Here is a 44,169-nt window from a genome sequence, read left to right as displayed (position 1 = left end):
ATAACAGGCTGATTCCGCCCAAGAGTTCATATCGACGGCGGAGTTTGGCACCTCGATGTCGACTCATCACATCCTGGGGCTGTAGTCGGTCCCAAGGGTATGGCTGTTCGCCATTTAAAGTGGTACGCGAGTTGGGTTCAGAACGTCGTGAGACAGTTCGGTCCCTATCTGCCGTGGGCGTTGGAAATTTGAGAGGAGCTGCTTCTAGTACGAGAGGACCGAAGTGGACGTATCTCTGGTGTTCCGGTTGTCATGCCAATGGCATAGCCGGGTAGCTACATACGGACGGGATAACCGCTGAAAGCATCTAAGCGGGAAGCCTTCCTCAAGATAAGATTTCCCTAGGGGTTTAACCCCTCTGAAGGTCCGTCGAAGACTACGACGTTGATAGGTTGGGTGTGTAAGTGCAGTAATGCATTGAGCTTACCAATACTAATTGACCGTGAGGCTTGACCATATAATAGGTCTTAGACAATTTGTCTTACAATGAGACATGAACGTTTCCAAAGTTAAAACGAAGAATACAGTGTACTTGCTGTTACTCACCAACTAATCAAATTTATTCGTGAGTGGAGTGCGATATAGAATGCAGAGATGCATCAGTACTTCAAACACAAACCAGTTTTCCTGGAAACAATAGCGCTATGGAACCACCTGATCCCGTCCCGAACTCAGAAGTGAAACGTAGCAGCGCCGATGGTAGTGTGGGAGTTCCCATGTGAGAGTAGGTCATTTCCAGGGCTTAATTAAGAGACCCCTAGTTCAATGAACTAGGGGTTTTCTTTTGTGGGGAAAAATATAGGATTTTAAAGAAAGTTTAGAGCACTAGAAATCAATATTTTTATAGACAACTTTTGATTTATTTTAATTACGAGTTTAATTATTTCTTTGAATTTTTATTGTTCTATTAAAAGGTGTATGATAGTTGTAATGTAAATTAACTTACCATCATTACTAAGAGTGTTAGTATAGAGAAGTTAATAATTGATTATAAAACTGTGGAGATATTGTGAAACGTATTTGGTTTATGGAGGCATATGCCTCTCAACGAGGTTTGATTTTAGGAATTAAAGATTTTGCGGCTGAGCATAAATGGGATATTGAAATTGTAGTTTCACATCGAGTTCCTCGTTATGAGTTATTGGAAGTTGCAGATATTTCTCTTATTGAACCCAAAAATTTGGAAGAGAGATTAGCCTTTATTATTGAAAAAATTGGTGAATACCAAATTGATCTAATCCATATTGTTAAAGATAGTGAGTGGTTTGAAGCTCATCGTGAAGAGATCGAAGCCGCTGGTGCACATTTAGTCACAGGTAGTACAGATGTAAAATGGTTGCACTGCGCTGAAGAGAAAGATCTTTATACCGAATATATGAATTCTTTGAATCTGCCTGTTGTACCTGCTGTTACAATTCCTACTTGGGATCTACTTCAAGAGACCTTAGATAATCCTCCTTTTCCTAAGCCTCTCTGTATTAAGCCTGTAAGAGGAATGTACGGTTATGGCTTTTGGCGCTTTCAGGAAGGTATCTCTTCTGCAGAATTACTATTTAATCCAGAAAAGCGTGAAATCTCTCCATCACTCTATTTAGAGCTCATGAAACGAGATACACGAGCTTTTATACCCCAATTATTAATGCCTTATTTTCCTGGGGCTGAACGTTCTGTTGATATTATTGCTAAAGATGGACAGGTTGTCGCTGCAATTGGTCGAGTAAAACAAGAAGGTGGGAAACAACTACTCGAAAAAGGGGGAGAAGCAATTGATTTAGCAATTGCTTCAGCTAAGGCGATGCATGCTGATGGTATCGTCAATGTACAGACAAAAGATGATGCCTCAGGTAAACCCTATTTATTAGAAATCAATATGCGACCATCAACGGGATTCGCATATACCTCTTTTAGCGGGGTCAATTTAGCAGGTCTTTTTGTAGCACTTCATTTAGGACTTATGAGCGCTGCTGAAATTGCAGAAAATGTTCAAACACAATTTCAACCTCAAGCGATTGATGTTGTATAGTTAAATTAATTTAGAGATAAAGTAGGTAACTCTCAAGAAATAGAGAGTTCTTGAAAATAGGTTTGTATTAATGTCTTAACAGGTCCGTTAAAAGGGCCTGTTTTTTTATTTCTGAAACCTGTTTCACATGAAACATCATGCATAAACCAGAGAGTGGAAATATAAGATAGAAATGTCGGGAAAAAATGCCGGACAAAAATTATGAGAGAAAGGCTATGATTCTTAGAATGTTTCCCGTGAAACATTAGTAAAGTACCTCATGAGTATCTAATAACTTTTATTGGTAATAGCAGATGAAATAGCGGAAATAATAGTGTGAAATCAATCTGCTTCAATGCTTAAATTCAATCTATTTTGTGATATGGTGAAGGGATAATAAGCATTTAGAGGAACAAGTCTATGTTGGATCAGAGAGATTTATTACTCGATCAGTATCAGTTACTCTGCCAAGATTGGCGAAGAGAAGCCAAAGATGTTGCCGATGTGGCGGCAAAAAAAGCCTATTTTCGTCAGCACCCGGCATTTATTCGCTGTCGAGAGATTCTCAATAAGGCAGATTATACGGTTCAGAGTATTTTAGTCGAGAATATGAAACGACTTGATCATCTCTCAATTCATTTTAATCCTCGTTTAACTGTATTGATCGGGGAAAATGCAACGGGGAAAACCACCGTTTGTGAAAGTTTAACCAAAGCCTTTTCATGGATTCTCAGTGCGATTAAACAGGAAGATTTCGCCGGCGCAGATATTGATTTAGATGAGATCAAGCATGGTAAGTTAGCCGGTAAGATTACTATTGATCTGCTTCTAGATGCTCATAATCACATTCCTTTTTCACTTGTCCGTAGCCTACAGGAAGGGGCTCATGCAATTCCTTCTAATTTTGATGATCTACGAGCCTATGCTACGGTTATTCGGGATATTTTAAGTATCGATAGTACTTCTGTAACGTTACCTCTCTTTATCTTTTATGGGGTAAACCGCCCGAACTTTATGCGTAGCGCTCGGGAAATTTATCTGCATCGAGCAAGTGCTTATGACCATGCGCTTGAGGATAAGGTGCGAGTATCCGATATGATCGAGTGGTTTATTATGCTTGATAATCTATCACAACAAGATAAATCCTCTGAAGTGCGTGATCTACAAATTTTTCAAGCAACATTGCAAGAGACAATTGCCGGTTTTAAGGTAAAACAACAGCAGGCAGATTTTCTGCAAAATTCGCTTTTATCAGAGATGATCACTGAGTTAGAAGAGAAAATCGCAGAAGCGCAAGAGAAGATTGATGCCATTAAAGCCCGTCCTTTTACGACAGCGGAGAAACTCAAAGCCTTAGTGAATGAAACAGTGCAGATTTTGATTCCAAATGCTTCTGCTATTTTGGTGGATCGTTCAAGTGGTAAGGCTCGAGTAGTGCTTGACATCTTCGGGGAAAAGCATGACATTCAATATCTCTCGCATGGGCAGCGCTCAGTACTCTTTATGGTGGCAGATCTGCTTTCTCGATTAGAAATTTTGAATCCGCATCTTGAAGATCCAAGACAAAGTCCCGGCATTGTCATTATCGATGAAATTGAACTTCATCTACATCCCACTTGGCAACAGACGATTATTGATTCTCTGTTGAAAATATTTCCTAATATCCAATTTATTATTACAACCCACAGCCCACAAGTAATCTCTTCAGTACATAAAGATCAAATTCGTTTTCTAAAAAATGATTTTGAAACCCATGAAGTGAAAGTGCATTCCCCGACATTCCAAACTCGAGGGTTATCTTCGGATAATATTCTGCTTCGTATTTTAAATATTGCCGATGCACCAGATACACCGGAATTTCAAAAGTACCAGCAGCTTGAAAAATTGATCGAGAATAATCTCGGCGATAGCGAAGAAGCACAGAAACTCTACCAGTTGTTAGAGAAACATTTTGGCGCAGAAAGTTTGGAGATGGAGAAACTTCAATCGCTTAAACGATTACAAGCGATGAGACAACGTATTTTAGCCCGTCAAGGTCAGTTGAAATCTGCTAATTCTGCAAAGAAAGAAATAGATAAGAAAGAAATAGATTCTATGGATAAAGAGAATCGAACTAAAAGTAAGGAACAACAAGGCAATAAGGAGTAGCGTATGCATCAACTTATTCGACCTAAGCGTATGCCGAAAACATTACGTCGAGCGCAAAAAAATCGTAAGCGCCGATGGGAGCAGATGCGAGGAAAAGATCGCCGGCAAATTTGGGTAAAGCTTCATGAAATGCAGGATCATTTTTGTGCTTATTGTGAATCTCCTTTAATTCGCGAAGATAGCCATATTGAGCATTTCTATCCGCGAGCTAAATATCCGGAATACACCTTTGAATGGGGGAATCTCTTTGGATCTTGCAACAATAGTTGGACTTGTGGCATCTATAAAGATAGTGGTCGAAACCCCGATAAAGTCATTCATGATATGATCATTAAGCCCGATGAGGAAGATCCTAGAGATTATTTCCGATACTATAAAAATGGTCGAATCGGTGTTCGAGGAGGATTGACAGATGAGGAGTATCATCGTGGAAAGGCGACGATTCGTTGGTTTAATCTCAATCATAATGCCTTGACCCAATTACGTGCTCGGCATTTAGCGCCTTTAAAGCAATTAGAAGCTGAATTTATTGCTTGGTATGATCATTGTGAAGAGAATCCCGATCTCTTGCTGGTACTTGAAGAGGAGCTTTGGCAATTGCTTAAAGAGCAACTGAGTACCGCTTTTCAAGCGATGAAAGTACATTATATTGTTGAGCACCTTGATCTATTGTCATTGATGGATCGTGGATTGGTAGAAGATCTATTAATCGATCATGCTTATGAAATTGGTCTACATCAGCAACAAGATTTCAGTAATAGATGAAAACAGTGGATCTTTGCGAATGAGGCGGTTATTTTGCCTATTAGTCAGATTGTAATGTGAGATATAGTCAATTTGGTTTAAGAAAAATGGTTTTTAAACAACACTTGTAAGATGCCGGATAGAAAGGCCCCCTACTGATTGCAACCGATACGCCGGCATTTAAATAAGCTTATCTTGAACCGATATTACTATATAATGATTACTTAAATTTCATTAATAGTGCTGAAATCCACGATATTACAACTGATTTTCAAGATTACAAAAAGGAGCTTACAATGATTGAACGAATTAACAAAGGTGCGCGCATGTCGGATGCGGTGATTCATAATAAAACGCTCTATTATACGGCTGTACCGACAACAATAGAGAATGATATCTATCTACAGATGAAAAGTACTTTAGCCGATATCGATCAGATATTGAAAACGGCTGGAACGGATAAATCTCGAATTTTAGATGCAACAATTTTTCTAGTTTCAAGTCGCGATCTTGAAGGGATGAATCGTGCTTGGGATGAATGGGTTGATTCGGAGAATGCGCCGGTGCGTTGTACAGTACAAGCCGGATTAATGAATGCCGATTGGAAAGTAGAGATGAAAGTCATAGTGGCTATGCCATAAGTGATCATTGAGTGATGCTTTAGGAATTAAGATAATCTATAGTAAATTTGGTTTAAGAAAGATGTTTTTTAAGCAGCTACTATGAGGGTTTAAAAGAAGGTACAACCGTACTAAACAACACTTGCAAGATGCCGGATAGAACATCGTCCTTGCCTCGATCAGCTGATGCACCGGCATTTGAATAAGCTTCTTTTGAATCGATATTACTATATCTGATTGCCGGGGCAAATGATCGTATTCTTATAGAAGTTATCGCACCGATGGAATGATCGTTCTATCAGAAACTCTATGTTGGAATATTATCTAATGTATGAGGCTTAGGAGTTTGATGGTTTCGCATTCATCCTATTTTGCAGTAAATAGGCGTTAAATCAGCTTAATAAAAAAGCAGAGATTTTCAAATCTCTGCTTTTATGATGATTAATCCGAATGGAATCAGTTAGGGGGCTACTATTATTTAGGCATCCTCAGAATCATCCGTATTATCTTCAGTTTCAATCACTTCAACGATCTCAACTGTTTCTTCGACTTCGATAATTGTATTGTTTGCTTCGTTGTTTTCGTCACATTCATCTGCATCGTTCTCTTCAATGCGACTCATGCCGACTAATGCATCGCCTTCATCTAAGCGAATGAGGCGAACCCCTTGGGTATTTCGGCCTAAGATGGAGACTTCATCCACACAGGTACGTACTAAAACGCCGTTAGAAGAGATGAGCATGACTTCATCATGATCTTCGACGATGCAAGCACCAATAATTTGGCCATTTCGCTCGGATGTTTGGATACCGATAACCCCTTTACCGCCCCGATTACGTTTAGTAAATTCAGCAATCGGTGTCCGTTTACCATAACCATGCTCTGTGGCAATAAGGACAACCGCTTCTTCATCAGCAAGCATCATGGTAATGACGAATTGCCCTTCAGAGAGTGAAATACCTTTTACACCACGAGAGCTTCGGCCCATCGCGCGTACATTCTCTTCGCTAAAGCGATTCACAAGCCCAGTGTTTGTGAAGAGCATAATATCATCTTGACCATTGGTAATTTGCGTTCCGATCAGCTCATCGCCCTCATCAAGATTAACCGCAATTAAGCCACTTGACCGCTGGCTTGCAAAACTTGAGAGAACGGTTTTCTTCACAACCCCATACTTAGTGGCCATAAAGATATAGCGATCATCATCGTAACTATCCACCGGAAGAATAGAAGTAATACGCTCATCTGTCTCTAAGGGAAGGAAATTGATAATGGGGCGACCACTGGCACCACGACCTGCTTCCGGCAACTCAAAGGCGCGAAGCCAATAGACTTTACCATAAGAGGAGAAGCACATAAGCTGCGCATGGGTACTGACGACCATTAAATGCTCTACATCATCCTCATCGACCACTTTAGCTGCAGATTTACCTCGACCGCCACGACGTTGAGCACGATATTCATCGAGTTTTTGATATTTGATATAACCTCGGCGCGAGAGTGTGACAACTACATCTTCTTCAGCGATCAGATCTTCAAGGTTGATATCTTCGGCAGCTGCGCGAATTTCTGTACGGCGAGCATCGCCAAAGTTATCCCGAATATCGGTAAGCTCTTCTTCAATCACTTCTCGTAAACGATCAGGATTAGTGAGGATTTCAATCAATTCACGAATAGTATCTAATAACCCACGATACTCTTCTAAAATTTTATCTTGTTCAAGGCCAGTTAAGCGTTGGAGGCGCATATCAAGGATCGCTTGCGCTTGCTCTTCTGAAAGACGATATTCGCTACCGATTAAGCCCACATTTTCTAAACCATCGGGCGTTGTTTTGAGCTCTGCCGCTCTCTCTAACATTGCCCCTACACCGCCGGGTTCCCAAGTGCGTGCGAGCATACGCTCTTTTGCTTCTGCACCTGTTGCAGAGGTACGAATGAGCTGAATCATCTCATCGATATTGGCAAGGGCAACCGTTAAACCTTCTAATAGATGGGCACGAGCACGAGCTTTTTTGAGATCAAAAATGGTCCGGCGGGTAATGACTTCTTGACGATGTAGTAAGAAAGCTTCTAATACTTCTTTGAGATTTAAGAGCTTCGGCTGGCCACGATCGATCGCCACCATATTGATACCAAAACTAGATTGAAGCGCTGTATGTTTGAAGAGCTGGTTGAGAATCACTTCCCCCATTTCGCCTCGGCGTAATTCAATGACGATGCGCATCCCATCTTTATCTGACTCATCGCGTAAACCATCTGGCGCAATGCCTTCAATTACTTTTTCCCGATAGAGCTCTACGATTCGTTCAATGAGGCGAGCTTTATTCACCTGGTAAGGGAGCTCTGTGATGACAATGACATCTCGACCCCGTTTTTCATCGTGTTCTATTTCAGCTTTTGCCCGAATAATCACGCGGCCTCGGCCGGTATGGTAAGCCTCACGAATCCCTTTGGTACCATTGATAATCCCAGCTGTTGGGAAATCTGGCGCAGGAATATATTGCATCAGTTCATCAATGGTCAGCTCTGAATTGTGTAAGAGCGCAAGTGAAGCATTAATGGTTTCTGTCAGATTGTGCGGTGGAATATTCGTCGCCATCCCTACAGCAATCCCGGAGGAACCATTGACTAATAAGTTCGGAATTCGCGTGGGTAATACAGAAGGTTCACTCTCTGATTCATCGTAGTTAGGAACAAAGTCAACCGTCTCTTTCTCGATATCTTGTAGTAAGGCTTCTGCGATTTTACTCATTCGCACTTCGGTATAACGCATTGCGGCTGCCGAGTCACCATCGATAGAACCGAAGTTCCCTTGGCCATCAATGAGCATATAACGGAGCGAGAAGTCTTGCGCCATCCGTACAACAGAGTCATAAATTGCTAAATCCCCGTGCGGATGGTATTTACCCATCACATCCCCGACGATACGAGCGGATTTTTTGTAGGGTTTATTCCAATGATTACTCGTTTGATTCATTGAATGTAATATACGGCGATGTACCGGCTTGAGTCCATCGCGCACATCCGGTAGCGCACGACCTATAATGACACTCATCGCATAATCGAGATAGGAGCTTCTCATCTCCTCTTCTAAACTAATCGGGACAATCTCTTTGGCAAACTCACTCATTGAACCAACCTTCTCAAACAATATTATAAAAATAATAGAACTAATGTAGAAAATAACAGCCGATTATAACATGTTTTGCCAATTAATTCGCCGGTTTGTAAGAGAAAATAGCGGAAGATTGATCTATTGAATCATACTAATATCCCCCTACGTGTCTTCACAAAAAGAGCTTAAAATCGAATATTTGCCGAATATTTCGAAATAGCGAGGATATAAGACGTAAATATCCTTAAAAATAGATGACTTCTTTCTTAAAATTGGGCATAAAAGTTGATAGGATTGATAAATGTCAGAAATTGATAAATAGAAATCAAAATCAGCGGCTAGAAAATAGGTAAATGATCATAGAGGATAAATGAGAGAGATATGAGCAAGGGACAGGTTCAAGCGGATACAAAGGGGTATGGCGCACATAATATGAAGCGCTATCTGAAAGGCTTTATGATTCTTGTCTTCGGATTGGGCTTAGCAGGCTGCGGTCAAACAGGTGGGCTTTTCCTGGTGGAGAGTGAAACGGAATATAACGAAGGGCACTTTATGCTACCTTATCGTGGCGATGGTAAAGCATCGGCATCGACAGAATCTGAAAATCAGCTAAATACGACTAATGATCTACCGAATAACAACACAGCACAATAATGAGATCAATAATGAAAGATACAATGAATAATGTAGAATTAACCCAAATTGCACAAACGTTTCAAACACCGCTCTATCTCTATGATGCTGCTCAAATTGAGGCGAATTACCGCGCCTACGCGAAGGGCTTTGGTGATTATCCTCATCTGATCTGTTATGCGGTAAAGGCGAATAGTAATCTCTCTATCTTACAATTATTAGCGAAAATGGGCTCAGGTTTTGATATTGTCTCGCAAGGAGAGCTCAAACGAGTATTAGCCGCCGGGGGAGATCCTAAAAAGGTGGTCTATTCTGGGGTTGGAAAACGTCGGGAAGATCTTATTTTTGCTCTGAAAACGGGGATTGCTTGCTTTAATATCGAATCGATTGCCGAGATTCATCTTTTAAATGAAGTGGCGACAGAGTTAAATATCAAAGCACCGGTTTCACTGCGGATTAATCCCAATGTCGATGCCAAGACCCATCCTTATATCTCAACAGGATTGAAAGAGAATAAATTTGGTATTCGAATGGAAGAGGCTTTTGAGCTCTATCAGATGATGGCAACAATGCCGTCACTTATGATCGAGGGGATGGATTTTCATATTGGCTCGCAACTGACTGAGATTAGCCCTTATGCTGAAGCTTTAGATTTAACGCTTGCACTGATTGATCGTTTGGCGGACGCAGGTATTACCCTTAAACACCTTGATATGGGCGGTGGTTTAGGGATTCAGTATGAAGATGAAACGTTAATCGACCCTGCTGATTGGATTGCACTTGCGATTGAAAAAATCGGTGCGCGTTCTTTAAAATTAGTGATTGAACCAGGGCGCTCTATCGTCGGTAATGCCGGGATGCTTATTACTGAAGTAATCCTCACTAAAGAGAATGAGGGGAAACATTTTGCGGTTGTTGATGCGGCGATGAATGACCTTATTCGTCCTGCGCTCTATGATGCGTGGATGGAGATTCGTAATCTTAGCGATACAGTACAGAATACGGCAGATATGAAATCCTACGATATTGTCGGTCCTATTTGTGAAACCGGGGATTTCCTTGGAAAAAATAGAATGCTCGCCCTTAAAGCCGGCGATTATCTGATGGTCAAAGATGCCGGCGCTTATGGTTTTGCAATGGCTTCTAATTACAACTCTCGCGGTCGTGCCGCAGAAGTATTGCTACAAGATGGTAAAGCACGTCTTATCAGAACACGGGAAACTGAAGAATCTCTCTTTGAATTAGAGGTAGCGCATTTAGTGAAGTAGTTTATTACCTGTACTGGCTATCAAAGTTTCAATATTAGAACCCTCTACTTAACTGGAGAGGGTTTTGTTTTTCGTTTTCCTAAAAGTGTAAAACTCAGCGTCATAGACATATCTAAAAGGAGATGTTTAAAAACCTGATTCAATGATGTTTCAACTATGCGGAATTTTCCGCGTAGTTCAAACAATAGGAGCTAGGCAAGTTTCTAGAAATATTACCCATTGCACTCTAGAGATAAACACCTCTAACCTATTCCCCCAATTTCCGTTTCCTTTTTGCGTAGGCAGGGCGTAGAATAACGCTCTATGAATTGCTCAGAATGATCGCTCAAGATGGGCTTGCTTGAAGGTTTAAGGATTATACAATGTTGAAACTCTCTGATTATGATTATCATCTTCCCGAAGAATTGATTGCTCAGTTTCCGCCGAAAGTGCGGGGAACGTCCCGTCTTTTAGTGCCTAAAGCGGGCGAGATTTATGATCATACTTTTGAAGATTTAATCGATTATTTAGAGCCGGGAGATCGGATTGTGATTAATAATACGCGCGTATTGCCGGCGCGGGTATTTGCCGAGAAAGAGACCGGTGGCAAGGTTGAAATTATGGTGGAGCGTCTTGTAAGTGAAACTGAAGTTTTAGCGCAAATTAAAGCAAGTAAAGCCTTAAAACCTGGTCAGAAAGTGATTATTGATGGAAAACCGCTGCTTGAGATGGTCGATCGTGATGAGGCATTTTTCCTGTTAAAAACGATTAATGGCTCACCTATTGCTACAATTTTGGAGACTTATGGTCATTTGCCATTGCCCCCTTATATTACCCGAAGCGATGAAGAATTAGATCAATCCCGTTATCAAACCGTCTTTAATAAAGAGGAGGGTGCGGTTGCAGCGCCGACAGCCGGTCTGCATTTTACAGCAGAATTTTTAGAGCGTATTAAAGCGAAGGGCATTGATGTTACTGAAATTACATTACACGTCGGAGCCGGTACATTTCAGCCGATTCGTACCGAGGATCTGAATGAACATCAGATGCATAAAGAGTGGATCAATGTACCGCAATCGGCAGTGGATGATATTGTAGCGACAAAAGCCGCAGGAAAGCGGGTGATTGCTATCGGAACAACGGCAGTGAGAGCCTTAGAGTCAGCGGCATTAACGGGGGAACTAAAACCATTTGTGGGGGATACCAATATCTTTATTAAACCCGGTTTTGAGTTTCGAGTGATTGATGGATTATTGACCAACTTTCATCTTCCTAAATCGACGCTCTTAGTGCTTGTCTCAACGCTAATGGGTAAATCTCGAATTGAAGAGATCTATCAACACGCGGTGAATGCTCGCTATCGCTTCTTTAGTTATGGCGATAGTATGTTATTAATTCCGAGTTTAGATCAAAAATAGACGGGTTAAAGAGATTCACAATCATTTGCAATCTCGGGTAAAATAGCCGGCTATTGATCGTTTATAAGGAACGAAATTGTGAATCGACGTTTAACTATGCAAGATGCGAAAACGCTGACGCTCTCCTCCTTAGGGGGCGCGTTAGAATTTTATGATTTTATTGTCTTTTTAACTTTTGCCTCTACGCTGAAAGTTCTCTTTTTTCCGGCAGAATCGCCTTTAGTGGCGACCATAATGACTTACCTGACTTATGCCATTGCCTACTTTGTACGGCCATTAAGCGGCATTGTGCTGGCGCATTTTGGGGATCTCATTGGTCGGAAAAAGGTTTTTATGTTTTCGCTCTTTATGATGGCGATTCCAACGCTCTGTATTGGTCTACTTCCCACATTTTCAACGGTGGGATATTTAGCACCGGCGTTGTTGCTTATGATGCGTATTTTACAAGGTGTGGCATTAGGAGGAGAAGTTCCAAGCGCTCACGTCTTTGTGACGGAGCACGTACCGAGGGAACGCTTCGGGATTGCCAATAGTGCGGTTGCCGCAGGCTTAACTTTTGGCGTTTTGATCGGTCATTTTGTCTCTTCGATGATGAATCTCTCTTTTGATGCGGTGGAGACGCTCGATTATGCGTGGCGTATTCCCTTTATTCTCGGTGGCGTTTTGGGATTATTAGCGGTTTATCTACGCCGTTATCTGCAAGAAACGCCGGTCTTTTTAGAGATGCAGCAGAAGAAAAAACTTCACGAAGGAATGCCTGTTCGCACAATTCTACAGGATTTTAAATGGCAAACCTTTATCGCAACGTTGAGCACTTGGCTACTGATTACCGGCGTTGTCTTAGTACTGTTAGCGCCTAATTTGATGAAATCAGATGTTTTTGGGATTGATGTGGCCTTTGTTAATAAAGCAGCCTTAGTGGCGACCTTTATGAATATTGTAGGAAGCCTTGCTGCTGGGTTATTAGTGGATCGAATAGGTTTACGTAAAACGCTCTTTGGTTTTGCCTTACTCCTTGCGGTGACAAGCTTTATCTTCTTCAATTCCCTTGAAAGTCAAGATCTCACAACGATCGGCATACTCTATGCGGTTGCCTCTTTCTTTTTAGGGATTGTTGCCTGTGTACCGATGATTATTATTCGTCTCTTTCCGGCGGATGTGCGCTTAACGGGAATGGGATTCTCTTATAATATTGGAAATGCCTTATTTGCTGGTCTTACAACCTTTTTAGTGCCCATTATTGCTGAGCATTTTCATCCGATGTTTATCGCATACTATATCCTCTTCCTCTGTGCTCTTGGCGTATTCTTAAGTGTCTACCTCGGCAGTCGTCGTTTGCCTAAGTATATTTAAGTCGGAATATGATATATAGAGAGACTCGGTGATTCAGTGATTGACTAAATTGATATTTTGAAAACTTATAAGCCTATTCTGATAGTTCGGAATAGGCTTTTTGCTAATTAAACGATCGAAATGATGGTTTTCATCCTATATGCATCAAAAAGCTGTTATTTTTATGTTATCAAATGTAAATTTTATTATATAACTAAATGGGGTTATCCCCTCTATGCAAGGGAGTATCTGAGTTTAGTCTCTATATTTAATGATGATCATTTTAAGATATTAGGAGGAAATTAGATGGAAAGAAGTTCGATTCAGATATTTTGGATCAGCATTGCCACAACGGCTTTGCTGATCTTTGTATCTCAATATGTCATTGGCAAGAAAGAGATCAATATTGGCATTGCGATGATTCCTATTTTACCAATGCTCTTTGCGGTCATTATCGGAATGGTATTATCCGCGTCATTTACCAAGAAAAAGCTCTCTTGGTGGGGTAAGATCTTTACTAAAAAAGAGGAGGCTTTTTGCGGCAAAATGGTAGGATTTAGCCTCTTAATCCTTGGCACACAATACGCCGGAATGATTGTCCCTAATTTGAAGATGATCTTCAGTGTCGGGATCCCGCTTTTTCTACAAGAGCTTGGGAACTTATTGCCGATCTTTATTGCAGTTCCTTTAGCGGTCAAATTTGGCTTTGGTCGTCGGGCTATTGGGGCCTGTTCTTCTATTAGCCGCGAGCCCTCGATTGCGGTTATTCAAGGAAAATTTGGTACAGGGTCACAAGAATATATCGGTGTGTTAGCGATCTATCTTTGTGGTTCTGTGATTGGAACTTTATGGTTTAGTGTATTAGGTAGCTTAGCGCCTTTAACAGGATTAAGTCCATTAGCACTTGCTGCGGGCTCTGGTGTGGGTTCGGGGTCGATGTTAAGTGCAGCTTCAGGTGCCTTGATTAGTGGATTAGATGAAACAATGGCACAACAGGTTTTAAGTATTGCCGCTGCGTCAAATCTACTCTCTTCGGTATTAGGCGCACTCTCTTTAACCTTTTTAGGACTGCCGTTGGCAGAGATGATGTATCGGATTTTTAATAAAGATCAAGCGCCACCTTCAGCACCGGCAACGGCGACACTGATTGAGACAGAACAGGTGTTAGAGGCCAACTTAAAGGAAGACGGGCTTGAAGAGCAGGCGATTACACCGCCAGTTGTATCCTCTCAAATAGAAGCCGATCAAAGCGCAAAAGATAGAGAGAAGCAATAAGGGGGAGAGTATGAAACAGATTATTATAGATATGAAATTGGTCTTTGTGGCGATTCTATTAGCCATGTTGACTCAAACATTAACTTCGGGGATTGCATTTTATGAGATGTGGGATAGCTTTATTGCGATGTCTCTTGTGGTCTTTATTTCGTTAGTGGTGAAGTTTTATTTACCTTCTTCTCTTCCGGCATTTGCTTATGCCACGATTATCGGGATTATCATTTGTCTTCCTGATACACCGGTACGCTATTTCTTTATTGATTCTATCGGGAAAGTCTCATTTTTATCCTGTTGTGTGCCACTACTCGCATTTGCAGGGCTCTCTGTCGGTGGACAATTAGAAGAGTTAAAAAAGATGTCTTGGAAAGTGATTTTGATCTTTATGATCGTCTCAACTTGCTGCTTCTTTGGCGCGTCAATTGTGGCGCAGATTGGCTTTAGTATTCAAGGAGTTATTTAATGAGTAATCAAAGTAATCATCAATACAATATTAGTGAAAAGTTACAAAAATTAGAGGCTTTTAGTAAAAAGGTGCGTCAAGATCTGCACCAAATTCCTGAGCCGTCAGGAGCGGAGTTTAAAACCTCACAATATTGTCGAGAGCTGATGGAGCGCTTCGGCTATCAGATTCGCACGCTAGAGGGCTATACGGGTTTCACTGCTGATCTGATTGTCAATCCCGCCTTCTCTTTAGTGGCTATTCGTGCTGATATGGATGGCTTAGAGATGCCCGATATGACAGAGGATGCTTATCGCTCAACCCACGAAGGTTTAGCGCATAACTGTGGACATGATACCCATATGGCGATTGCCTTAACGACCGCGAAATATCTCGCAGAACATCGAGATGAGATGACGCACAATGTCCGTTTTATCTTCCAAATGGCAGAGGAGGATATGCGTGTACCGGGCGCTGATAAGATGGTGGAGCTCGGTTGTATGGAGGGCGTAAGTGAGGTGTATGCGCTTCATAATAATGGGGCATTAGAAACAGGTTGTATCCACTTTAATAGCGGTGTAATGTCTTCTTGGGGATCTGCGTGGACTTTAACGGTTCATGGTGTTTCAGCGCATGGTTCAACGCCTCAAAAGGGACTTGATGCCATTCGGGAGATGACTCGTTTAATTGATTATATGGATTATGTTGTTGCGAAAAAAGTTGATCCATTCTCCCCGGCTGTTTTTGGTTGCGGTATGATTCAAGGGGGAACAATCCCAAATGCGATCGCAGATTATGCGCAAGCTCGGGGCACAATTCGTTCAATGGATGAAAAGACTGATCAAACTTTAAAAGCAAGTTTTGAGGAGATTGTCGCGCGTAGTGAAGCCGGCGGTTTTAAAACAACGATGGAATTTGCGGGATATCCGGCAGTCATTAATCACCCAGATGCTTATGCTGAGGTATTAGCAGCCGCACGTGCTTTTTTACCGGAAGAGAATATTGAAGCTAATGGTTCACCGATGACAGGAAGTGAAGATTTTAGCTACATGATCAATGCCACAAAAGATCGCAAAGGTGCGCTATTCTTCCTCGGAAGTGGTAAGAAAGAGAAAGGTATTAACAACTTTCTTCATTCTAATCCTTACTATATTGATGATGATTGTTTATTAGTGGGTGCACAGATCTTTGTCAATATTGTGACGCGATAATTGTGAGGAGAGGGTCATTTTCTAGTTAAAAGTGGTCAGCGGAACGCACTATTTTAAAACTACAGTCATTACTGAAATGATATTTTCAGGATTTGGCTGTAGTTTTTTATTGGTAGAGCTATTGTATTGTCAATAATAATCTAATGTTCTTCATTTCCTCGTCATCTCAATGTCACAAATGGCTGTTTAAATAGGAGATATCTTAATTGAGAGGGATTTCCGATGAAACGCAGTACGACATTTAAAATTAGCATTAAATCATTACTCACCGGCGTAGCATTGACGCTCTTTACGCCTATGCTTTTTGCGCAAAATAGCTTGACGATCTATACCAGTCAGCCCACTGAAGATGCACAGCAGACGGTTGCGGCATTTAATCAACACTATCCGGATATCAAAGTGAATTGGATTCGAGATGGAACCACTAAATTGATGGCGCGATTACAAGCGGAGCAAGCGGCAGGTGCGGCAAGTCCTGATCTACTCTTAATCGCCGATAGTGTGACGATGGAAGCATTGAAAGCACAAGGATTATTAGAGGCTTATCTCTCGCCGGAAGCAAAAGGATATGAAGCGGCGCTTTATGATCCGGAAGGCTACTATTATGGGACAAAGCTGATTACAACAGGGATTGCATATCATCAACAAGCACCCATTAAGCCCACTTCGTGGAAAGATTTGACGCGCCCTGAAGTGAAAAATATGGTTACGATGCCAAGCCCCCTCTATTCAGGTGCGGCATTAATTCATCTCTCAACATTGACGAATAACCCTGAGTTAGGCTGGCAATATTATGCTGATCTTAAGCAAAATGGCGTAATGCCACAAGGGGGTAATGGGGCTGTAGTTAGCGCATTAGCTGCGGGGAATCAAGCTTATGGTGTCTTAGTGGATTATATGGCTTATCGTGAAAAGGCAAAAGGCGCACCGATTGAGTTTCTTTTCCCGAAAGAGGGGGTAAGTTTGGTGACAGAGCCTGTTGCGATGTTAAAAGAGGCACCGAATAAGGCCGCTGCGAAGCAATTTATCGATTTTGTGCTTTCAAAAGAGGGGCAAGAATTGGTGCTCAAACAGGGTTATCTTCCGGCACATTCAGCGTTAGGGGTTCCTGCAGGATTCCCGGCGCGTGAAGAGATTATTTTAATGAATTTTGATGCAGCAAAAGCCTTGAAAGATTCTGAATCTGATAAAGCCCGATTTACTGAACTATTTGGTGCTCAATAACCTCTTATGAAGCGCTCTATTTTAAATCAGAGTCCTCCTAAAGTGCTGCTTTGGGGACTCTTGATCATTGTGATTTTCTTTAGTCTATCGCCAACCTTACAACTTATCATTGCGGCAGTTGCGGATCTGCCTGCCGGCAGAGAGAGTAGTATGGCGCGTGTTTTCAGTGATCAGCGAACGTGGACGGCCATTTATCATAGTCTTTATACTAGTTTTTGGGGAATGGTTATTTCGGTTCTGCTCGGCAGTCTATTTGCTTTCTGTCTGACATTAACCAATATTCGAGGAAAAGGCATTTGGATTTTTCTCTTTATGTTGCCAATGATGATTCCGCCTCAAGTGACGGCCCTGAGTTGGTTACAGCTCTTTGGCTCTAATAGCATTATTCTTAAAGCATTGGGATTTGCGCCGGGATTTGGTCGGACGAATCCCCTTCATTCAGCCGAAGGTATTGCATTACTACTCGGGATTCAGCACGCACCGCTTGTCTTTTTAACATTAAGAACACAGCTGATTAACCTACCTCAAGAGCAGATTGAAGCTGCGCGTCTTAATGGTGCTTCTTTGTGGCGTGTGTTGATCGATATTATGATTCCTCTCTGCCGAACCGCGCTTATTGCCGGCGCTGCGATTGCTTTTATCTCCAGTCTTGGAAATTTTGGTATCCCGGCGATGTTGGGGATTCCGATCTCTTATTTCGTATTACCCACACAGATCTATCAAGCGATGGCTTCTTTTAGTTCTACGATGTTGAATGAAGTGGCGGCAATGTCTGTCTTAATGGGCGTAATGGCTTTTCTCATTGTGGCGGTGCAGAGTCGTTTGCAGCAGCGATATGCGCTACCACTTATTGGTAGTAGCGGACGGGCATTAGATTTTAAATTGGGGTATAAACGGTTACTACTAGAGCTCTTTTTAGGGGTGATCTTATTGCTGATTCTTGTAGCACCATTATTAGCATTGATTGCTACATCACTGGTCCCAACCTTAGGGGTTCCACTCACTAGTGACACGATGACTTTAGCCGCCTATCGCACAATGATCGATCCTTACAGCGCCACGTGGCGCGCGTTGAGTAATAGTATGGTGCTCTCAGTATCAGCGGCATTGATCTTGATGTTATTGAGTATCCCTTTTGCCTATCTATTAGTGCGTTTTCCAAGTCGTAAACTACGCTTTATGGAGCGAGCAATTGATATTCCTTATACCTTACCGGGCGTTGTATTAGCGATTGCTTTTATTCTACTTTTTGCCAAACCAATACCGATTATTGAATATACGCTCTATGGCACTTTAGGTCTGATTTTTATTGCTTATTTAGCCCGTTTTTTAACGGTCTGTATGAAGCCGGTACACAATAGTATGTTACAGCTCGATATGGCGATGGAAGAGGCCGCAGCGCTTGCAGGTGCCAACTTTTATCAACGCTTACGGGATATTATTTTGCCGCTATTAGCACCGGCGGCCTTTGCCGGTGCGCTTTTGGTCTTTATGACGGCTATTAATGAATTGACGGTATCAGCCCTACTCTGGAGTACGGGGAATGAGACGTTAGGCGTTGTGATCTTTAACTTAGATGAAGGGGGCAATAAGGTTTTAGCCTCAGCAGTCTCGGTTTTTGTGGTTTTTCTCGTAGCATTGGTGATGTTACTTCTCAATTTAATGGGGCGCTATCTGCCTAAAGGGGCTATTGCGTGGCAACAGTAAAACTCTCTCATATCGATAAATTTTACGATAATCATTATCACGCCGTTAAAGATTTGAATCTCACCATTCCCTCAGGGGCGTTTGCCGCACTTTTAGGGCCAAGTGGCTGTGGTAAAACGACAATTCTACGAATGCTTGCCGGGTTAGAGAATATTAGTAATGGGGCACTCTATTTAGATGAGCGATTACTCGCAGATAGTACTTTACATACGGCGCCTGAAAATCGGGATATGAGTATGGTTTTTCAATCCTATGCCCTCTGGCCGCATATGACAGTTGCCGAAAATGTGGGCTATCCGCTGAAGATTGCTAAAGTAAATCGCGAAGCGCTTACTCAGAAAGTAAAAGCGGTATTAGACGTGGTTGAGTTAGGGGCTTATGCGGCGCGTTCGCCACAGGAATTGAGTGGCGGCCAGCGACAACGTGTAGCACTTGCCCGTTGCTTAGTCTCTAATCCAAAAGTGGTACTACTCGATGAACCGCTTGCCAACCTTGATCGCCATTTACGGGCGACAATGGAAGAAACCTTTCGCGATTTTCATCGGCGTACCGGTGCAACCTTTGTCTATGTTACTCACGATCAGGCGGAAGCAATGGCGCTTGCGACCCATATTGCCGTATTAGATCAAGGTCATCTAATGCAATGGGGTAAGCCCGATGAGCTCTACCGTGAACCTAAAAATCGTTGGGTGGCATCCTTTATCGGGCAAGGATCGGTATTGGAATTGGCCATTAATCGACAAACTTTTTTAGTGGATAATGCCCGCTATTTAAGTGGTAATCAATTATTAAATGCGTGGCCTGATTCAGAGCTCACTGAGCGTGCTCAAGTCTTTATTCGACCTCAACACGTGCATCTTGTGGAGGAAGGGATTGCGGTTAAAGTGATCAGTAGTATCTATCAGGGGGAGCGTTATTTGGTGACCTTACAGCTACAGGATCGAGCGATGAATGGTGCTACATTGCTCGCTTATCATCCGACACCTTTGATGTTAGGCAGTGTCGTTAAAATACGATTACAACAAGGGTGGCTACTTGATGAGTGAATTAAAGATTGAAGTGATTAGCGGTTTAGGAAGCAAAGCACCGGCGGCGATCGTCGTGGAATATGCGGGTATTCGGTTACTGCTTGATGCCGGAGGATTATTGGAAAATGATCAGGTTCTTTGGCAAATGCCGGAGCACCTTGATGCGGTACTTCTGAGCCATAACCACTTTGATCATATTGGGAATGTGGAGAATATCCCGCACCATATCCCGATCTATTGCACTGCGGTTACCGCGAAATCATTGCCTAAAAATCGGCTTATCCATATTATTTCGGTCAAAGGGGTCTTTAATATTGGATCGATCCAAATTACAACAGGCGCAAGCGGTCACGCTTATGGGGGCATTTGGTTTCATTTAGATTGTGCTGGTGGGCTCTTTTATAGCGGTGATTTTAGTCTTGAGTCACTGCTGTTCCAATTTGATCAACCACCACCGGCCCATATTGCGCTGTTAGATGCATCTTATGGGTTGTTTGATCGTACACAACTCGATTTGCGTACTGAATTAGCCCTTGAACTGCATCGGCCTATTTTATTCCCAGTGCCACCGTCAGGGCGTGCGCTAGAGATGGCTATTTGGCTCTATCAACAAGAGATTGAAGGGGTAGGCTTAGATAGTGCCTGTTTGGCGATGTTGCAACAAATGATGAGTGATAATGATGGTTCATTGAAAGCATCGATGGTGGGGCTTTTTGAAGAGATGTTAATGGGGTTTATTATCCCGATTTCTCTCTATGTTTCTGGACGTAACACTTTTTTAAGCCTCGCGCATCTGCCGACTTATCTTCTAGCTGGCGGGCCCGATGGCAATGCTGGAATGGCTGGGAAACTGCGGCAGATGAATCATTTTAAACATCATACGCTCTTTACGGGTTATTGTGATCAAGCTGCAAAAGATTCTATCAATGCCGGAAAAGCAAGCTTTTCCCGTTGGAATGTTCATCCCACCAAGCGTTGTCTTGAGCGGATTGTTGATCTTTTACAATGTCGATATATGATGCCGCTTTTCACTGATATAGGGGTCTCTAGCCGCTGGTCACAAACATTTGCGCGAGAAATTATTGATGAACCGATCAGTTATTTTGATGCACTAGGTGTGCGGCAACAATCTGTAGTGATCTGTTAATTTTTCGGCGATTTATCGACAGTGGAATGATTTTGAATGATCTTAAATGAGCCCAAATGAACTCGAATAAGCCAATACTCAACCTTGTTTTTTAATTGAAAAGATTGCCCATACGATGACAATAACTGAATCTTCTATCACATTACCCTCTTTAATCCGAAAATCATTTGTTCTTATTCGTCACGGTGAAACGCCCCTCAATGCGGCGGGTTTGATCGGCGGCATTACAGATGTTCCATTGACAGAACGTGGCCGAGTGCAAGCGTTAGCACAAGCGGAAAGTTTAGTTCCTTATCAGTTTGATGCGGTGTTAGTGAGTCCATTACGGCGAGCACAAGAAACAGCGCGTCTTCTTTTTCCGAAGAGACCAATGCGAATCGTTGCGGGTTTAGCAGAACGGAATTGGGGTGTTTTAGAAGAACGGCCTCAATCGATGCAACCACCTTATGAAGAGACACCGGAAGGTGGGGAAGTCTGGATTGATTTCTGTACAAGGGTGATTGAAGCACTCAATACGATTTTAGCGCAATATGAATCGCCGGTAATCGTGGCTCATTCAGGTGTTTTTCGAGTCATCTGGCAGCTGGCGAAGGGCTCTCCTTACGGAGATCGAGTGGGGAATGTGGCGCCTTATTGGATCTGTGCCGGTAGTAAAAAGCAGGGGTGGGTCATTCGGCCTTTAGCAGAATTATAGCGATGAACCATATGGATATTGGCTGATAGAGAAAAGATTGAGTCATTGTTATAAGAAGATTATTAAGAACGGATCTTAGTCATATATTGATCTAATATTGATAATATTTGTTAAAAACAATTAAAGTTAATGGGAGAAGTGTTATATAGTCAATTTAGTTTAAGAAAAATGGTTTTAAACAGTGATTGTGGGATTTTAAAAGAAGATAAACCTGACTTACCAACACTTGCAAGATGCCGGATAGAACAGCTTCCTTACCTCGATCAGCTGATGCCCGGCATTTAAATCAGTTTATTTTGAACCGATATTAGATATTACTATAGTAGAGAACTGTCAGAAAGAGATGAATAAGCATTATCCCTTTTAGACATTAGTAAAAATGGTATTAATGGAAGGACGTATTATGAAACAAAGTTGTGTGGTAGTAGATGTGGATGGAACCTTAGCGGCTTTTGATGTAGCGCGCGTAGAGCAATGGGTATTAGAAGAGGATAAGAATTGGGATGATTTCTTTGAATTTATGGCCGAAGCAGAAGTGATTGCACCGGTACAGCGTTTGGTACAGATCCTAAAAGCTTCTGGCGAAAAAATTGTGATCTGTAGCGGTCGTCCTCGTTCACATCAAGCCTATACCGAAGCGTGGCTCACAAAACATAATATTCCTTTTGATGGTGTATATCTTCGTTATGAAGAGGATGATGCATTACCCGATGAAGTGGTGAAAGAAAAACTATTAGCGCATATGCGCCAAGATGGTTTTGAACCTTGGTTAGTGCTTGATGACCGTACTTCAGTTGTGAATTTCTGGCGTGAAGCAGGATTACAATGCTTACAATGTGCGCCGGGGGATTATTAAAATCTGAATAAACAAAAAGGTGAAGAGGAATGACCCTATTCACCTTTGCTGTAATATCAAAAAATCATTTAATAATTATTGAATGATTATTGAATGATCGACGACTAAATGACTTCTAAATCACGTTTAGAGGAGCGCTTCCGGCGATTCAGGCAGGATTTGGCCACCGTCAATAATGATCGTTTGACCGGTAATATATTTGGCCTCTTTCGAAGCTAAGAAGGCTGCAGCATAACCGATATCTTTGGGCTCCCCCAATGTATGTGTGGGGATTGTTGCCCGCATTTGATCGAGATAAGTTTCTCCTTGGGCTTTGAGACCGTCAGTGAGGATATTGCCCGGTAATACAGCATTCACAGTAATACCAAAACGCGCATATTCGAGCGCAGCACTTCGCATAAAACCTAGTTGAGCGGCTTTAGATGCACCGTAATGGCTCCAACCGGGGAATCCTGTAATATTACCGGTAATAGATGAGGTGATAATAACGCGGCCGTAGCCCTGTTTTTTCATTGTTTTAAGCGCGGCTTGTACGATGAAAAAGGTTCCTTTAACATTGACTTGATTGCATCAAGTCCCAATCTTGTTCGGTCATCTCTTCAAGGGTTGCTTGTGGAAAGATACCGCTGTTAGAGCAGAGAATATCGAGCTTACCATATTGGGCGACCACTTCATCAATGCGCTGCTGACAAAGTGCTTGATTAGTGACATCGAGTTCAATGAAATCACCATTGACAGCTGTTGCAGTTTTCTCACCATTTTCTCGATTAATATCGGCAATAATCACTTTTGCACCGGCTTCTGCCAACGCTTCCACAATACCTCGGCCGATACCACTTGCCCCACCGGTTACTACTGCAATTTGATCTTTAAGTGAAAACATATAACCTCCTAATGATAGATAGAGAGTGCTCATCTAAGGATCTATATCAGGATTGATAACTCTTTAACGCGGGAGATCAATCTCTCTTTGTCAGAGTGCTAAAAACCGAGATGAATCCTTAATAGAATCCAAATGTATTATTATCATAGTACAGTATGGGGGAGAGAAGTCAAAAGGGGGATTTTAAAAAGGAACTCATTGAAATGATTTCAAAAATTATTCGATCTAACTTCTTTTGACGAGTAAGAGAAAAGCAAGGTGATGAGGGGCTTTTGGCGAAAAAAAGACCTTTTTCTGACCGAAATTAGATTTGGCATTGCAGTCGCCTTATGGAACAATAGAGGGTAACTTTTAATTTTATTTTTTATAGAGGCACACAATGATAGACAATGATGGCTTTCGAGCGAACGTTGGAATCATATTGTGTAATCAAGATCAACAGCTCTTTTGGGGGCATCGGATCGGTCAAGCGGATGCTTGGCAATTTCCACAAGGTGGTATAGATCCCGATGAAACACCAGAAGAGGCGATGTATAGAGAGCTTTATGAAGAAGTTGGATTACGCCCTGAGCACATTAAAATTTTAGGCAAAACAGATCGGTGGTTGCGTTATCGTTTACCGCAAAATCTGATTCGCCGCAATCCCTCTAGCGATCGAACTTGTATCGGACAGAAACAAGTATGGTTTATGTTAGAATTTGTAGGGAATGAAGAAGATTTTAATCTCAATGCGGTTGACCAACCGGAATTTGATCTCTATAAATGGGTTGATTATTGGTTACCACTGCGCGATGTGATTCATTTTAAACGTAAAGTATATGATAAAGCGCTCACAGAATTGGCTCCCTTAATCTTCGAAGAGATGATTCCTAAGAAACCTCGGGATGTCCGAATTAAACGGCGACACTCGTTACTACGAATGCATACTCGTAAAAAAAGTACTAAAACAGTCGGAAAACGCCGGATATATGATGAAGAGCGGATTATGATCCAAACAGTTTCAAAGTAGGCGATATCTGAAATGAACTGGTTTAGATTCATCATTTAAATAATGGAATAATGCAGTATCAATAGGTTCTCCACCTACAGAAAACCCCGATATTATCTCTGAATGTAGAGGCTGATATCGGGGTTTTTATTATCGGTTTTATCATCATCTTACAGTTGATGTGCTGGTATTTCACTGATGCCTATACTGCTTATTTTGAACCGATCTTATGATATTATCGCTCTATTTCAGAGCAGAGAGTGCGCGTCTAACAAATAGTACGGCAACAAAAAGGAAGACAAAGAGTCCGAGTAATTGCTGTACCATTGGTGTGCTACTACCAAAGATATCGGTCATACCGCCTAAGAGTGAGAGTGGCGCATTTTTTCGATCATCCGGAATCGCATCGATATTCATACTCACCACGATCACTGTCGCCATAATCACACCTACTAAACTCTCCCCTACAATTAAACCAGAGGCGATGAGGGCGCTTTTACGATCCGCTTTCTCATATTCTGATTTCCGTACTGCTTCAGGTCGACCGGCAAGGCGTTTTGCTGCGCGGCGCTTGATAATCCAAGAGAGTAAACCGCCGACAAAAATGGCAGTGGTAATACTTGGTGGCAGATAGATTCCCATTCCAACGGCAAGAGCAGGTAGACGGAATTTAGAACCCCGGTTGGCTAAGAACATATCAAGAACAATAATGACCGCCCCTAATACAAGTCCGATAATAATCATCGTCCACTCTAATTGATGAGAGAAGATCCCGGCAGAAATAGTTGCCATTAATGTCGCTTGTGGTGCGGCTAACACTTGTGATTCATCCATTCCCGGACGTGGCAGTGCGCCGGTAAAGCCATAGGCTTGATAGAGAATATCCAAGATTGGCGCAATGACGATCGCTCCGACAATACAGCCGATCAGAAGCGCAACCTGTTGTCGCCAAGGGGTTGCGTGTACGAGATAACCGGTTTTGAGATCTTGTAGGTTATCGTTAGAGATACAAGCAATGGCGATTACCGCACTTGTTGTGAATAGCGCTAAAGCCGTAGCAAATTGCGTGCCGGCAGCGGTTTCCATTAAACCGCCCGCTTCACCCACAAAGAGAAGTAGCAGTGCCGCAATAGTAATCGCAACAATTCCGATGCCGGAAATGGGACTAGCAGAAGAGCCGACTAAGCCTGCCATATAGCCACTTGCAGCGGCGACTAGAAAGCCCATTACAAAGGCAAAGATGACAGAGACGGCGACTAGCGTCCACGCAAATCCTGCTGACAGATCAGCATCACTGATAAAGGTGTAGAAAGTGCCCACTAAGATGAGGAGCATTGCGCCCATAATCAGTAAAATGGTTTTGGGTGAGAGATCTTGCTCTGTCCGATTTGTACTATTGCCGGTATCCCCTTTAAGTGCACCGAGTGACATTTTAATGCCCTCAATCACAGGTTTCATCAGCGTTAATAGCGTCCAAACAGCAGCAATCGCTAAAGTCCCTGCACCGATAAAGCGTACATCTTCTGCCCAAATAGAGGAAGCGATCGCGCTATAGCTCATCTCTGCCGGGAATTCTTGAATGGTACTTAAAATAGGCACTGCAATGCCCCAAGCCATTAATGCGCCGATAATAATCGCTACACAAGAGACAATACCCACTAAGTAGCCGGCACTCATCAACGCTAAAGAGAAGCCGAGCGGAATTTGGAAGATCGCCTTACCTGCGGTGACCCAATAAGCCGCGCCCCCTGAAAGTAAGCGAAAACCGCTGGTAAAAAGCGTGACGACTGCGGCAATGGCGCCGCCGAAGAGGATATCTTTCAAGCCCTCTTTTGAAGAGGTATTGCCTTTTTCATCCACTTGCTCATTGCAACCTGCTTTGAGAATCTCAGCGGCGGCAACGCCCTCAGGATAAGGTAGATCACTTTTAACCACCATAACGTGACGAAGCGGAATGGAGAAGAGCACCCCGAGCATACCGCCGGCGGCACAGATAAAGAAGGTCATCAAGAAGTGGAAATCTTGCCAATAGCCGATCATCAACAGTCCGGGAATCACGAAGATAATCGAAGAGAGTGTTCCTGCGGCCGATGCTTGAGTTTGCACCATATTATTTTCTAAAATGGTGGAGCCGGCAAAGAGACGTAATACGGCCATTGAGATCACCGCTGCCGGAATAGCAGAGGAGAAAGTGAGCCCTACCTTGAGCCCTAAGTAGACATTCGATGCGGTAAATACCACTGTAATAAGCGCCCCGAGGATCATCCCCCGGAGCGTCAGTTCTCGCATTTGATTCATGACGATCCTTCATTGTTAATTCAAAAAAGGATAAGTTTACTATTGATTGCAAAGGGTTGCATCTAAATGACCCCTTTTATTGATATTTGCAATCATTTTTAGTGATCAATCATCATAAAGTCAAAAATCACCATATTAGTCGTTAAGATGATGATTAAGGCGCTTTTTGGCTGAGGAAGCCTTGATTATTATTGTCATGATTGAGAATAATGGCCTGCATTAAAAGACTCGCTGTTGCGGTATTACAAGCATTTGGAATATTGTAGAGTGTAGAGAGGCGAATAAGAGCCTTCACATCCACATCATGCGGCATCGGCGTAAGAGCATCGGTAAAGAAGATGAGTAGATCAAGCTTTTCAGTACAGATCATTGAACCTAGTTGCTGATCGCCGCCGAGAGGTCCGCTTTTCAGACGAGTGAGGGAGAGATCAGGATAAGCATCTAGGATATGTTTTCCTGTGGTGCCTGTGGCATAAAGATCGTGTTGCCGAAAGTAAGGGAGATAATCCCCAATCCAATCTACAAGTAATTTCTTCTTAGCATCATGGGCGACAAGACCAATGGATAATCGTTTCATAGTTCCCTCTTGAGACATCATCAAAGTAGATAGAATGTTGGTTATGTTCTCGATCATATCTCAATCACATCACCGAGCATTCTTGAATCATTTTATTGTACCGATTTTTTGTAAAAAGGCGTGATTTAAAACAATTCTTTGAGGAATAAGTGGAGGATCTTTCCGAGCAGCTTTGAGCTTCTTATTTGCGGGCGCGGGATTTATCTAGATTTGCACTCATTCCCTCCCGCCGGGAATCAGATCTTCATTAAAATGGACAATAGAATACCACTAAGCAGATTAATCCCATCGCCGGGGGGAATGATCTTATTTTTATCGCAATTGTGCGCCGGCTATAGAGAGTGCTGTTATTTCTATACAAAAAAGCATCCCCCAATTCAATGAGTGATGCTTCAGTTGTTATACCTATCTCAATTATTATATCGCTAAATAATGATGTTCAGATCAACGGATATTTAGCGCTAGACGTTTTAACCCTCTTCTGATTCGACCGGCTTTGTTCTAAAGATCGGTAAGCGCCCTAAAATAGGAACCACTCTCCAATCGCATTTCATCGTTTCCATAAAGACAATGGGGGCGAGGAGGAGTAGCGCTGTGATATTGGGTAATACCATTAATCCATTAAAGAGATCCGCTAATTGCCAGACGATATCCACATGAATAAAGGATGCGCCGAAGACACCGATGACCACTAAAATCTGAAAGAGCGGTACGGCAGATTTGTGTTTAAAGAGATAACGCACATTGGTTTCCGCATAGTAATACCAGCCGATAATGGTGGAGAAAGCGAAAAAGAGGAGTGAGAAGGCGATAAAGATGCCGCCCACAGAGCCGAAGATCATCTCATAAGCATATTGCGTAATGGTAATTCCGGTACCTTGACCATCAAAGAAGGAGAGGAAGGAAGGATTTGCACTGCCTGAAGCTTCCCAGCCTCGAAGTCCTGAGGTGATAATGACAAGTCCTGTGAGTGTCACGATGACACCGACCACAAAAACCCCCATCATGGCAATATAACCTTGCTCTTCTGGCGTTTTTACCTTTGCAACAGCATGCGCGTGTGGCGTTGAACCCATACCCGCTTCATTTGAAAAGAGTCCGCGGGCAATCCCGAGACGCATCGCTTGTTGAATGGCAATCCCGGCACCACCGCCTAGAACCGCTTCAGGATTAAAGGCTGCGATAAAGATCGCTTTGAAAGCAGGTAGAATAAATTGATAATTCATCGCTAAAACGATAATCGCACCAATCAGATAGAAAAAGGCCATTGAAGGCACGATTTTTTCAGTAAATGAAGCAATATTTTTGATACCGCCGATCACTAAGAAGGCCACTAGAACTGCTACGAAAAGCCCTGTCACCCAAGTAGGAATAGAGAGCGATTTCTCAAATGCTGAAGCGATAGAATTCGATTGCACCATATTGCCGATTAAGCCTAAGGCTAAGATGATCAGAATCGCAAAGAGTACAGCCAACCATTTGATCCCTAAACCTTTCTCAATATAGTACGCAGGTCCACCAACCGCTTGGCCGGTTCGATCTTTGGTTTTATATTTTTGCGCTAAGATCGCTTCTGCATAGATAGTCGCCATTCCGAAGAAGGAGGAGACCCACATCCAGAAAATCGCCCCAGGTCCGCCTGCCATAATCGCAGTAGCGGGACCGGCAAGGTTACCAGTTCCCACTTGTCCAGCGATGGCGGTCGACACCGCTTGGAAAGAGCTCATGCCACTCTTATCAGCACTTTTGCCTTTGAGTGAGAATTTGGAGGTGAGCGCTCGAAAGGCGGTTTTAAATTTACGAATTTGGATACCTTTGAGCAGTAAGGTATAAAAAATCCCAATGCCACAAAGAAGATAGACTAAGAGATAATCCCAAAGAATATGCTGGAAAGCAGTTAGAAGTGATTCAAAGCTCATTACGGGGCCTTTATTGTGAGTGTCTATATAAAAGTAGAATCAAATGAAATCTTGCAACGATTACCATAATTGCAAGGGTGGAAAATGTGATATCAATACCATTGTTTATACCGCGACTTCTGATTGAGGGTAGAGAATCGCTGTATCATCAAAACGTCTAGAAAGGATTAAAATCTCATTATTGATCGGTGATCAACCTGAAGAAATAACACCTTATCGAGAGCCGTTATTTTATGATATCTCTAAAAGTGATCATTATAAACATAAATTGTGAAAGATAAAAGTTTAACAATGATTTATGAGAGATATTTTGAAGAAATGTGAAAGATTTCTGTCCTGTTTTTTTGGCTGTGAGACAATGCAACGTAATGAATAAGGTGTATTATCTTAGGGGAATGAAAAGTTCATTTAGAGGCAATCTAAAATGCGATCTTATAGCGGGATTCTGGAGTAAGACTCTAGAGTAAGCTTCTAAAACAAGCTTCTAAAACAAGATTCTAAAATACGTTTCTAAAGTAGATGGAAAGGAGAGAAGATGGATGTATTAGTATTAGGGAGCGGCGCGGTAGGCACTTCATTAGCCTACTTTTTAGCTAAAAAAGGATTTAAAGTCACTGTGGTTGACCGACAAGATGGTGCCGGATTAGAGACGAGCTACGGTAATGCCGGGCAGATCTCACCAGGATATGCTTCTCCTTGGGCGGCGCCAGGTATTCCGATGAAGGCGATTAAATGGTTGATGCAACGGGAGCATGCGCCTTTGGCGATTCGTCCTACTAAAAGTCTGAAGCAGTATCATTGGATGTGGCAGCTTTTGCGTAACTGTAATGAAAAGAGTTATGCCACGAATAAAGCCCGTATGGTGCGTGTTTCAGAATATAGCCGGGATTGCTTGCGGGATCTACGTAAAGAGATTGATCTACATTATGAAGAGCGGACGCTCGGCACAACACAATTACTGCGTACAGAAGCACAGATGCAGGCGATTCAGAAAGATATTGCGGTATTAGAAGAGTTTAATGTGCCTTATGAAGTGCTCGATCGTGATGGCATTGTCGCTGTAGAGCCGGCATTAGCAAAAAGTGTTCATAAATTGGCAGGTGGTTTACGTTTGCCGAATGATGAAACCGGCGATTGCTATCTCTATACTAGCCGTCTTGCTGAGAAAGCGAAAGCGCTTGGTGTCACCTTTAAATTTGGTGTTGTAGTTGAAAAGATTGACACTGATGGTAAGAAGGTCACAGGCGTTTGGGTGGATGGCGAGAAGCTCACCGCAGATGCTTATGCCGTCTGTCTAGGCAGTTATGGGGCGGGTAAATTAGCGCCCATTGGCATAGAGATCCCTGTTTATCCGTTGAAAGGCTACTCTTTAACCATTCCGATTATTAATCCTGAAATGGCACCGCAATCTACTATTTTGGATGAAACTTACAAAATTGCCATTACGCGATTTGATCAGCGCATTCGTGTGGGCGGTATGGCGGAGTTAATGGGGTACGATTTAAGTCTGAACCCTCGTCGCCGGGAAACCCTGGAGTTTGTCACCAATGATCTCTATCCTGAAGGCGGAAACTTGCCGGAAGCACTCTTCTGGACAGGATTACGTCCTGCAACGCCGGATGGTACGCCGATTTTAGGGCGCGCAAAATATGAGAATCTCTTCCTCAATATCGGCCATGGTACACTTGGCTGGACAATGGCTGCAGGCTCTGGTCGTTATGTGAGTGATCTCATTGCCGGGGAGACGCCGGAGATTAGTAGCGAAGGCTTAGATTTGAGTCGTTATCACGCATAATGTTTTGATCTTATAATTAATGCGATAGTGTACGATAGTGATAAATGCACTTTATAACGAAAAGAGGTTCTAATTTGAGAGAACCTCTTTTTTGTGGCTATCCATAAAATAGCTTTCTTACTATGAATCTAATCATCATCTAATCATGAATATAGTGCGCTTTCTCTCGATAGATCTTGACACCTACCGCATCAGTACCGGAAATAGCAGTGAGTTTATTAAGTTCAATGGAGAGCGCCGGAATATTAAATTCAAGAATCAGCTTCTTCGCTAATGTTTCGGTAAAGGTCTCTACTAATTGAAAAGCGGAATGCGCTGCGAACTCTTTAATGTAATTACTCACCTTTTCATAATCGAGTGTTAGATTAATATCATCTTTTTCCGCAGAGGGTCGATTATCCCACTGCATTTCAAGGTTCAGAGTAATAGGCTGCGTGGCGACACGCTCGTGGGGATAGATGCCGATAATGATGTCGAGTGCGAGATTTTTGATAAAGACAATATCCGCCGGGGGATTAGGGTGTAAATACATAGAATCACCTTATTGATGTACTTGTGATGTTGAACAAATCTGTATGCAATATAGGGTATGCAGTATAGGCAATAAAAAACGATAGAACAAACCGTTGTCTCTTATCAGAACTATTCGGATATTCTATCGTTGATATTGTACTGAGATTATTTTATCTCGCCTTATCGCACTAGATGTTAGTGAAATGCGCCATTGCTATAGCCAATTGCTAAGATAATACCGTAAAGAATCGCCAAAATGATGATGACAGCAATTGATACAATCCAATAAGCGCGGAAAAAATTGGTTCTATTGGGATTTTTACCATCAATAGCCCAAACGATAGAAGCAATAAAGCCCACGACAGGAATAATAAAGATAATCCAAGTAATCACCCAATCTTTCGTGGTCATTACCGGACTGACGGTTGGTTGATTTTGGGTATAGATGGGTTCCATAAGTGGCTCCTTTTATCAGAGTAGAACGATATTCACCATAAAATGTATGAATAGAGATTATATTAATACAGATCTTATTAATAACTGATCTTTAGGGTGTCATTCACTCATTATATATTCATAAATAAATGAACAAATGAATAAATGAATATTTAATAAAATAAATTATTATCTGATAATTATACGCCTTTATTGAGGGGAAACCCAAGAAAGAAACCCAACAACGACCCAATCATGAATGATTATTGGCGGTTATTGGGCTTATGAGATCAGCTTGATGATGCCATTTTGTGACGTGATCTTCTGATCATTGATCTTCTTATGAAGAGGATCTATTTAATAGAGCGCTACAGGATATGAGCCTAAAACTTTAAAGAATGAGGCGACTTCTTCAATCTCCTTGAGCGCAAGTTGCAGGCCATGTTCTTCATAATGCCCTAAGACATCAATAAAGAAGATATAGCTCCAATTGCTATTTTTAGATGGACGCGACTCAATGCGGGTCATCGTAATATTATATTTCGAGAGTGGGGCAATGAGATGCAGTAGTAATCCTGGGCGATCATTGGCAGATACTAGGATCGTCGTTTTATCCTTGCCACTCGGTGGAATCCGTTTATTGCCGATAATGAGGAAGCGTGTGCTATTAGTCAGATTATCTTCAATATTTTTCTCTAAAATAGGCAGTTGATATACTTCTGCCGCTTGTTTACCACCTAGGGCTGCAGTGCCAGCTTCAACAGCGGCGCGCTGTGCGGCTCCGGCATTAGAATTAGTGGCAATACGTTCAGCGTGCGGGATATATTCGTCAAGCCAAGAGCGACACTGCGCTAAAGATTGGGGATGAGCATAAACGATCTTAATCGCTTTTAGATCCTTCTCGTGAGTCATCAAATTTTGATGAATTTTTAGCTCCGTTTCCCCACAGATATAGACATTTGAGGTAGGGAAGCAATCGAGGGTTTGATTGACAGCGCCTTCAGTGGAATTTTCGATCGGCACTACACCAAAATCAAATTTACCCGATTCAACCGCATGGAAGATCTCATCAATAGTACGAATGGGTAATCGGCTGGCGGCTCCACCAAAATGTTTAATGGCTGCCTCTTCAGTGAAGGTACCTTCAGGTCCTAGATAAGCAATTTTGAGGGGCTTTTCCAAAGAGAGACAGATTGACATAATCTCTCGAAAGAGCCTTGCGATATCTTGATCGGCAATCGGACCAGGATTATGCGCCATTTTGTGTGAAAGTACTTGTGCTTCCCGTTCTGGGCGATACATCTCCGTATCCCCTGCGGCAATTTTGATCTCCCCAATGGCTTTCGCTGCAATAGCGCGTTCATTGAGTAGTTGTAAAATTTGAGTATCTATCTGATCGATGGTTGCGCGGTGGCGACTTAATGGATCTTCAGTCATCACGATTTTTATCCTCTGTTATTAGGGCAATATTCTTTCGCCAATCTGATGGGCATGAATAGGATTATTTTTTTATTCAGTGATAATTATTAACAGTAATTGATGGAAATAGAAAGTCTATTGATGGGAATATTCTTCATATCTGCCATTAGGATAACAATTTATAAAGAGTGACTTAGTCTCATAGACAGTCTTAAATAAGCGATGATCATTCAATCATTTTAGAGCGGGAAATTACTTAAAGATCACCTATTATCTGTTAAATAGGGCATGATGATAGAATCAAGATGTAGTAAATTGGGTGTAAAAAAATGGTTTGAGGTAGCGCGTGTAGGATTTTAAAAGAACATCAAACCGTATTAAATAATACATGCAAGATGCCGGATAGAATAGCTTCCTTGCCTCAATCAGCTGATTTGCCGGCATTTCAATAAGCCAATAAGCTTATTTTGAACCGATCTTACTATATTTTAAGGATACGCCTCAGTACACTGAGAAAGAGATTCACAAAATTTTCGCAGTGATTTGCGGAAGATTGTAATAGATTTAAAAATCAGCCTAAGTAAAGGGAATAGTTATGAAATCTAATTCAACACATCCGATGACCGATATTGCTCATCATTCGCATCCTGTGGGTGCTATTCGTCCATTTGAGGGGAAGATGCCCCAAATCGGTGCGCGTCCTTGGATTGATCCTAGTGCTGTATTAATTGGTGATATTATTCTCGGCGATGATGTCTCTATTTGGCCTGGTGTCATGATGCGCGGGGATGTGAATCAGATTGTGATTGGGGATCGTACTAATATTCAAGATGGGACGCTGATTCATGTCACTAATCCCGGAGCGAATCCGCCTCATGGTTATCCTACAAGGGTGGGTAGTGATGTGACGATTGGACATGGCGCAATGTTGCATGGTTGTACGATTGAAGAGGGCGTTCTAATTGGTATGCGGGCGATTTTGTTAGATGGCTCTCACGTGGAGAAGCATAGTATTTTAGGTGCAGGGGCATTATTAGCACCGGGGAAAATGGTCAAAACAGGGGAGCTTTGGGTCGGTGCGCCGGCAAGACGAGTGCGCTTTCTATCCGATCAGGAAATTGAGCAACTTTACCATTCTGCTAAACAGTATGCTTCGTTGAAAGATCGATATCTTCGGGAAGCATGGGCTAATTCTTAATACTCATCAGGCGTTTATCTATGAGTAAGTGATCTATCGTTTAAGGCTTCATCGTGTAGGGCTCCATTATTGAGAGTCGCCAGATGAAATCATTTTTCTAGACTATTTTCCCCGATATCCACAATCGTTACTAGGTTTATGATTGACAGTGAACGCTGGAGGGATTGTTGTATCCTAATGATTTTGAATATCAATATATTGATTGTTAATCGACATGATTCGTAAGGAATAGCGAGGTTGTGGATAACTTTGTGGGTAAGTCTTGTAGAGCTAGTCTTTGTGTGGCAAATGGCTCTTAAAATAAGGTTTAAAACCGCTCAAATATCCCATTTTTACGCGCTTTCCACAAATGTAATAGCGATAGCATGTGGGAAAATATCGTGTTATAATTTATCGTTTAAGCAATAAGATAGATTGACAATAGTATCGAACTATTAGCAATAAACTATTAGCATCGAACTATCAGACTATTATTTTAATCTGATCGATAGACGCCTTAATTGAGTAGAATTGATTGGCAGATGCGATCTTAATTCACTGTACTAACATAAGATTCTAGAAGAGGACATATGAAGTTAGTTATTCAAAGAGAACAGTTGATGAAGCCATTACAGGCGATTATCGGTGTGATTGATAGAACACAAACACTCCCGATTTTAGCAAATGTCAAATGTGTGGTCAGTGAAGATGAGATCACCTTGACAACTACCGATCTTGAGATCGAATTAACTTGCGCGTTCCCTCATATTCCTTTAGAGCAAGGAGCAACGACATTCCCAGCACGTAAGCTCTTTGATATTCTCAAAGCGCTACCGAGTGGCATCGAAGTTCAGATCGAAGTGGGGAGCGATTCTCGGGCGACAATTAGTGCCGGCCGTTCACGCTTTACTTTGAGCTGTTTGCCGATCGATGAGTACCCTGTTTCTGATCATTTAGAGTTTGATAAAACATTAACGCTTCCTAAAAATGCGCTTCGTAAGCTTATCGAACAAGTCGCCTTTTCGATGGCTGTGTCCGATGTCCGTTACTTCTTAAATGGTTTACTGCTTGATGTCAATGGTGCTGAGCTTAATGCGGTTGCCACTGATGGTCACCGCCTGTCTGTCTCTTACTATCAGTTACCTGAATCTTCAGAATTACAACAACAGCTTATTATCCCGCGTAAAGGGGTTGAGGAGCTCTTAAAGCTGATTGAAAATGAATCTGCACCGCTCCATTTAGAGTTAAGCGCTAATCATCTTCGGGTCGAGCTAGGCAGTATTGTTTTCACCACTAAATTGATTGATGGAAAATTCCCAGATTATCGTCGTGTTGTTCCGCCTTTAGGGGATAAAATCATTGCGGCAGATCGTCAAGGTTTAATCGATGGTTTAGTGCGTGCATCCGTCTTATCACAAGATAAATTCAGAGGGATCCGTTTTACAATCTCTGATTATCTACTGAAGTTACAGGTGAATAACCCCGAGCAAGAGCAAGCGGAAGAGGAAGTAGAAGTTAACTATCAAGGTGAAGGTTTTGCTACTGCGTTTAATGTGAGCTATCTCATCGATGCGCTGAAAGCCTTAGATGATGATATGGTACGACTGAGCTTTACAGCACCGAATTCGAGTTGCTTAATTCAAAACTCTGATAATGACAATGTGCGTTATGTCGTGATGCCAATGCGCCTCTAAGCGTCGGCATAATGCTTGATTTATCATGCTCAATAACATGTATGTTTCTACAGATTTTTAACCTGTGATTATTCAAACATTACAAGTTGAACAGTTTCGCCATTTAGCGAGTCAGACGCTCTCGTTTGACTCGCATTTTAATTTGATTGTTGGTAAAAATGCATCCGGCAAAAGCTCCCTGCTCGAAGCGATCTATTTTCTTTCTCAGCTCCGCTCTTTTCGTACATCCCGAATTAATCAAGTGATTCGGGAGGATAAGGATTATTTTCGTGTCATGGCAGGGTTAATATCGCCGCAAGGTATCGATTCTCATCTAGGGATTGAGCGTACTAAAGGCGGCGTATTGGTGCGGCAAGATGGCGAGACGATTCAAAAGCGCTCTCATCTTGCGAAATTATTACCGATGCTCTTTTTAGGGCCTGATACCGGTACTGACCTAATGGAAGAGCCTAAATCTCGCCGGCAATTTATCGATTGGGGTTTGTTTCAAAATTATGAAGCGTATCATCGTATCTGGCAGCGGTATGACCGAGCGCTCTCTCAGCGTAATGCGGGTTTAAAGGGTGGTTATCCCAATGCGGTTTTAGAGAGTATTGAGTCGGAGATGAGTGAGGCTGGGGAAACATTGAATCAATATCGCCGGCAATTTATCGAGGAGATCGCGCCGCTTGCTACAGAGTTATTATCGCGGTTAGTGAGTAGTGAGATTGAGTGGCAGTTTCATTATCAATCGGGCTTTACTGAAGGGATGTTACAGCAAGAATTAGCGCAATCGCGAGATCGGGATCGGCAGATGACCTTTACCCGTATAGGTCCACATCGAGGGGATTTTACGCTCAAATGTGATGGGCGAGTGGCGCATTATCATCTCTCCCGTGGACAGGTGAAGCTTGCAACGATTGCACTGATGTTAGCGCAGGTGAAGTTGCATCAAGAGATTAGCCAATCTTCGACGATTCTTTTAATGGATGATTTAACAGCGGAATTAGATCAAAAACGGCGGTTAATTTTGTTAGAGGAACTTCTAGCGCATAAGTCACAGCTCTTCGTGACTTGCCTTGAGGCATCCGAGTTCCCTGAGCTCTCTGATTTAACAGTGCAAAATGGCATGGTCACTTACCAACTTAATGACGGCCTTGCGCAAAAAATGGTATAATGGCAAGCTAATTTCTGACCGCATTGTTGATCAATTTCCGATCAATCTTAAATCAGTTACCGATTAGTTTGGAGAAATTACCGGCGATTAGGCGATATTTTTTTCAAATCTCCGATTTTAGTGACCCTTAGAGTATGTCTGAAGGCAGTTGAAGTAAATTGGTGAGGTATCAGCTTGAGCAATGTGTGTCTATCCATAGAATGAATCAGAATCAAAATGAATCAGTATTAAACAAGAGGTATTGTGAATGACAACTGAGAGTCAATCTCCAAGTATCAAGGTCCTACGTGGGCTTGACGCGGTTCGGAAACGCCCCGGAATGTATATTGGAGACACGGATGATGGAACCGGTCTGCATCATATGGTGTTTGAGGTGGTCGATAATGCCATAGATGAAGCTTTAGCAGGTCATTGTGATGATATCAGTGTGACCATTCACATGGATAATTCGATTACAGTGACCGATAATGGACGCGGGATTCCGGTGGAAATTCATCCCGAAGAGGGGGTTTCCTCTGCGCAGGTCGTGATGACTGTCCTACATGCCGGTGGTAAATTTGAAGATAATGCTATTTCCGGCGGTCTACATGGCGTTGGGGTTTCGGTGGTCAATGCGCTCTCGTCTAAATTGAAGCTCACAATCTACAAACATGGCAAGATCCATGAACAAGAATATAGTGGCGGTGAACCTGATTATCCACTTCGGGAGATCGGCGAGACCGATCAACATGGTACGACTGTTCACTTTAAGCCCAGTAAAGAAGTCTTTAACGATATCACTTTTGAGTACGATATCCTCTATAAACGTCTTCGGGAGCTTGCTTTCTTAAATTCAGGAATTCGTATTGCCTTTAAAGATGAACGCACTGATAAAGGCGAAGTCTTTGAATATGCCGGCGGTATTCGTGCTTATGTAGAATTGATTAATAAAAACCGTAATGAGATTCATCCCCATATCTTCTACTGTGATTGTCAAAAAGATAATATCAATGTGGAGATTGCTTTCCAATGGACCGATGGTTATCAAGAGAGCGTCTATTGTTATACCAACAATATTCCACAAAGCGATGGGGGAACCCACTTAGCTGGTTTTAGAGCAGCGATGACGCGGACGCTTAATCGCTATATGCAAGATGAAGGCTTATTGAAAAAACTGAAAGTGGCCACATCCGGTGATGATGCACGGGAAGGTTTAACTGCGATTATCTCGGTTAAAATCCCAGGGCCTAAATTCTCTTCACAAACCAAAGAGAAACTCGTATCGAGTGAAGTGCGTCCTGTGGTTGATGGCGTATTAGCGGAACGTCTTGAGCAATTTTTATTAGAGCATCCTGATGATGCCAAAGCGATCACCTCTAAAATTATCGATGCGGCGATGGCTCGAGAAGCTGCGCGGAAAGCACGGGAGAATACTCGCCGGAAGAGCGCACTTGATATTGCCGGACTTCCCGGTAAATTAGCGGATTGCCAAGAGAAAGACCCTGCACAATCAGAACTCTTCATCGTGGAAGGGGACTCGGCAGGCGGTTCTGCTAAGCAGGGCCGTAGCCGCAAATTTCAAGCGATTTTACCGCTTAAAGGGAAGATCCTGAATGTTGAGCGTGCCCGCTTTGATCGGATGATCAGCTCGGCAGAAATTGGCACTCTCATCACTGCGTTAGGCTGTGGTATTGGTCGTGATGAATTTAATCCTGATAAATTGCGGTATCATCGTATCGTGATTATGACCGATGCCGACGTGGATGGAGCGCATATTCGCACGCTGTTACTCACATTTTTCTATCGGCAGATGCGCGAGCTTGTGGAACGTGGGCATATCTATATTGCGCAGCCACCGCTCTATAAAGTAAAACGAGGCAAGCAAGAGACCTATATTAAGGATGATAATGAGTTAGCGCTCTACTTCCTCAATACCGCCCTCGAAAATGGATCGATGCATCCAAGTGCAGATGCGCCGGCACTCTCATCGGTGGTGATGGAGCGTTTAGCGAAGCAGTTGATGAAAGTTGAACATATCATCAGCCGTATTAGTCATCGTCTACCTGAAGCGGTGCTCTACTATCTATTAGATCTACCGGCATTAACGGTGGAGATGCTCAATAGTGAAGCGGGGCAAACGTGGGCGAAGCAATTAGAAGCATTATTACAAAGTGATACTTCAGAAGGCTCTGTCAATTATAGTGTGGATGCGCAAACATCGGCGGGTACGATTACTATTACCGGCGAGCGTTACAAATTAGAAGATCACTATCTTATTGATGAGCGTTTTATCCACTCTAATGAATATCAAGAGATTGCGGCACTCTCTGAAGAGCTTCATAGCTTGATTCAACCCGGGGCTTTTGTCCAACGGGGCGAGCGCACCTTAGCGATTGAAGGCTTTAAAGAGGGGCTCGATTGGCTCATTAATGAAGCGAAGAAGGGGCAGCAGGTATCACGCTACAAAGGTCTGGGTGAGATGAATGCCGAGCAATTGTGGGAGACAACGATGGATCCTGAATCACGCCGATTACTGCAAGTGAAAGTTGAAGATGCAGTAAAAGCGGATGAAGTCTTTACGATGCTAATGGGCGATGAAGTCGAACCTCGCCGAGAATTTATCGAACAGAATGCTCAATTAGTGGGGAATTTAGATATCTAGTTTAGATAGTTAATTCAGATAGAGATCAAGCATATTTGATCTAATCACTACAAGATGCATATCATTTAGAGCTCTAGGTAAGCAATTTCCTAGAGCTTTTATTTAAGTAGTAGTATTTATAGTAAGATCGGTTCAAAATAAGCGGCATTTAAATGCCGGCGCATCGGTTGATAGAGGCGAGGAGGCCGTTCTATCCGGCATCTTGCAAGTGTTGGTGAGTCAGGTTTTATGTTTTCTTAAACCAAATTTACTATAAATAACAGACATAGGAGCGATAATGGCGACGCTAAATCAAAGAAGTATAAAAGAACGAGTTTTCCACGCAGTGCTATTTGAGTGTCTAGCGATTGGGCTGACGATGCTGATGGGTGTCTATATTCTGAATAAGCCTGTAGCATCGATGGGAATCTTATCGGTGCTAATTTCGCTGACAGCACTTTTGTTAAATGTTGTGTTTAATGCAATCTTTGATCGCTATTTTCCCTTTGTGGATGGTAAACGCTCTGTGAAAATCCGTATTTTACAAGCAGTGGGATTTGAAGGCACATTAATCCTCTTCACTATTCCTATGATCGCCTTTTTTCTTCGGGTATCTCTTTGGCAGGCATTTATGATAGAGATAGGATTTTTAATATTTTTCCTTTTTTATACATATATTTACAATTGGTGTTATGACCAATTGCGATGCTACTTACTCAATCGATGATAAAAAAAGAAGCACGTAGTATAACAGTCATGTAGATTATTTATTTGATATTAGTCATCTTTTTGAGTCAATATTTATTCTATTTTTTAGGTTGTTAAATTCCTGTCATAATTATATGGGTTTGCTGTAATAGCTTGTGTTTTGGGAATTTTTATTAACTTTATTATTCTATTATTAATCGTTCAGTTTATTTTTATAGTTTTTGCGTCCCATGTTTTATTACATTATTGTAAGGGGATTTATTTTTATAGTTTAATATTATGTTTTGATTAGGATGTTGATTATCATGTGAAAAGCAATATTTGTATGCGACTTAAGGATATAGCTGTTTTAGTATGTGAGTGCCCGTTTACTTAGTAAAAATCATAAGTTTTAATGTATTAGTTCTTTGATTATCTGCTTGAATTTTAACTGTTTATCAATTTATAACAAGTAAAATAATTTTTTACAAAAAACTTGTTACTATTTGATGAAAGAAATTCTCTCTATATTCAATGGATTAAAAAAAATGAACAGAATTTATAGTGTTATTTGGAGTTATGCAAAGAAAACTTATGTGGTGGCTTCGGAGTTTGCGTCGCGGAAAAAAATCGCTGTCAGCGCAACGGGACTCACTATGGCAACATTGCTCTCTTTTGCTGTATCAGTATCGCCACTCTTCGCAGAGGAGCTATTAGCACACGATATCTTGCAAGCAGAAAATCCGACATTATTAGTTACGGATGTTGCAGATGCAGACAGTAACAATACGGCGAATCAAGAAAAAACAGCTTCTCGCGATCAAGATGCTGAAGATAAAGCTGTAGACGATAAAGCTGTTGTACTACGTCAAAATGAATTAACGCTTGCCGCTTTAGGCATTATCGCACCTACTGATGCCTCGGTATTAGAGGCACCATCAGTGATGTTGAATCGCGATAGTTTGCTGCGATATGCAGAAGGTGGTGGTACGGCAACTGGTGCTGATGCAATAGCGATAGGAACCGAAGCGGGCGCTAGTGGAGTCTCATCTATAGCTATTGGTAAATCTGCAAAGGCGAATGCTGAATCCTCTATCGCACAGGGTACCGGTGCCACTACAATCGGTAAAAATAGTATTGCGATAGGTACAGGTACGCAATCTGGTTCGAGCTTGGGATCGGGTGTAGCTATAGGAGCTCAAGCTATAAGTACAGGCGATGGATCTGTTGCAATTGGGGAAAGCGCAAGTGCTACACAAAGCCACGGGACTGCATTTGGCTATCACTCAAAAGCGCAGGGCGTAAACTCGGTTTCGCTAGGTGCTAGCTCCAATGCAGGCGGTTCGTATTCTCTTGCAATAGGTGCTGGCGCAACAACAAGTAGTGGAGTTCGATCTGCTGTAGCTATTGGTGACAATGCAAAGGCGTTAGGTGAATATTCTATTTCGATGGGGGCGTCCACAAATGCATCTGGTGCATCATCCGTTGTGGTAGGTGATAGGTCAAATGCGGCTGGTGAATCGGCTATTGCTCTAGGAAACAATGCAATCGGATTTGGCGCAAATGCTATTGCTCAAGGTAGCAGTGCTGCTGCGGCTGCTGAATCAGCTATTGCTATTGGTAAGGAAGCAGTAAGCAGTGGTGAATCAGCTATAGCGCAGGGAGCTGGTGCGAATGCATTTGCCGCTGGTTCAATTGCTCTTGGTAAGTCTGCCAAGACGAATGCTGCTGCTACAAGCGCAGTTGCTATTGGCGATGGCGCAAGTGCAACAGGGGCGAATAGCTCTGCTATCGGTAAGAGCGCATCTGCAACTGCTGAATCAGCTATAGCACAGGGAACCGGTGCGAATGCATGGGGAGTTGGTTCAATTGCTGTTGGTAAGTCTGCCAAGACGGATACTGCTGCTACAAGCGCAATTGCTATCGGGGATAACTCTTCTGCAAGTGGCGTAAATAGTTCGGCTATCGGTCAAGGGACTTCTGCAACAGGCGATTATTCAATCGTATTCGGCGATAGCGCAAGCGCAACAGGGGTGAATAGCTCTGCTATCGGTAAAAGTGCTTCTGCAACGGGCGACTCTTCAATTGCATTAGGGAATGGTAGCGTCGTCTCTGCTAATAATTCTGTGGCACTAGGTGCTGGAAGCATTGCATCGGAAGCGAACGTAGTCTCAGTAGGCTCTTCTATATCGGATACGCGTAAAATTAAATGGGTAACAGAGGGAGAAATCTCAACAACCTCGAAAGATGCGATTAATGGATCGCAGCTCTATGGAACTAATCAATCCGTTGTTGATGGCTTAGGTGGTGGGGCGACCTTAAATCCTAATGGCACAATCAAAGGGCCAAGCTATACAGTTACTGATGTAGATGGTGATAAAACCACAGTTAATAATGTGGGTGATGCTCTAACGAAAATTGATGGCTCCGTTGCTAATAATACGAAAAATATCAATAATCTCACAACGACAGTCAACGGAGGTTTAACTTTCGCGGGGGATAGTGGAACGCCTCAAAATTTCAAACTAGGGCAAACCGTATCGATTGTTGGTGGTGCAGCACTTGCGAATTTAACAGACGATAATATCGGTGTCGTGGTTGAGGGTGGTAAGCTCAACGTTAAACTTGCAGAAAACCTTGATCTAGGCACTACGGGTTCTGTGAAAACAGGCAATACGACCGTTAATAATGACGGCGTTAAAGTAGGTGATAATGTCACATTAGGTGATACAGGATTAACTATTGCAAATGGTCCAAGTATTACCGCAAATGGTGTCGATGCAGGTGGTAAAACAATCACGAATGTTGCTGATGGTGTAAATGGTAAAGATGCTGTCAACAAAGATCAGTTAGATGCATTAGGTACGAATTTAACAAATACAGGCCTTACATTTGCAGGTAACAGTGGGGAAGTAAGTAAAAAACTTGGCGATAAAGTCACCATTAAAGGTGGTTTAGCTGACAATATTGATGCGAGTGATGAAAATCTACGTGTTGATGTTGAGGGTGGCAACCTTGTTGTGAAAATGGCGAAGAACCTAAGTGGCTTAGGCGATATCCAAGTTGGTGAAGCTGGAAAAGACGGAAAAGATGGCGTTGACGGTAAGATTGGTGTTACCGGAAAAGATGGTTCATCAGTAGTTATTAATGGCGAAGATGGATCAATCG

31 protein-coding genes, 2 rRNA genes and 2 pseudogenes are annotated in these 44,169 nt (G+C 42.4%); 27 read left to right on the top strand and 8 right to left on the bottom strand.

Annotated elements, in window-relative coordinates; genetic code table 11:
• The 6 genes from DC083_RS09835 to DC083_RS09810 all read left to right on the top strand — a co-directional run.
• Positions 1-457 (top strand): 23S ribosomal RNA (locus tag DC083_RS09835); the annotation flags it as partial.
• Positions 458-626: 169 nt separating this feature from the next.
• Positions 627-741, top strand: a 5S ribosomal RNA gene (rrf, locus tag DC083_RS09830).
• Between the two features lie 268 nt (positions 742-1,009).
• On the top strand, positions 1,010-2,023 hold the full coding sequence (locus DC083_RS09825; protein ID WP_109190026.1) for an ATP-grasp domain-containing protein: 1,014 nt from the start codon (positions 1,010-1,012) through the stop codon (positions 2,021-2,023).
• Between the two features lie 399 nt (positions 2,024-2,422).
• On the top strand, positions 2,423-4,150 hold the full coding sequence (gene ptuA / locus DC083_RS09820; RefSeq protein ID WP_109190025.1) for a retron Ec78 anti-phage system effector ATPase PtuA: 1,728 nt from the start codon (positions 2,423-2,425) through the stop codon (positions 4,148-4,150).
• Positions 4,151-4,153: 3 nt separating this feature from the next.
• Positions 4,154-4,915, top strand: coding sequence for a retron Ec78 anti-phage system effector HNH endonuclease PtuB (gene ptuB / locus DC083_RS09815; RefSeq protein WP_109190024.1), 762 nt, complete (start codon positions 4,154-4,156; stop codon positions 4,913-4,915).
• A gap of 275 nt (positions 4,916-5,190) precedes the next feature.
• Positions 5,191-5,535 (top strand): RidA family protein, encoded by a 345-nt coding sequence (locus DC083_RS09810; RefSeq protein ID WP_109190023.1) that lies wholly within the window; start codon positions 5,191-5,193, stop codon positions 5,533-5,535.
• A gap of 457 nt (positions 5,536-5,992) precedes the next feature.
• Here DC083_RS09810 and gyrA read toward each other — a convergent pair whose 3' ends face one another.
• On the bottom strand, positions 5,993-8,644 hold the full coding sequence (gene gyrA, locus DC083_RS09805; protein ID WP_109190022.1) for a DNA gyrase subunit A: 2,652 nt from the start codon (positions 8,642-8,644) through the stop codon (positions 5,993-5,995).
• A gap of 366 nt (positions 8,645-9,010) precedes the next feature.
• Here gyrA and lptM point away from each other — a divergent pair, with 366 nt between their 5' ends.
• The 13 genes and pseudogenes from lptM (at position 9,011) to DC083_RS09740 (ending at position 22,840) form a co-directional block, all read left to right on the top strand.
• On the top strand, positions 9,011-9,283 hold the full coding sequence (lptM, locus tag DC083_RS09800; RefSeq protein ID WP_109190021.1) for an LPS translocon maturation chaperone LptM: 273 nt from the start codon (positions 9,011-9,013) through the stop codon (positions 9,281-9,283).
• A gap of 11 nt (positions 9,284-9,294) precedes the next feature.
• A complete protein-coding gene (gene lysA, locus DC083_RS09795; protein WP_109190020.1) occupies positions 9,295-10,530 on the top strand; it encodes a diaminopimelate decarboxylase in 1,236 nt (411 codons plus the stop codon).
• 365 nt (positions 10,531-10,895) lie between these two features.
• On the top strand, positions 10,896-11,927 hold the full coding sequence (gene queA, locus DC083_RS09790; protein WP_189364645.1) for a tRNA preQ1(34) S-adenosylmethionine ribosyltransferase-isomerase QueA: 1,032 nt from the start codon (positions 10,896-10,898) through the stop codon (positions 11,925-11,927).
• Between the two features lie 78 nt (positions 11,928-12,005).
• Positions 12,006-13,280 carry an MFS transporter gene (locus DC083_RS09785; RefSeq protein WP_109190018.1) on the top strand — a complete coding sequence of 425 codons (1,275 nt, stop codon included), beginning with the start codon at positions 12,006-12,008 and terminating at the stop codon, positions 13,278-13,280.
• Positions 13,281-13,565: 285 nt separating this feature from the next.
• Positions 13,566-14,366, top strand: a pseudogene (locus DC083_RS09780) (DUF3100 domain-containing protein); the annotation flags it as partial.
• Between the two features lie 178 nt (positions 14,367-14,544).
• Positions 14,545-14,994, top strand: coding sequence for a hypothetical protein (locus DC083_RS09775; RefSeq protein WP_109190016.1), 450 nt, complete (start codon positions 14,545-14,547; stop codon positions 14,992-14,994).
• Positions 14,994-16,184, top strand: coding sequence for a M20 metallopeptidase family protein (locus DC083_RS09770; protein ID WP_109190015.1), 1,191 nt, complete (start codon positions 14,994-14,996; stop codon positions 16,182-16,184). Before DC083_RS09775 ends, DC083_RS09770 begins: the two co-directional genes overlap by 1 nt.
• A gap of 222 nt (positions 16,185-16,406) precedes the next feature.
• Complete coding sequence (locus DC083_RS09765; RefSeq protein WP_189364643.1) at positions 16,407-17,408, top strand: ABC transporter substrate-binding protein; 1,002 nt, start codon at positions 16,407-16,409, stop codon at positions 17,406-17,408.
• 6 nt (positions 17,409-17,414) lie between these two features.
• Positions 17,415-19,115, top strand: a complete 1,701-nt coding sequence (locus DC083_RS09760) for an ABC transporter permease (RefSeq protein WP_109190014.1) — start codon at positions 17,415-17,417, stop codon at positions 19,113-19,115.
• Positions 19,103-20,161 carry an ABC transporter ATP-binding protein gene (locus DC083_RS09755; RefSeq protein WP_229822737.1) on the top strand — a complete coding sequence of 353 codons (1,059 nt, stop codon included), beginning with the start codon at positions 19,103-19,105 and terminating at the stop codon, positions 20,159-20,161. The genes DC083_RS09760 and DC083_RS09755 overlap by 13 nt, the downstream gene beginning before the upstream one ends.
• On the top strand, positions 20,154-21,290 hold the full coding sequence (locus tag DC083_RS09750) for an MBL fold metallo-hydrolase (RefSeq protein ID WP_109190013.1): 1,137 nt from the start codon (positions 20,154-20,156) through the stop codon (positions 21,288-21,290). The genes DC083_RS09755 and DC083_RS09750 overlap by 8 nt, the downstream gene beginning before the upstream one ends.
• A gap of 115 nt (positions 21,291-21,405) precedes the next feature.
• Complete coding sequence (locus tag DC083_RS09745; RefSeq protein WP_109190012.1) at positions 21,406-21,984, top strand: histidine phosphatase family protein; 579 nt, start codon at positions 21,406-21,408, stop codon at positions 21,982-21,984.
• A gap of 403 nt (positions 21,985-22,387) precedes the next feature.
• The gene (locus DC083_RS09740; protein WP_109190011.1) at positions 22,388-22,840 is read left to right on the top strand and encodes a phosphatase domain-containing protein; all 453 of its coding nucleotides are present in this window, start codon (positions 22,388-22,390) and stop codon (positions 22,838-22,840) included.
• A gap of 126 nt (positions 22,841-22,966) precedes the next feature.
• On the opposite strand, the pseudogene fabG reads toward DC083_RS09740, so the two are convergent.
• Positions 22,967-23,723: pseudogene (gene fabG / locus DC083_RS10400) on the bottom strand (3-oxoacyl-ACP reductase FabG).
• Positions 23,724-24,102: 379 nt separating this feature from the next.
• Here fabG and DC083_RS09730 point away from each other — a divergent pair.
• Positions 24,103-24,732 carry an RNA pyrophosphohydrolase gene (locus DC083_RS09730; protein WP_109190010.1) on the top strand — a complete coding sequence of 210 codons (630 nt, stop codon included), beginning with the start codon at positions 24,103-24,105 and terminating at the stop codon, positions 24,730-24,732.
• A 222-nt stretch (positions 24,733-24,954) separates the two neighbouring features.
• Here the strand turns inward: DC083_RS09730 and DC083_RS09725 are convergent, their stop codons facing one another.
• The 3 genes from DC083_RS09725 to DC083_RS09715 form a co-directional block, all read right to left on the bottom strand.
• Positions 24,955-27,009 carry an OPT family oligopeptide transporter gene (locus DC083_RS09725; protein ID WP_109190009.1) on the bottom strand — a complete coding sequence of 685 codons (2,055 nt, stop codon included), beginning with the start codon at positions 27,007-27,009 and terminating at the stop codon, positions 24,955-24,957.
• A gap of 154 nt (positions 27,010-27,163) precedes the next feature.
• A complete protein-coding gene (locus DC083_RS09720) occupies positions 27,164-27,586 on the bottom strand; it encodes a methylglyoxal synthase (protein ID WP_051396220.1) in 423 nt (140 codons plus the stop codon).
• A gap of 470 nt (positions 27,587-28,056) precedes the next feature.
• Positions 28,057-29,505: an alanine/glycine:cation symporter family protein gene (locus DC083_RS09715; RefSeq protein WP_109190008.1), complete on the bottom strand. Its 1,449-nt coding sequence runs from the start codon at positions 29,503-29,505 to the stop codon at positions 28,057-28,059.
• Between the two features lie 535 nt (positions 29,506-30,040).
• On the opposite strand from DC083_RS09715, the gene DC083_RS09710 reads away from it, so the two are divergent.
• Complete coding sequence (locus tag DC083_RS09710; RefSeq protein ID WP_109190007.1) at positions 30,041-31,300, top strand: D-amino acid dehydrogenase; 1,260 nt, start codon at positions 30,041-30,043, stop codon at positions 31,298-31,300.
• Between the two features lie 139 nt (positions 31,301-31,439).
• Here the strand turns inward: DC083_RS09710 and folB are convergent, their stop codons facing one another.
• From folB to pheA, 3 genes are all read right to left on the bottom strand, one after another.
• On the bottom strand, positions 31,440-31,832 hold the full coding sequence (gene folB / locus DC083_RS09705) for a dihydroneopterin aldolase (RefSeq protein WP_109190006.1): 393 nt from the start codon (positions 31,830-31,832) through the stop codon (positions 31,440-31,442).
• A gap of 176 nt (positions 31,833-32,008) precedes the next feature.
• On the bottom strand, positions 32,009-32,269 hold the full coding sequence (locus DC083_RS09700; protein WP_109190005.1) for a hypothetical protein: 261 nt from the start codon (positions 32,267-32,269) through the stop codon (positions 32,009-32,011).
• A 336-nt stretch (positions 32,270-32,605) separates the two neighbouring features.
• On the bottom strand, positions 32,606-33,685 hold the full coding sequence (gene pheA / locus DC083_RS09695; protein WP_109190004.1) for a prephenate dehydratase: 1,080 nt from the start codon (positions 33,683-33,685) through the stop codon (positions 32,606-32,608).
• 631 nt (positions 33,686-34,316) lie between these two features.
• Between pheA and DC083_RS09690 the strand changes: the two genes are divergently transcribed.
• From DC083_RS09690 to DC083_RS09665, 6 genes are all read left to right on the top strand, one after another.
• Positions 34,317-34,865, top strand: a complete 549-nt coding sequence (locus tag DC083_RS09690; RefSeq protein WP_109190027.1) for a gamma carbonic anhydrase family protein — start codon at positions 34,317-34,319, stop codon at positions 34,863-34,865.
• A 569-nt stretch (positions 34,866-35,434) separates the two neighbouring features.
• Positions 35,435-36,538 carry a DNA polymerase III subunit beta gene (gene dnaN / locus DC083_RS09685; protein ID WP_109190003.1) on the top strand — a complete coding sequence of 368 codons (1,104 nt, stop codon included), beginning with the start codon at positions 35,435-35,437 and terminating at the stop codon, positions 36,536-36,538.
• A gap of 64 nt (positions 36,539-36,602) precedes the next feature.
• Positions 36,603-37,694: a DNA replication/repair protein RecF gene (recF, locus tag DC083_RS09680; RefSeq protein WP_109190002.1), complete on the top strand. Its 1,092-nt coding sequence runs from the start codon at positions 36,603-36,605 to the stop codon at positions 37,692-37,694.
• A 247-nt stretch (positions 37,695-37,941) separates the two neighbouring features.
• Complete coding sequence (gene gyrB, locus DC083_RS09675; protein WP_109190001.1) at positions 37,942-40,335, top strand: DNA topoisomerase (ATP-hydrolyzing) subunit B; 2,394 nt, start codon at positions 37,942-37,944, stop codon at positions 40,333-40,335.
• 277 nt (positions 40,336-40,612) lie between these two features.
• Positions 40,613-41,041, top strand: coding sequence for a PACE efflux transporter (locus DC083_RS09670; RefSeq protein WP_109190000.1), 429 nt, complete (start codon positions 40,613-40,615; stop codon positions 41,039-41,041).
• Between the two features lie 508 nt (positions 41,042-41,549).
• Positions 41,550-44,169 (top strand): ESPR-type extended signal peptide-containing protein (locus DC083_RS09665; protein WP_275667409.1); only part of this gene is annotated, 2,620 nt, incomplete at its 3' end.

It is taken from the genome of Ignatzschineria ureiclastica (assembly GCF_003121845.1).
GTDB lineage: Bacteria > Pseudomonadota > Gammaproteobacteria > Cardiobacteriales > Wohlfahrtiimonadaceae > Ignatzschineria > Ignatzschineria ureiclastica.
This window is presented reverse-complemented; position numbering and strand designations above follow the sequence as displayed.

Bases quoted from the DNA above. Each gene is read 5' to 3' on its own strand.
- ptuA (WP_109190025.1), top strand. From the start codon at position 2,423: ATGTTGGATCAGAGAGATTTATTACTCGATCAGTATCAGTTACTCTGC.
- ptuB (WP_109190024.1), top strand. From the start codon at position 4,154: ATGCATCAACTTATTCGACCTAAGCGTATGCCGAAAACATTACGTCGA.
- DC083_RS09810 (WP_109190023.1), top strand. From the start codon at position 5,191: ATGATTGAACGAATTAACAAAGGTGCGCGCATGTCGGATGCGGTGATT.
- gyrA (WP_109190022.1), bottom strand. From the start codon at position 8,644: ATGAGTGAGTTTGCCAAAGAGATTGTCCCGATTAGTTTAGAAGAGGAG.
- lptM (WP_109190021.1), top strand. From the start codon at position 9,011: ATGAGCAAGGGACAGGTTCAAGCGGATACAAAGGGGTATGGCGCACAT.
- lysA (WP_109190020.1), top strand. From the start codon at position 9,295: ATGAAAGATACAATGAATAATGTAGAATTAACCCAAATTGCACAAACG.
- DC083_RS09775 (WP_109190016.1), top strand. From the start codon at position 14,545: ATGAAACAGATTATTATAGATATGAAATTGGTCTTTGTGGCGATTCTA.
- DC083_RS09770 (WP_109190015.1), top strand. From the start codon at position 14,994: ATGAGTAATCAAAGTAATCATCAATACAATATTAGTGAAAAGTTACAA.
- DC083_RS09765 (WP_189364643.1), top strand. From the start codon at position 16,407: ATGAAACGCAGTACGACATTTAAAATTAGCATTAAATCATTACTCACC.
- DC083_RS09760 (WP_109190014.1), top strand. From the start codon at position 17,415: ATGAAGCGCTCTATTTTAAATCAGAGTCCTCCTAAAGTGCTGCTTTGG.
- DC083_RS09750 (WP_109190013.1), top strand. From the start codon at position 20,154: ATGAGTGAATTAAAGATTGAAGTGATTAGCGGTTTAGGAAGCAAAGCA.
- DC083_RS09745 (WP_109190012.1), top strand. From the start codon at position 21,406: ATGACAATAACTGAATCTTCTATCACATTACCCTCTTTAATCCGAAAA.
- DC083_RS09740 (WP_109190011.1), top strand. From the start codon at position 22,388: ATGAAACAAAGTTGTGTGGTAGTAGATGTGGATGGAACCTTAGCGGCT.
- DC083_RS09730 (WP_109190010.1), top strand. From the start codon at position 24,103: ATGATAGACAATGATGGCTTTCGAGCGAACGTTGGAATCATATTGTGT.
- DC083_RS09725 (WP_109190009.1), bottom strand. From the start codon at position 27,009: ATGAATCAAATGCGAGAACTGACGCTCCGGGGGATGATCCTCGGGGCG.
- DC083_RS09720 (WP_051396220.1), bottom strand. From the start codon at position 27,586: ATGAAACGATTATCCATTGGTCTTGTCGCCCATGATGCTAAGAAGAAA.
- DC083_RS09715 (WP_109190008.1), bottom strand. From the start codon at position 29,505: ATGAGCTTTGAATCACTTCTAACTGCTTTCCAGCATATTCTTTGGGAT.
- DC083_RS09710 (WP_109190007.1), top strand. From the start codon at position 30,041: ATGGATGTATTAGTATTAGGGAGCGGCGCGGTAGGCACTTCATTAGCC.
- folB (WP_109190006.1), bottom strand. From the start codon at position 31,832: ATGTATTTACACCCTAATCCCCCGGCGGATATTGTCTTTATCAAAAAT.
- DC083_RS09700 (WP_109190005.1), bottom strand. From the start codon at position 32,269: ATGGAACCCATCTATACCCAAAATCAACCAACCGTCAGTCCGGTAATG.
- pheA (WP_109190004.1), bottom strand. From the start codon at position 33,685: ATGACTGAAGATCCATTAAGTCGCCACCGCGCAACCATCGATCAGATA.
- dnaN (WP_109190003.1), top strand. From the start codon at position 35,435: ATGAAGTTAGTTATTCAAAGAGAACAGTTGATGAAGCCATTACAGGCG.
- gyrB (WP_109190001.1), top strand. From the start codon at position 37,942: ATGACAACTGAGAGTCAATCTCCAAGTATCAAGGTCCTACGTGGGCTT.
- DC083_RS09670 (WP_109190000.1), top strand. From the start codon at position 40,613: ATGGCGACGCTAAATCAAAGAAGTATAAAAGAACGAGTTTTCCACGCA.